Genomic DNA, 51,686 nt, shown 5'->3' with positions numbered 1-51,686 from the left:
TGGCTGGGCTGTCGAAAGCCGGCTCTACGCGGAAGACCCCTATCGCAACTTCCTGCCGTCGATCGGGCGGCTGACGCGCTATCGCCCGCCGGCGGAAGGGCCTGTTGGCAAGGCGATCATCCGCAACGATACGGGCGTGACCGAGGGCTCGGAAATCTCGATGTTCTACGACCCGATGGTCGCCAAGCTCTGCACCTGGGCACCGACGAGGCTCGAGGCGATCGATGCGATGGCGGACGCGCTGGATACGTTCGTTGTCGATGGCATTGCGCACAACATCCCGTTTCTCGCCGCGCTGATGCAGCACCCGCGCTGGCGCGAGGGAAGGCTTTCGACAGGGTTCATCGCCGAAGAATTTCCGGACGGGTTCAAGCCGATTTCGCCGTCACCGGACGATCTGGATATATTGGCGGCGATCGCGCTGGCTGTCGAACTGGTGCGCAAGGAGCGGCTGGATCGATTGTCGGATCGTTTGCGGCCGCATACGGGCAAGATACGCACCGAATGGGAGGTGCGGATCAAGGACGATTATGTGCCGATCATGATTGCAAACTGTGCGGCCAAACCGCCGGTGAAGATCGAGATTTCAATTCGTGGCGGCGATATCGTGACCATTCGCAGCGACTGGCAGCCCGGCGATGCCGTATGGAGCGGTTATATCGACAAGCGCGCGGTAAAGGCGCAACTGCGCCCGGTGCTCAACGGCATGCGCATCGACTGGAGAGGCATGTCCATTGTCGCGCACGCCATGCAGAAGCACGTGGCGGCGCTGGAAAAGCTGATGCCGGTGAAGATACCGCCAGATACGTCGAAACTGCTGCTCTGCCCCATGCCGGGGCTGATCGTATCGATCAATGTGACCAAGGGACAGGAGGTCAAGGCGGGCGAGACACTGGCCATCGTCGAAGCGATGAAGATGGAGAATGTTTTGCGTGCCGACCGCGATCTGACGGTGTCGGCGATCAACGCCAAGCAGGGCGATAGCCTGGCTGTTGATGCGGTGATTATGGAATTTGTCTAGGTGGTGGAGCGGTTTTCTCTTCCACAAGGGGAGGAGATAATCGGCATCTCGTGTCCCGCCTAGCGTTCCACCGCCCCGAACACATCCTCGAAGGCATCGTACAAGGCCCGGTCGAGGTCGTGCATATCCACCGGCAGTCCGAGATCGACAAGGCTGGTGACGCCATGGCCGCGTACGCCGCATGGCACGATGCCGTCGAAGTGCGCAAGCTCCGGTTCGACATTGATCGAGATGCCGTGGAAGCTGACCCATTTGCGCAGGCGAATGCCGATGGCGGCGATCTTGTCCTCGGCTGGTGAGCCATCGGGCAGGGCAGGCCGCTCCGGCCGCATAACCCAGACGCCGACGCGATCCTCGCGCCGTTCGCCCTTGACGTTGAATGCGGCGAGGGTGGCGATGATCCATTGTTCGAGCGCGGTGACGAAGGCGCGGATATCCTCGCGGCGGCGCTTCAGATCCAGCATGACATAGGCGACGCGCTGGCCCGGACCATGATAGGTGTATTCGCCGCCGCGGCCTGTGGCATAGACGGGAAACCTGTCGGAGACGAGGAGATCACCCGCCTTGGCGCTTGTGCCGGCCGTATAGAGCGGGGGGTGCTCGACGAGCCAGACGAGCTCGCGCGCCGTGCCGTCCCTGATCGCCGCGACGCGGCTCTCCATAAAGGCGAGCGCCGCATCATAATCGGTGAGGCCGTCGGCGATCAGCCATTCGACGGGGAGCGATTCGTCCCGGGCGAGAAATTGGGGGGCGAGTTCGTCGCGGTTGGTCTTCATGATGCGAATTTCATATCCGGTTGTGGTGCCTGCGCCGAAGGTTTGGCGATGTTCAGAATGGGTGCGCGGGATATGGACCTTTTCGCAGCGGATTTCCAGTCGAACGCAGCCTGGCCATGTTTCGCCCGCATCAATGAAAAACAATTGCGATAGTCGACGATAGGGCTTGTTTCGCTGAAACCTATTTGCTACTAGCGCCAAGCCGACATGTTCGGCTTCTACCACAGTGCGGTCGTGGCGGAATTGGTAGACGCGCAGCGTTGAGGTCGCTGTGTCGCAAGACGTGGAAGTTCGAGTCTTCTCGACCGCACCAAGGAACACAAAAAAGGCCAGCATTTGCTGGCTTTTTCTTTGTAAAGTGTCCCACGTCAGAACCATGCGCGGGACACCTCGACTCGGTCGATAGCCGTTTTTGCAAGCCGCCAACGCTCGACGCGACGCGTATATACCTCGCTGGTCTTGGCTTCAGAATGACCGAGAATCGCCATGATCTCGTATTGGCTGCAACCAAGTTCAGCCAATAGCTCGGCTAGTCCTTTGCGCACCCCATGCGCAGACAGATGCCCAAGACCGGCATCCTTGCACCATCGCTTGAACATGGCCGAAGCGCTATCTCCACTTGAGAATGGCTTACCTCCTCGACCAAGCACATAGGTCGCGCCCTGAACCGTCGGCGCGCGTGTCGCCGTCTTCAGCGGCTCAAGCAACGGCAAACAGACTTCCGAAGAACCTCTCTTCAGCGGCGTCCAGCGGAGCGCCTCTATACCGTCTATGACGCATTCGAACTTGCGCCCGAGCATGGTCGTATCCTCGATGCGGCATCCGGTCCACAACAAGACGGACATGGTAACGTGCGCTTTGGAACCGGCTTTATGCTTTGCATAGAAGGCTTTGACGTCTGCCGCCTTCCATGGCGTGGCACCGTCGCCCTTGCGGTAGATCGACTTTATGCCGCGAGCCGTATTTTCCTTGACGTATTTCCGCTCGACAGCCCAATCGTACATCACCCCGACTGCTTCGATGAAGGCATCTGCCTGGGCCGGCGTAGCCCCCATACCGTCTTGCATCTCAATTAGCTTTTCGTTCGGAATCAACATCACCTTGTCAGGATCAGTTATAAGGCGGTTCAGTAGGTTCCGCTTCTTCTTCAGCGTCTTAGCGCTGGTCGTTCCGGCTTTGACGCGCTCATCAAGATATTCGAAATAGCTGTTGACCAGCCATCCGATGGATCTGGCCTTCGCATACTCGGACGCCTTTTTGAGTGCTTTGGGTTGTTCGCCACGCCTTGCGGCAAGGTACTGTCGCTGGAAATCGTCATCGTCAGGACCGCAGTAAATGCGGATACGGCACTTCTTGTCACCACGGGGCCGGACGCGATACCGAAAATTCCCTGACGGCATGGGCTCCTTGAGGAGTCCCGGATAATCCACTTTCATGATAGGCCTCACCATTGCTTGAGACCTTCATCCTTTTGCCCCGTCTCGTTCGCATCAACGTCGGCGCAATGGATTTCGATTTGTCCACCGGTTATGCACACCTTACCCACAGGCAGACCCGCATCCCGAATAACCTTCAAAGCGATGCGGAACGCTCGCTCGCTGGCACGGATGCGCTTAGCCTCTGTAGCTGCGTGTGCGGCGGATGTCATTCCTCGCCCCCTATCGGTGAGGCCGGCAGCACCTCTCTCGTAACCGGGACGACACGCCGACGATATGTGCCGAATTTCTCAGCCGCATATTCAAACGCTTCATCGCGATTGCTGATTGTCGTTTCAAACACCCAGTTCCTGATGGGCATGGCTGGCTGGAAGTATTGTATCTCGTACCATTGGTCGGTCTGGGTAGTCATTCCGCCGTCCTCGTAAGATGGAATAGGTGCCCGCCTTCTTGCCAAGCAGGATCAGTTTGCCGGCGGGATAGGATGAAATCGTTCGACCGGTTGTTTTCGCGATCTCCCAGACCAAACGGACCGTTGTGCAGCTTGATTTTCTTCTTACCGCCTTCGGTCAGTTGACCGGTGCAGACCCGCTCGAAATACGCCTTCTGATCAGCGTCGCCGGTGAAGATGGCATAGTCCATCGGGCAGACCTGAAACGAGCGGTAACCCGTTTCTGAGAAGTACGGCTGGCCAAGATCGATCACGTGGGCATCGCCGCCGCATATGCCGAACAAGCCGGAATATCGGAAATCGACACGGCATCCTGCTATCTCGATCACGAAACGGCCTTTCTGACCAAACAGCGGGATATCGCCATCTGTGGCAGCATGAGCATCGAGCATCCATAACCCGGCGTCATGGAGGCAATAGTGCTTACCATTGCCTTGTGGCGGACCTGCCGGCCCGCACAGAGAATGATCCGGGTCCATACCGAATGCGTGTTCTTTGATCGCGCATAATTTGTTTGATGCCAGCAGCATGCCGTCGACGTCGGTCGCGACGACAGTGGCGTGATATTCGTTCAATACCTTCCACGCGATATTCAGCAATTCACTGTCGGTGTCTGGCAGAGATTTGCGATATTCTTTGCGCTCAATCCGATTGTTCTGCTGCGCTGCATCCCAATCGCTCATCTTGCGTTTTGGCTGCGGCTTCGCCTTAACGGCTGCTGGAATATCGAAGTCGAAGGCGAGTTGCTGCATCGTCAACCCCGCGTTGGTGCGAAACCGCGTGAACGGATCTTCGCCTTTGATTTGGGGTAAGTGCCGGTGTGCTTGGCGGCTATGCGCTTGACCTTGGCAATATCGCCGATGTCGACGGCCGTCTTTCCCTTGTGACATTTGAAATGAGCGACCTGCAGGTTTGCATCGCTGTCATCGCGGGAGATCGCCCAAGGAATTTCATGTTCGATTTCCCAAGCTTCCCGAACGCCGTCTACCTTGCCCTTGCAGAGATAACAGGTGCCACCGCGTAGAAGGAAAATGCGGGCCCGGTCTTTCTGGTTGAAGGATTTGCGCGGCATCACGCGACCTCCCTCAGGTCATCTTCGTCCCAATCTCGTGCGTGAGCCTCGATCCGAGCCATCTCTTCGGCCTCGTAAATCTCGTCCTCTTGCTCGGGGGTGATGTCGTAATAACCGCTCTCAATGAGGTAGCGCTGGTACTGGTAGCGCATCAATTTGCCTCCCACTTTTCAGCGGAGAGAACGCGCTCAAGGTGCGCAGCCAGTGCCGGTTCGCGCATGGCATCGAAGCGAAGCCACTCATTTGTGGCGTCACGCTTTTCAAGGAACTCGGCAAGTCTAGCTTTGGACCGGCGGATATGGCTCGGGGCATACAGGGCGGAAGTCATGCCGCCTCGCTTCGCGCCGTAGCGCCGTGTTCGACGCCAAGAAGGTCATCGATGAAGTTGAGAGCGGCTTCCTTGGACTTCTGGAACTCAGCGGCGCCCATAGCCTTCATGGACTGGCTTTTCGCTGTCATGACGTGGACGACGCAGTTAAGCGGCACAACAACGCAATAATCATCGATCGGACGAATGAAGGCAGCTACCCGCTCGGCTTCCGCTTTCGAAGCACAGACGATTGAGCGCTCGTCCCGATATCCGGTGCGGATCAGCGCTTTCTTGCGCAGATGCTCGGCAGTCGGGTACTCGCCAAGCATGGAATCATGCAGGTTATCGAAGCCGTTCTTGATCGAAGCGAAATAATGCCGATGATTATTATCGGATCGGTCGTGGTGCTCGATAAGCTTATAGTGCTCGCCGACAACAAAGTGTTTGTCGGCGGCGCGCATGTGAAACTGGCTCGACGGACGGAAGATGCCGTCGCCTTCATATTGGAATGAAATAGGGGGTGTTTGCATCGTCCTGTCCATGTCTGGGCGCATTTGCGCGCCCTTATCTGGGTTGCTAACCGGCCATCATGTTCTGAAAGGCTTCCAGCTGATCCATGATGTTGGAGGGCTTGGAATTGCGCTTCGCGGCTTCGATGAGCTTCTTGAGCTCAAGCGCGTCGGTGGGTGATTTCGCCCAGAACGTGCGCAAGGGATCGCGGTTCGCGTCTGCCCATTTGACAACGGTCAGGGCATCACTTTCCTTGATGAACTGCTCGGCTCTGTCGTAGAACTTGCCGACCGGAACGTTCTCAAGTGCCCAACCATCACCCCAGGTCACCGTGATCGCATCGTTGCCGGCGATTAGCTTCAACCGGCTCTCTTCTCGCTCGTGTTCGACAATCTCCGACGCTGTCAGGTCGAGCATTTTCGCCCGATCCAATTCGGCTTCGTCATAGAGGCCGGTGAACTGCTCGGGCCATCCCGCGCGCAATGCCTGCATCTCGGCGCATTTCGCAATCATTAGGCGGGGCATCTTGCACCAGTTGCCACTGTCATCGAGCGATGGGGCGGCACCTTCCTTCAGCACCTTCATCTTTTTGGGCTTGCCATCATCCCAGGTATCGCCGGTCTCAACATAGCTGTACTGGTTGGGTGCAAATGAGATGGGAGCGAACTCTTCCCAGAACGCTTGTCCGGCGACCTCAAACCATTCGGCTGTCTTCGGATCCTGCTTCCACAGATACACAGTCGCTGAGACGATTCCGTGCGGATTGGTCGGGCATTTGATCTCCGGATCAGTTTCATAGGTCGGGGTTTTGCTGGCGGGACGATAGTCGCCACAGCGCTGTGCAATAACGCGCTGACCGTCGCGGCTGATGATGATTGTCATCTTCCGCTTCTTGGCGTTGTCTTTTGAAAAGATCATGGGGATGATCTGACCAAGGAAAGGATCAAGACCCTTTGCCCGTGCAACCTCAATGAAAAGATTGAACTCCCCGGTATTGCAGTCTTTTGCAACTGTGCTCTGGATCAGCGCAATTTGCTTGGTTGAATGTGTGAATGGTGCAATGGCGTTCATTATTTCCTCCTGATGGAAAGAGAGATCGAACCGTTGTCGAGGTGCGCGCCGGGAATTTCCTCGTCGGCTTCAAGCGCTTCCTTGAGCGCTTTCTTGTCGAGCTTCGGTTCAACCTTGGGGATGGTCCAAAAGGCGGCCGGTATCTCGGCTTCGCTATCGATGACGACGTTTGGCTTGCGTTTGGTGAGGAAGATGGTTGCCGTTGGCAGGGTGAACCTTTCCTGCTCGGTGATGATCATCGCCTGTTCCATCGCAGCGCGACGGCGTTCAATGCGTTGCTCTGCTGCTTTACGGCGGTCTGAAAGCGTTTCTTCCTTTGCCTTGATGCCGACGATCAAAATATCGTCTTCATCGTTGGCATCCATCGCAGCGGCAATTGCCTCGAGCAGAGATGTTTCACCTTCAATAGCGGTCTCGACAATCTCTTGATCGTCGGCATCGCCGCTTTCCCGTAAGCTGGCGAGTAACCGCTTTGCCGCTTCGGTCTGCCGACGCAATACGTGTGATGCATCGCTCATGCTGGTTCCTTCCGTTCAAAATGGGTGTGATAGGCGCGCTTCAGGGCTCGCCGAACAGCGTCGTCGGGCTCTTTGAGCAAGCGGGCTTCGATGTGCTGCAAAGCTTCTTCGCGGGACGGGAGGCGCTCGATGCAAGCCAGTTCAGCGGCGATGCAAATCTGCTGCGCATTCATCTCAGGCCTTAAGTGGGAATATCCGCTCAATTGAAATCTCCATTGTTTGGAGTAGGGTGACGGAATGACCCCGAAACGCTTTGTAGAGGCACTCGAATGCGTGCACTGGACGCCAATCCAGATTGCCGAAGTGCTGGGGTGCGATGTTTCGTTGATTGAGGCTTGGGCAACCGAGAAAGAAAAGATCCCGGTTGAGGTCGGAGCTTGGCTTGAGGCACTGGCTGAAGCTCACGAGGCATTGTGCGTGCCTCGCACGTGCCGGGAAAAGCGCGCAACGGTGGAACCATAGTGCGTCGCCGTTCACGGCTATGAATGTCCGCGTGCCCATTCATTTCGCGCCTCCTGAGGCTTTGCCGCGATTGCCTGCCTGATTGCTAGTACGGAGCGTGCAATCGTAATAACCGTCATCGCAAGAATAGCGGGTGACAGGGTCTAGCTCGCGAGGCGTCCAGTGGTTGTAAGTTCCGCAACCTGAAAGTAGTAGCGCGGCCATCATCATGGTGATGTTGCGCGGGGTCATTGATCGACCTCCGCGCGGGCTACTTCATCCTTGGCAAGGGTGTTTCCAATGCTACCGAGAACGACGGTGGTAAGGCCAAGCAGGGCCATTACGGCTACGAGGAAATCCATCAGTTTGCCCTCGACTTGAAGCCGTTGCAGATGACGTGCGTCTCGCGAGCCAGTAGCTCGCCTACATCGCGCATGTGTCCGAGCAGCGAATACTGCTCGACCATCTGTTCAGCGGCTTTCCGGTTGAGAGGGATCAGCGCTTCGAGCTGCTGATAGACGGTCCAGCAATCGCGCGGCAGCTTTGCCAGAGCGACTGCTGTTTCCAGATCGCCGGTAAGATTGGCGTGGTCTGTGAAGAGGGCGGAAGCGGTATTGCTGTAACGGGTGCGAACCCAGAAGGAAGCCTTTCCATCAGCTGCAGCCTGACATGCAAAGCGCTTGGAATTGGTGTCAGGATAATTATGCGTGGCGTCGGCAATGCTCTCGATGATGAAGCCAGTTTCGGCTGCAACTTCGTCTGGGGTCCTGAATTGGTGATTGATGATGTTCATTGCATCCATCCGTTGTTCGATGGATTACGTGTAGCGTATATCGCTACATACTGTCAATCACGTTGTAGCGATATTGGAAACAAATTTGACGGGCCGTTGTGGTGACATCAGCTTAGGAGATATGCTGGGAATAATTATCGTCCTGTTTTAATTGTTCGCCGCCGCGTCGGGCGCGCTGCTTAGTATCTCCCACATTCATTTCCCCTAGGCGACCCCGCGCCGGGCTTTTCTATTGATCGCTTTGATCGAGCCTCTCTTGTTTTAACCCGAGCATTAGCCGCAGAAGTCTTATCGCGCCTGTGGCTTCCAACATTATGTCACTAGTTTCGTCGTTGTATCGAAACTCAAGGGCAGTTACGAACTCATCGATTCCGTCGGCTATGTCGGTTTCGCGAACTTGGATTCCTGACAATGAAATGAGATTACTAGCCCATCGGATCGACAACGAGGCTTCAATCAACAATGCTCTTTTTTCGTCTATTGATGTGACCGAGATTTCATTGGCACATTTCAGCAGGTCGCGAATTATGCCATCGCGTATCATATATTCTTATTCCATCTCCGGCACTTCGCCGGCCTGAAACAGAACAGTCGGCGGCCCATATTCGCCAATGTCTAGCTCAGCTTCACGAACCCAGGCCAGCACGCCAACATGTTGGCTCGCTAGATCGCGAGCGCATCGAATGGCGCGGTCCTCGAAATCGAACTGCATCGCCTCAAATGCCGGCACGAGCTCGCCTTCTTCCGATCGGTCGAAAGCCATGACAACGATGAGGCGAACCGGATCCATTAGCGAGGCTTTATCCAATCGATCGGGGCGGCCCATTCGACTATCTGATCCGCCATATCTGCATATTGGCCGTTAATGCTAGTTAGCGTCCAAGTCGCTGGATCGGATCCTGGCCGAACGATCTTCACGAAAATGCGACCGTCACCCAATTGCACGACAGCTCGCTTGTTCACGAGCTCTGAAGGTGGCAGCAGTCTTGAGTAATACAGGATCGTACCTTCTTCGTACGCAGGGAACATCGAATCCCCCGACACCTGTACGGCCACGGTTCCGTGTCGCGCATCGGCCGGCGCTTCGACAACATCGTCGCCACCATCGTCGATCGCGAAAACGGCAGCTCCGGCTCCGACCTTTCCCTTAAGGGGAACATGGATCTCTTTTGGCGCAGTCGTCCCCGTGATCGCTTCTATAGCCAAGAGTTCTTCGCCAGATATTGTGCGAGATCCTTTGAGCATCTTGTTCACTGCAGCACGGTCTATCGAACGGGTAAGGCGGTCCGTTAGCAAGCGAGCAAGCTCCGATTGCGAAACGCCAGAATCATCAAGTGCGGTTTGTAGCCAATCTGACAACATGCAAAATGCATAGCCTTTCCCGGTCGAAGTGTCTTTTTCCATATTCGCTACAAAACCGCTTGCGTTTGTTGCTATATTCGCTACATTGGGCGATATGGAACCAGCTCGTACTATCGTCAGAAATCTCGGTGGCCCCTCAACAGTAGCTTCTATCGCGGGGGTTCATCGAACGCGCGTTTCGAATTGGATGCGATCGAAAGAAGCCGGCGGAACAGGCGGTACGATTCCATTCAAACATGTTCCTGCGTTACTCGCTGCCGCCCATGACAAGGGGCTGAGGATGTCGGCCGATGACTTTCTCCCGATAGAGGAGAATGCAGCATGAGTGCCGAAGCTGAAATCAGACAGTTCATTGATCGCATTCTTCGCCTGAAGGAAGAGCAGGCCACGCTCGGCGGAGACATTCGTGAAGTTTATGCGGAAGCGAAGGGCAGGGGCTACGACAAGACCGTACTCGGCAACGTGGTTTCGCATCTCCGCAAGGTTGAGAAGATCGGCCGCGATACGCTCAGCGAGCGTGAAGCGATCTTCGAAATGTACCTGACCGCCTACGAAACTGGAGGTCGGGCGCCCGCGTCTGCGCGCACACGAGAAAACATTGAAGAATTTCCGGTCAACGCCAAGCTCGTTGCCACTGTCGCAAACGCTGTCCAGACCGAGCCCGGTCGCATGGCTCTCGTCACTGCAGTCGACATCCTGATCGAGCGGGAAGAGGCAGAATACATCGACCCGGAAACGGGTGAAATTGCTAATTCGCCGGAAACGGCAAACGAAATGGACGATGACGCAATCGCTGCAGTGAAGGGTCAATCCCGACTGGCGAATGTCGCTGACGTTGAAACGTTGTCGTCCAGCCAGACCACCCCTGACCCGCGTACCTTGAGTGCTGCCGACGGCCAGCGCAGTATACCAAGCTCTTCTCCCGCGAGCGCAAAAAGCGATGGACTCCCATCCATCGTCGGTCAGGATCGCGAAAGCGAAATGGGCAATACGGGTTCGAAAGACGAGCAAGCCGTCACCCAGTTTGATCCACCGGCATTCCTGATCAAGGGTCAGGCCGCAAAGACGATCCGCGACTACCGACCGAACTGTCAGAAGCGGGATGCATGTGGCGCGTCTGGTCTTAAGCATTGCTATTCCTGTGCAAGACTTACGGCAGACGAGAGCGAGGTCGCCTAATGGTCCGCGCGTCACTTTGTCTTCTGTTCTGCCATGAAATTCTCATTCTCGTGTCCGAACAGAGTGCGTCCGTTGCGCCTGTTTCCGGCGCGAACAGCACGTCGAACCGATTTGCTCTCCACGTCCTCCTGACCTCCCAAGCTGGCTTGAGCAAAACTGAAAGGGGAAGCCGCGGCGTCGGCTTCCCCTGTCTCTTTCTTCGCTTTAGCGCGGGACAGGATGCGCTCGGCGAGAACTCCAATCTGTTCAAATTCATCAGCGTCGTGATCCCCATCGCTTTCGCTGATGTCGTTCGCCTCCAGGGGCAATCCATCTGTGTGCGTCTGTTTCTCCTTCAGGTTGCTCGTCATGCGATCAACCTAGCCAAGGAATTTGAGCATGACGTGCAGAGAAACTCAGCATCTGGAACACGATTTAACTTCGGAGCGTAAAGTCATGGGTAGCGCCGAAATTGCCAGCGGTTACGTCAACCGCATGATCGAAAGAGAAAGTCGAGGATGGGGCGATACCAGCAACGCGATGGCGCGTTTGCAGACCCGGTATGGCCTTCCATTCTGGACTTTAAATCACCTGAGAACGAAGCGGGCGAAATCCATCGACGCCACGCTTTTCCAGCGCATACGAGCTGCCTACCTCGACATGTGCGAGCGGCAGATCGCGCATCTTCGACACGAACTGGACCTCGAAAAGGAAGTGAACCCTGATGCTCTTATGGAAGATTTCGAGAGCGAGGCTTCGGAGCTTTTGGCGAAGGTTCGAGAAGCGAAGAAAACAGCGAAAAGAACCAAAACCGGAACGTAAAGAGGATAGCAAATGACCCGCATGACAGACCGCGAACTTCATCTCCATACGGAAGCTGTCCTACGTGCCGAGGTCATCAAGCGCGGCGGAAGTGCTGTCTTGCAGCGATGGGCTGATAACTTTGCAGATTGTGCCGCGACGCTTCATCCGTTACCCGCCCAACTCGATCTATTCGGCGGGGCAGCATGAACGACAATCCTGACGATACTGTCAGCCCGTTGAGCATCGTGATCGGCGTGTGCCTGGCGCTCGTTGCCCTCGCTTGGATGATCGTCCCTCTTTTCTTCATTCGGGGGATTTGATGCATCTGTTTGACTGGCCGTTCACGGGAATCAACCCACATAGCTTTGACTTGATCATGGCCGATCCGCCATGGCGGTTTGTCGTTCGCTCCGAAAAAGGCGAGGGCAAGAGTGCACAAGTCCATTACGAGACGATGGCTTTGGAAGAAATCAACGCAATGCCTGTCATGGATCTGGCCGCGCCAAATTGCCTGCTCTGGCTTTGGTGTACAGCACCGATGCTTCCACAGCAGCTCACAACCGTGAGGGCCTGGGGATTCGAGTACTGCACCGAGGGCGTGTGGGTGAAGATGACCAGGCACGGCAAGGTGTCTTTCGGCACCGGATACGGCCTGCGCGGGTCTCACGAGCCTTTCATTATAGCCAAGCGTGGCGAACCAAAACTGACGCATTCAACGCGATCGGTCATACACGGCAAGGTTCGCGAACACTCGCGCAAGCCGGAAGAGGCGTATTTCGAAGCAGAGCAACTGATGCCGCGTGCGGCTCGTCTCGACCTGTTCTCCCGCACGAAACGCACTGGCTGGACTGCTTGGGGCAACGAGACTGGCAAATTCGCGGAGGCAGCCGAATGACCAGCCACCTCCAGATCCAAATGGTTCGTTTAGGCAATCATACGACCGCCACCAGTCTTTGCCTTGTTGACCCATGGCATGACGGAGACCGGGTCCTTAAAGATCTTGGCCCGCTTGGCAAAGCCTTCAAACGCATCGCGCGCTACGCTGAGGGGCTTATGTCCATCGTACGCGTCGCAACATGCTTTCCATGCGGTTTGATAAATGAGGTTCTGCTCGACTTCTGGCCATTCTTCCAAAAAATCAATGGCGTCCTCGAGAGAAGCGATCTCCCGGGTGATGTAGCTTCCGTCCTTCACAAAAATAGGGCGGTCAAACAGTCTGGCGTTCATCATTTCCTCCAAGTCGGTGAACGGTTGGTGAGTCTGAATCGGATGCCTCGCGAAGCGTGGGCAGCCGCTAAAAAATATAATTTGAGACCTCCAAGATTCAATACGGAAATCGACTTACCCCGCTGGCTTTTTGGAGCTCGGGCATGATACGGCGCCTTACCAATCAGGAGGTCTCGGACGAGATATCCAAGCTCATCTACGGAAAGCATGTCTGGCTTGAGAGCTTCGCGACCGGTCGTAACAAGCGTCCCGATCACGATATCGAACGTGTCACTCGCGAGTTGAACGTTCTCGTTCACGTCGCTGCTGACTATCGCCGGGCAGCGGAACGGGATCGGGGCGCGGCATGAGCCACAATGCCACAAATTGGGCCATCCGGCAGCGTGGGCTCAAGCCTGCGACCAAGCTCGTCTTGTGGCACCTATGCGATCGTCACAACCCTGATCAGGGTTGCTTCCCTTCGCAAGACAAGCTTGCCCATGATTGTGAGATGTCGCGCTCCTCCCTCAACGAGCATCTGAAAATCCTCGAAAAGAAGGGACTGATCAGACGCGACCAACGCGTCAATGAAACAACCAAACGGCAGCAATCGACCAGTTACATATTTGCATTTGAAGAAGGTTTTGTTTGTGCCTCCCAAAATATGCCTACACCACATGTGGTTGAGCCGTGTCCGGAAACTGGACACGGAGCCGTGTCCGGAAAAATCCCCGAGCCGTGTCCGGAAAATGACAAAAGCCGTGTCCAGAATCCGGACACTAACCTTGTAAGAGAACCAGTAAGAGAACCCTCCGAAGCGCGTGAACGCGCTGGAGGAGGGGCTTTCTCAAAGTTTTGGAATGATTGGTCGGAAGTTCATCGACCAGACAAGCGAGAAGCCGCCGAAGCTGTTTTCCTGAAGCTATCAGAATCCGATCAGATCGCAGCGGTTGAGCATGCCGGTGAATATCAGCGCCTCCAGGTCCTTCGCTCAAAGCCCGCATTGATGTTCCCATACCTCCGGAACCGTTTGTTCGCTGACCTGATCAATGCCCCACCTACGGATCACGACGGGGAGTTTATCATCACACCAGATAGGCCTGAATGGTCCGAATGGCTGGGAGAGATGCGCCGGCGGCACGGTGAACCGATCGCGCAAGGCATCGTCCGACAGAAAAAAATCATAGTCAAAACACGTTGGCCGGTGCGCCATACCAAAGCAGCGTAGGAGTGCGTAGCATGGAAAATGCAGATAGTTCGGGAATGGCCAGCATTGAGGAAAGGGCAGATCGCATCATCGCGGTTAACCCGGCGCTGGCACGGGAAATAGCGCGACGGTTTCAGATCGAGCCGTCCGGACTGACCAAGCGCCAATCCGAGGCGTTGGCGTTCCTCAGGGATTTTCAGGCCACGCATGGCGTTGCCCCGACATACAGCGAAGCCGCTCAAGCTCTTGGCGTATCCAAAACAGCGGCATTCCAAATGATCCACCGATTGGAGAAGCGCGGTCATATCCGCATGCTTTCCAATCAATGCAGGTCGATGGCGTTCACCGAAGCAGCATAACGGGAAGCGGCACCCCGAAAGAAACAGGACAGGGCATGAAAGCTGGAATTGACGAACACAAGCACTGGTACGTGGTGCGCACGGCCGTAAAGGGCGAAGAGAAGGCAGTCGAGAATATTCGAAAGCTCTCATACGACTTTTATCTGCCCCGCCGACGCGTCGAGGTGAAAAACCACAAAACCCACACCTATTCACTGCGAGAAAACCCGCTGATGCCGCGCTATCTTTTCGTTGGGTTTAAACCTCAAAGCCCTGACTTCTACCGCGTGAACAATTGCGATGGCGTTGAAAGCATCCTAAGCGTCGATGGGCGCCCGGTCCGGATTTCAGCCGCGAGCATCGAAACAATATTCCTGGCTGAGGTGGATCTAGCATTCGATGACACTCGGGCAGCCCGCTTACATCGCAATGAAGAATGCAGGACGACCAAGGAGACTAACAAGCGGCGGTTCCCTGCGGGGATGGACATCTTTGTGGCTGATGAAACCAACCCGTTTGCGAATTTCGACGGCGTTGTAGACGAAGTTACGAGAGCCGGCCGCATCATCGCGTTAATCGAGCTCTTTGGACGCATGACGCCCGTCCAGTTCGACGCCCGGCAGATAACACCTAAAACGACCGAACCAGCCTAGTCGCGCTTACCTGCCAATTGCGTCACCTAAGGTCCGCGGAGCAAATCAAGTTCAAGCTCTTGCGGCGAGTGCTGTAGATATTCCTTGCTGCGTTGAGTATCGATTCTCGTGCGGCATCGAATGCTAGCAGGCAGTCTTTTTCGATAGTGTCTCTGTTCGACGCCGCAGTTTTGAGTGCGTCGGCTTCGACATAAAAACAGACTTCAAATAATCCGTCATATCCGTAGAATCTTATACGCTGATGCGCCGTATCATAGCTTCGGCTTCGATTAGGAAAAGATAGAGCCATTAATTTATCCAGTACGTGTTAATAAAAGTATGATATATATTTGGGTCCCTTAGAGGCCGTATACAACAGTCAACGCATATATTAATCATCTCCGGCTATTCTGAAATGAAAATTATCCATATGAATGGGTTTTATTACTGAAATTATCAACCAGAGGCGCCGGCACGAACTGCTATCCGCAGGTTAAAGGAAGTGCCATGGTCACGCGCGTCAAACATAGTGTCGTACAGTTCGCTCACCCGTTCACACTCCCGGGTATCGAAGGTACAATGCCGCCCGGTGAATACGGTGTGGATGAAGACGAAGAAATAATTGACGGCATGTTATTGGTTTCCTATCGCCGTGTCGCGACATACATCACCGTTCCCGCTCGCAATATTGCATCATCGAAAAGGCAGGTTTTCGCTATCAATTATGGTGAGCTTTCAGCTGCGTTGGAGTGGGATCGGGAACCAAGAAATCCACCGCCCAGTTAATTACGCCACCGTTACAGGCCTATCGCAGGTAATTATCCCCAAGTGATGAAAAAAATCCTTTCTGGCGTAGAGCAAATCAGGTATACGCGCATACAGGTGATTTGCGGCTGACTGGCGGACCTTTAGACAGGGAATACTCGCCGGGTGCATGGGAAGAGCTTCACGGCTTCCCGCCATGGAAATCTATTCACCCAATTCAGATGGACTAGCGGACCTAAACCGCGAATGGGTACAGTGTAGCGACCGAGGCCCTCTTAGGATTCTCGCTATCGTAGTGGCAGAGTAGGAGAAAGTCCCTTAGATGCCTTGGGGATGCGAAACTGGTCAGTAGCCAAGCCTTAGCGCCTGACGAATACCAGCCTCTATTCAGTTTTGTCGGAGTGGAGCAGTCTGGTAGCTCGCTTGGCTCATAACCTGAAGGTCGCAGGTTCGAATCCTGCCTCCGCAACCAATTGCAGACGATGAAAGCTGCTCGGACCTCTCGGTCGTGGGGTTGAAAGAGCCATAACCAGGCTACAAGTACGGTCACTAGAATGATGGCCGAGAATAACCAGGTTTCTCCCCTCATACCGCACCGGTCAATTCAGCAGCGCTTGGCGAAGATCGTCCAGCATGGAGAGTGTCATTGGATCGGTCTTATCCTTCGCCATTTCCATGTAGCCGTGCAATGCCGCTGGATATTGGCCTGGTTGAAGAGCGCCTTTGTCTTGCAGGCATACAACGAGCATCTGAAAAGCTACGGTGACCGCCGACATGTGCGCAGCAATGACTTCGTGATCTGGTGACACTTTGGACTTTGGCATGAAGTTCCCCCAAGGTTTCTGAGTGCGTCGAAGTGCTGTTTGAAGTCCATCTTTTCAGAATACTTGTCTTTAACAATTGAACAATAGGTGCCCAATGCGTTGGACCAAGGGCGAACCCGAGCAGGCGATGGCTGATCCCATCCTTGTCTCGCACAAGGAACATGGACTGATGCTGGCGACATGGCAGGAGCACCGCGGCAGCTACATCGGCGTCAAGGCGACCGGCGAAACCTACGGTCCGTTCTTTCATACTAACATTGAGCCAGGATCGATATTGAAGTGGTTCAAGCCAACCCAGTAGTAAGGACTATGATGAAGCTGGTCGAATAAGGGATTCAACGTGAGCTCTCGCTCTTTCAGCAAAATCAACTTCCAGTTCCGATTGTGGCTCAAGCGCAGTTATATACGTTTCGACAGTTGCAAGTATACGATGCCGCAAGTCAGGATCAGTTGCGCTGGCATGGTCAACCAGTGCCCTTATCGCGGCATCAACCGCTAGTTTTCGCGCACCCTCATTAACATCAAATCTGTCCGGCTTTTTGTCGTCCACTGCGATTATTCTCCAAGGTTCATCTATGCCAGTACTGAAAAACGCAAGGCACGAGAAGTTCGCTCAAGCAAGGTTCGAAGGCAAGACCACTGATGAGTCTTATGCTGCTGCTGGCTTCAAGCCACATCGGGGCAATGCATCAAGATTGAGTGCAAATGAGAACATCGTAGCGCGGGTGACCGAGTTGCAATCTCAGAGTGCAGAACGCGCCGCCGTCACGGTTGAAAGCCTCACAGACGAGCTGGAAGAAGCTCGTCAATTGGCAATGGCTGACGAGAAGGGCGCTAGCGCTGCTGTTGCTGCAGTAATGGGCAAGGCAAAGCTGCATGGTCTCCTGATCGAGAAAAACGAACACACCGGCAAGAATGGCGGACCTATCCAGACCGAGACACGCTCATGGCGTGATGTTCTCCGCCAAAAGGTTGCAGATTGAATGCGCATGTGTCCCTCACAAATCCTGCACTGTTTGATTTCTGGGAGCAGGTATTCCTAGGGCAGGCTGATATCGCCGTTTTGCACGGTGGCAGGTCAAGCTCTAAGACACGAGACACAGCATGCCAGCTGGTCAGGCTGGTTGACCATGTTCCCGTCAAGATGCGCGTCTTGTGCATCAGGCGGTTTCAGAACCGAATTCAGGAATCTGTCTACACCGAATTGAAGTGGGCGATCAGTCATCTCGGGCTATCTGAAGCGTTCGATGTCCAGAAGACAACCATCATCCATAGGGCGACAGGTTCGGAGTTCATATTCTACGGGATCGAGCGCAACCTTGACGAAATCAAGGGAACATCTGACATCGACATCCTTTGGGTTGAAGAGGCCGAAAAGCTCACCAAAGATCAGTGGGAAGTTATTGCGCCGACAATCCGTAAGGAAGACAGTCTGGCGATCCTGCTGTTCAATCCGAAGTTAGTCACCGATTATGTGTGGAAGAACTTCGTAGTCAACGTGCCGCCCCACTGCGTTGTCAGGCGCATCAATTACACGGAGAACCCATTCCTATCGCAAAAGGCCCTGCGCGACATTGCGGTAATGAGGGAGAATGATCCTGAGACGTTCGAACACATCTACGGTGGCGTTCCTCTCGGAGATAGTGAGCTCTCCATATTCAAGCGGCGTTGGCTCGATGCATGTGTTGATGCTCACCTCGTCCTGGCCATCAATCTTACCGGTCGGAATGTCATTGGGTTCGACCCAGCCGACGATGGTGAAGATAACTGCGCCACAGCAGATAAGATCGCAGGCGTTTTCACCGATGCGAATGATTGGACGTCTGGCAAGGACGAGTTGGTACAAAATGCCAAGCTGGTCTGGGCAAAGGCTAAAAATAGCGGGGCTCTCGTTTCCTACGACACTATCGGTGTTGGCGCCTTCGTCGGCGGTTATATTGATGAGCAGAATAAGGTTAACGGGGCAAAGGTGAAGCACTACGCCTTCCATGCCGGCGGTGTCGTAATGGACCCGGAGAAGCCAAGCGACCCGCTCAACACCAACAGTCCGGACAACAAAAACGAGTATCTGAACCTTAAAGCGCAGGCTTGGGCCAACACTGCCCGCCGCGCCATGCTTACATTCAACGCTGTTACGCGTGGCCAGTCGATCAAGCCAGAGGACATCCTGTCGTTCTCGTCAGGGATGGGTGCAGAAAAGCTTGATGCACTGTTTACCGAGCTTTGTGTGCCTTGGTGGGTTGAAAGCGAAGGCAAGAAGCGCGTCGTTCCAAAGCTCAAGCTCAAGAAGGACCTTGGAGTTAAGTCGCACAACCTCGCTGACGCTATGATCGCGGCGGACAATGTGAATATCGCTTCGAAATTCACCCTCGACCATATTTGAAGGATGTTAGATGGGAAACATACTGACATTAGCTCGTGACAGCCTCACGAGCCTTGTTTCCCGTATGGGAACCGAACGCGACAAGGCATCGACCGTTTTCTATACCCAGCCTGTCTTGACCGATGACCAGATCGTTGCGGCCTATCGTGGTTCATGGCTGCCAAGGAAGATCATCGACATTCCTGCGTTGGATAGCTGCCGCAAATGGCGCGACTGGCAGGCCGATGACAAAGTCATCGAGCTTATCGAGAAGGAAGAGAAGCGCCTCAACATCAAGGGCAAGATCCTTGAGGCGTCGAAGAAGGGCCGGCTGTTTGGCGGCGCCGCGCTCTATATCGGAACTAGTGACGAGGATCCGTTGCAACCGCTTGCCCCAGAGAAGGTCGGGAAAGCTGGCATCAAGCACCTGACCGTGCTGACACGTCGCCAGCTCAAGGCTGGTGCCATCGACCGCGATCCTGAATCCGAATGGTTCAACAAGCCGGAGAATTACTACCTGACCGGCCTGAACGGCAAGCAGTTGATCATCCATCCCTCGCGCCTGGTGCTCTTCAATGGAGCTATGGCACCTGACGATGATATCAGCGGCATGTCGCAGGGCTGGGGCGAGAGCATCCTGACCGCTACGCTTGACGCGATCAAGAACGCCGACAGCACGGCCGGAAACATCGCCAGCCTCATCTTCGAAGCGAAGATCGATATCATCAAGGTCCCCGGCTTTACCGAAAATATCGGTAACAAGGAATACGAGAATGCCATCCTTCAGCGTTATACACTGGCAAACACAATCAAGGGCATCAACGGCACGCTGATCCTCGACGCCGAGGAAGAATATGAAAGCAAAAGTGCGCAACTTTCCGGATTGACCGACATAATGATGGCTTTCATGCAGATCGTCTCAGGTGCTGCCGATATTCCTGTCACACGCCTTCTAGGTCAGTCCCCAGCCGGGATGAACGCGACCGGCACGAGCGACATGAAGAATTATCATGATCGTATCCAGTCCATTCAGGAACTCGAACTGACGCCAGCAATGGCGCGACTCGACGAGTGCATCATCCGGTCGGCAACAGGAGCCCGTGACGAGGCGATCTATTACGAATGGGCGCCGCTCGAGCAAATGTCCGAGAAGGAAAAAGCCGACATCTTCAAGACCAAGTCGGACGCAGCACGTGCATTGATCGGTTCGGCGTCAGGTCAGGAGATCATCACTCGTGAAGCGCTCTCCGATGCTTTGGTCAACACGTTCACGGAAGATGGCAGTTTGCCTGGTCTGGACGGCTTCATTGGCGAGTATGGCAAGCTTTCCGAACAGGAGCCAAGTGAGGCCGAGATTATCGCCGCAGCGACACCAACGAAGATCAACTAAGCTCTGCTGGCAGGCAATTCGAATGTTGCGCCGTTTTCGCTCTGCGCGATTTTGTTAAATCCGATTACAGCAAACCAGCGTTCAACGTCGGGACGGTTCCGACTGACGGACCTGATTGGAATATTACCGCAGAGCTGCTGAATCTTGCGAATATGACGCTTGCAGAACCGAACTGTTTTTGCACTGAAGAACTCTTCATCGGCAGCAAATGACGTGTAAGCCACATCATCGTTCTCATGCCAGGTTATGACGGCCAAAGTCTCATCTTTCTCGACAAGTGCGTGACCACGTCCTTCCTTCAAGTCCATGAGAAGATGTTCTTTTGCTTTGCCTTCAGTTTCACCGACAGTCGCGTAGTCTTGGCTCATTCTGGCAGCGAGATGCTCGAAAACGTGACTGAGGTCTTGGGGCGTGGCGGTTCTGGCTTCCATGTCATCCTCCAAAAGCGTTTCCATAGACCTTAAAACCGGAGACTTGTCCATGCAATTCACCGACGCTGTAACCGTCGCGGGAACGCGCCGGCGCGATGACGGCTACCTCGTTGCCGACGCTCGTATCGCGCGCACTGGTATCCAGAACTATCTTGGTTCGGAAGTCGGCAAGCCGGATATGGCTCTGGTTCGCGTCTATCGGCCAGGATCCGAGGTGTTCAGCGATGAAACCTTACGGAGCGCTGCGCACTGTCCGGTGACGAACGATCATCCTGACGAGCATGTCACATCCAAGAATTGGAAAGACTATGCAGTCGGACAAACCGGCGACGAGGTAACGGGGGAGGGCATCTTCATCCGTGTCCCGCTCATGGTCAGCGACGAGAGCGCGATCAACGACATCGAGGCGGGCAAACAGGAATTGAGCGCCGGTTATACCTGCGACCTCGATTTCACCGCCGGTACCACACCAGGGGGTGAGGCCTACGACGCCATCCAAAAGAATATCCGGCTCAACCATGTTGCCATTGTGCAGCACGGCCGGGCCGGAAAGCAGGTTCGTATCGGTGATGCGAGCGCATGGGGCGTTGCCCCGATCACCAATGATCAAAAACCAGAGAAGGAAAAGATCATGACCTTGAAGACGGTTACCGTCGATGGCATCCCGGTTGAAGTAACCGATCAGGGTGCCACGGTGATCGGCACGCTGCAGTCGCGGCTCGCCGATGCCAATACCAAGCTTGCTGACACAGAGAAGGCACATCAGATCGCGCTCGCTGCCAAGGATGCTGAAATCGCGAAGAAAGACGCTGAGATCGATGCGACGAAAGCCAAGGTGCTTTCTGATGCAGACCTCGACAAGCGCGTCCAGACTCGCGCCGACCTAATCACTGTGGCGAAGGCAATTGCCAAGGATGTGAAGACCGAAGGCCTTACCGATGCGGCAATCCGCAAGGCTGCCGTTATTGCCAAGCTCGGCGATGAAGCAGTGAAGGACAAGGTCGACGCCTATATTGATGCTCGCTTCGACATTCTCGCCGAAGACGCCAAGAAGGTTGTCGATCCGTTCCGCGTCGTTGTGCAGGGCGGCATTCAGAACAACGACGGCGCGCTCAATTCCAATGATGCTTACGCCGCAATGCTCGCTCGCGATGCTGCCGCATGGCAGGGCAACAAGGAGACCGCATAATGGCTTTCCCAACCGTATCCTATTCGCGTGATACTCCTGCCGGTTACCCTGGCATGATCGCGACCACGGAGCCGCATTTCGTCACCTCAATGGTGGTGGGGGCCAGTTCCAGCAACATACCGTTCGGCATCGGCGTGATCTACGACACCATCGAAGACACGGTGAAGCTGCCAGCAGCAATCGGCAAGTTCGCCGGTGTTGCTGTTGTCGATCGTACACTGCCTTTCGCCAATGGCGAGGTCTACAAGCCTTACGATCAAATCAGCGTCATGAAAAATGGCTCTATCTGGGTTACAGCGCTCGTCGCCGTTGCGCACGGTGATCCTGTCTATATGACACCGACAGGCGGATTCACCAACGTTGCGAACTCCGCCGTCAACCAACTCATTGAAAATGCCGAATGGGCAAGCGTCACGGCTGGTACCAACCAGCTTGCACGTCTCCGCCTTGGCGTCACCAAGTAAGGAGAACGAGCATGTTCACCACCGACGCGCCCGCGCTGGCGCTAAACTTCCTGCGCACCGCGCAGAACTATATCGAGCCGGGCATCTACGCTCGGCAGTATCCGGACTTTCAGTATCGTGAACTGGTGCCGGTCGACAACTCGGCACCGGACTGGACCACCGCAATCGACTTCTTCTCAATGGGCGATGATGTTGGTCAGGCGCGTGAAGTTTCTGCAGATGGCGATGACATTCCATTCGTCGACTTCAAGCTCGACAGCGGCAACAGCCGCGTGTTCATGGCTGGTATCGGTTACCGGTACAATCTTCAGGAGCTTGCCCACGCACAAGCGTATGGCATTCGACTGGAGAGTGATCGAGCCGATGCTGCTCGCCGTAAGTACGAGCTGTTTGTGGACAACGTCGCGTTTTTGGGGCGTCCCAAGCTCGGCATGACTGGCTTGCTTAACGCCACGACTGTCACGGCTCTGGCCGCAGCCAACGGTGCCTCCGGCACAGCCACCTGGACGACGAAGACAGCCGACGAGATCCTCGCTGACGTTAACAGCGTCCTTAGTGTGATCTTTACCGCCTCGAACGGCATTGAGCAGGCGAATACGGTCCTACTTGATCAAGATCGCTATGCCCTGATCGCGACGAAGCGCCTCGATGCGACGATGACGACGACGGTGCTCGAGCATATCCAGCGTGCGAACATCTACACTCAACGCACTGGATTGCCTTTGACAATCCGCGCCGTCTTCGGACTGGAAACTGCCGGTGCCGGCGGCACGCATCGCCTGGCTGCCTATCGCCGTTCACCGGACGTTGTGAAAATCCACATCCCGATGCCACTGCGCTGGCTCCAGGCTGAGCAGCGGCTGCTGAAATTCGAAGTTCCGGGCATTTTCCGCCTCGGCAGCGTCGAAATTCGTCGCCCCGGTGCCGTCAGATATCTTGACGGGGTATGAGGAGAAACATCATGTCCAAGATCACGATCACCAACAATCGCCCCGGAGGCTTCGGCATTCCGGGCGGACCTGTCATCGCCGGCAACGGTGGCACACTCGAAGTCGAACAGAAGGATTGGAACACCGTAAAAGATTATCCTGTCGTTGCTGCCTGGCTCGACGCTGACCACCTGACCGTTTCAGAGGCGGAGGCTGAGAAGAAGCAGGAACCATCGACCGGCGAGGCTGGCGAAGCGAAGACTGTTCTTGAAGTTCTCGCGATGGCGAACGCTACAGACATTCCGTTCATGACATTCAAATCGGCTGCCACCAAGCTCCTCGGCGACAAAACTCCATCCAAGAAGGACGAGATCATCGCCGCTCTGGAAGAACTAGCAACCCAGCCATGACCAAACTGCCCGGCGGGAAACCGCCGGGCTTACCTTCTGGCACCCAAGATGTGCTTCCAGATGGTACCGCCGAAGAACCGATTGAAGACGACAAAGTAAGCCACGATCAGTATGAAAAAAAGTAGCGCCGGCCAGCCTTGAAGATTGAAACCGCCTTCAGTTCGTCCGCCGAAGATTGTTGCAACGATGAAGCCCAATACCGTGAATGCAGTGGTGAAGTCCAGCAAGGCTGCGAGGACGATACGCCAAGTGGCAGGACCTCTATTTGCTTCAGTGTCAGCCATTGGTTCTTTCCCCCGTTATTTGCTTTTCGATGGATACCTTGCTGGCCGCTGAGTCGGCAAGCCTCGCTAAGCCTGTATAGATCGGAAAAGACATGGCCGCTTATGGTACCAAAGAGGCGTTCGTTCAGTATGCGACGGATCACGGATACGCCATTCCCCAAGGCGCGACAGACGCACAGATCGAAGCCGCGATGTTGCGCGGTTCTCTCGTCATCGACCGCTACGAACCCAAGTTTTCAGGCGCCCGGACCGGTGGATACAACCAAGACCGCGCTTGGCCGCGCACTGGTGCCGTTACCTACTACGGCCAGGCAATCCCGTCCGACGCCATTCCTCAACCGATAATCGACGCCTCTTATGAGGCTTCGTTCCTCGAACTCATCACGCCCGGCAGTCTTTCACCTGTGGTCACCGGCAACTCTGTAACCAAACGTGAGAAGGTTGGAGAACTGGAAGTTGAATATGCCGTATCAAGCAGAAGCTCAACTGCTGATGTCGTGGCTGCCTCCACGCCCGTCGCGACGACCATTGAAGGTCTGTTATGGCAGTTCATGCGCATGTGCGTTCCCGGCATTCTGGCGGTCTAGCCAATGTTTGACTTAGGGAACATCATCGCTTCCGACAATTCCACCTTCACCTTCCAGTGTCGCGATGCGTTTGGTTTGCGACCTGCTGAACTTCAGGCGGACCCCAATTCCACCTGTATCACCATCTGGAATGAAAATTGCGCCGCCTTTCTCGAGTGCGGATTGAAGCGAGGCAATATCATCGGGATCTGCGTTTTCAAGCTTCCGCTCAAACATTTCGATGATTCCGCGGCTCACACCAGAAGCAACAGAAAGCCGATCTATGCTGTACTCTACCAGTGCCCGCGCAGCACGACATTGAGAACTAGTGATCATCGTTGGTCTCCATTTGAAGGTAGAGTCGTTCAATGAGTGTGCAGGGTCAATCGTTCAATTATTTTCAAGCCCAGGAAACTGCGCTGCGTCTGCTTGACAAGTTCGGCGCTGCTGGCGAGGTATGGCGCGATGTTCCCGGGACCGGACCAATCTTCGACCCGGGTGACCCGACAATCCAGAAGACGCCTTGCACGCTGGCAGTCCTGAAGTTCGACAACAAGGATATCGACGGTACGCTGATCAAGGCGAGTGACAAGAAAGTCTACATTGCCGCCAAAGGCTTAGCGATCGTTCCTGTCACCACGGATAAATTGATGATCGGCGGAGTGTCTCATTCACTTATTCGTGTTATGCCGCTTAATCCGGCCGGAACCACTGTCTATTACGAGGTGCAGGCCCGAAACTAAAAATCTGTTCATGCCCTGTTAACAGTCAAAGGCGCACCTCTCAGCGCATTGTTAATAGGAGCTTCTATGAAAAAAATCGTTTCTACATTTATCGCAGGAATCATGGCCGTCTTCATGGGCCTGACATCGCTTGGTACGGCATCCGCAGCGCCGGTTGCCATACAGGTTCCTGCCGCTTCGAACGTTGTGCAGGTACAGTACAGTGATAAACGCCGATACGAACATCCGAACGAAAAGAAGCGTTGGGAGCGGCATGATCGTCGCCACGATCGGTATGAGACCCGTCGCGATCGTCGCGGCTATTGGAACGGCCACCGTGGTTACCGCGAACAGCGCCGCGGCTACCGTCGTCACAATGACGGATATTGGTACCCATTGGCGATCTTCCGTCTCTGAATTTCGTCCACTACTCTGAGTCGCTGAAGGCGGTCCTTGCGGGCCGCCTTTTGTATGTGGGAAAGACCGATGCTCAAATATACTCCCATCCCTAAGAAGTTCATCTGATGGCAAGCAACCGCAGTATCTTCGAGCAGCTGCTCGACAAGTACGACGCAGCACTAGTTGAAGCCTTCTATCAAGGCATCGATGCGATCAAATCGCAGATTACCCTTCGCATAGTGGTCCAGCGCCTGGAGAAAGGCGACATCACAGGAGCGATTGAAGCCATACAACTGGAAAGTGAGGCATTTACCGCGCTGGAGCTGGCGTTGCGGGATGCCTATAACTCAGGCGGTACCAGCTTTGTCGAAAACCTGCCGAAGCTGAAGGATCCGGAAGGCAATCGGGTGATCTTCCGTTTCGGTGTTCGCAGTCCGGAGGGTGAGGCATTCCTTCGCGATCACTCGGCGCAGCTCGTGACCCGCATCGTTGACGATCAGCGTGTAGCGATTCGCCAAGCACTTGAGACCGGACTATCGGAAGGCAGAAACCCTCGATCGACTGCGCTTGACGTGGTTGGCCGGATCAACAGGGTAACTGGCAAGCGCGAAGGCGGTATAATCGGTCTCACGTCGCCGCAGGAGCGTTTTGTCGCCTCGGCGCGTGGCGAATTGCTTTCGGGCGATACATCGCTTCTGCGCAACTACCTATCGAGGCAGCGCCGGGACAAGCGCTTCGACGCTACCGTGTTGAAGGCGATCAAGGAAGGCAAGCCAATCCCCGCCGAGACCGTTTCTCGCATGGTCGGCCGTTATTCAGACCGGCTGCTTCAGCTTCGCGGCGAAATGCTTGCCCGTACCGAAACCATGACCGTGCTTGGCACGGCTCGGCAGAACGCGATGCGCCAGCAGATCGATAACGGCAAGGTTGCTGCTTCTGACGTCAAGAAGATATGGCGATCGGCCGGAGACGGGCGGGTACGCCATACCCATCGGGTATTGAACGGTAAGGCAGTCGAGATCGACGGCGTGTTTCAAAGCGTGTCCGGTGCTGTTCTCGGCTATCCGGGTGACCCGCAGGCGCCTGTCAGCGAGATATCCGGCTGCCGCTGCCATCTGGAATATAAGGTCGATTACTTCGCTTCGGTCGTTGAACGGTTCAGGGCTGCATAATGGCAAAGCTATCCTTCAGCGCTCAAGTCGCGGCCTTTGCCGAGAAGATACCCGGCGCGGTGGAAGCAGTGTTCAAGGAATCGGTGCAAGAGGTTGTATCGGAAATGCAAACGCCGATCGGTGCCGGCGGACGGATGCGGGTTGATACCGGGTTCTTGCGGGCATCGTTGATGGCTTCGACTGCCTCGATGCCTGCGATCAGTTCGAACAAGAAGCCGGTCGACGGTCAGAAATATGCATATGACGAGGGATCGATCGAGGCGGTGATCCTTGGCGCCGATGTCAATGACACGCTCTATATCGGCTACACGGCTGCTTATGCAGGGCATCGCGAATACGGGGTGAACGGGCAGGCGCCCGATGCCTTTGTCCGATCAGCCGTTCAGCGTTGGGACAGCATCGTTGAGGCGAAGGCGAACGAACTCAAACGTCGCTTGGGTCTTTGATCGCAACGTTCTTGTCGCTGTTGTCATCCATGGCCTTGAGCAAACCCATCTGAAGCAGGGCTAAGGCCCGTCTGGCGGCCTTCAGGCTCGTATCGCCGCGAACGGTCTGACCTTCCTCCTTGCCGATGGCGAGAAGGGCGGAATGCAACCGGTCGTAGGCTTGCTCATCATTCAGTTTATCGGCCATTGCCGGAAGGATTATCACGATGGCCGGAACTGTTGAAGCCACAATCGCCGAGCTGTTGTTCGCCAAGCTTACCTCATTGGTACTATCCCCGGTCTTGCCGCTTGCTATGCCGTCCATATCCTTCACGCCACCGGTTGAGAGTTCAGGACCAAACATCGGCCGTGCATTGCCATACCTTCGTGTCGATTTCATCCCGAACCGGACCGACAACCTCGGCCTGGCGAACGACGCGAAGGCACGGCATCAAGGCATCCTTCAGGTCATGGCGATCTACCCGGCGAACGGAGGCGTGATCAAGCCAACCAATACAGCGGGGCTGATCGCGGCACATTTTGCCAAGGGAACGATCCTCTACGGCTCCGGCGTCAAGGTGAAAGTCTACGCGAAGCCCTCTGTCGGCGCTCCAATGATCGAGCCTGACAAGGTGAATGTTCCGGTCACCATCCTCTATCGCAGCTTTAACTGAAACCCGGACACTCCAGTCTAACCCGCCCCGATCCGGGGTTTTCATGAAAGGAAATACCCATGGCCATCACTACGGCAACAGGTGCGAAATACTATATCGGCGGGACAACCGCTATCGACTACACCACGGATGTAAGCGCCATTGCCGCATTCGAAGCCCTGACATGGGTTGAAGTCAAGGAAGTGGAAGATGGCGGCGAGTTCGGCGACGAATCTGCCGACGTGACGTTCCAGTCCCTTGGTGACGGTCGTGTTCGCCACCTCAAGGGCGCACGCGATGCAGGAACGATTGCTCTCGTGGTCGGTGATGATCCGCTGGACGCGGGTCAGGTCGCCATGCGTGCGGCCGAAAAGACGAAATTTCAGTACAACTTCAAGGTCGAATACGAAGACGCACCAAGCGATCTTTATGACAACAGCGTGGATTACTTCCGCGGTCTGGTCATGTCGGCCCGCAAGAACGTCGGTACCGGCGACAACGTGCTTCGCCGCACGTTCTCGATCGGCATCTCTACCAAGATCCTGACGGTCGACGCCGCTCTCGCTTAATCCAACATGGCCGGTTTAACCGCCGGCCACCCTTCCACCGGAGTATTCAACATGACATTTGAACTGTCGCAATTCGACGGAACCGCCGCCAAGCTTGAAGAAGGCTTTGACCTCGACATCCTGCATCCCTCAACCGGTGAAAAGACCGGCCTCGTGATCAAGGTCGCATCGTATCGTTCAGAACGGGTGAAGCGCGTTCAGCGGCGCCTTGCCAATGCTGCCATTCGTGAGGGCAAGAAGAACCCCAAGAAGGTCGGAACGGTCGAGGAGATCGAAGAAAAGACGAATGAAATCGTCGCCGCTTCCGTGATCTCGTGGAACCTGACCAATGGCGGCAAGCCCGTCGAATGCACGCCGGAAAGCGTGTTGAAGGTCATTTCTAACCCGGATTACTTCTTCATATCCGAACAAATCGACAAAGCCGCGGATGAAGACGCGCATTTCGTGAAGCCCTCGCCGAAGAGCTGATCGGCTTCGCGAGGGCGCATTTCACCCCGCGCCGCAAGACCGATCCAGTTCCAGAAGCTCCGGACTATACCGATTATATCTGGGACTGGTTCGTTCAACTCCACAATTCCCGGGAAACCGGCTTCAGCGCCAACCCGATCAGTTTCCTTGAGGTCGAGGCATTCTGCCGGATGACAGGCGCGCTGATCGATCCATGGGAATTGTCTGTCATCCGCCGGATGGATCAAGCGGTCCTCGCGGTCATCAACAAGACCGGCAAGCCCGAGGCGAATGAGAGCCAGGCGACACCGGCAGACGTACAGGAAGCCAAGCTCCGGATCAGGGGTGCGGCAGCGAACCGACGCGTCGTAGAGCGCAATAAGGGATAGTCATGCCAGATATTGCACAACTCGGCATCGAGGCCAAAGCAACGGGCGTTGAACAGGCCGCAAAGGCAATGGACCGGCTGACCGGTGCTGCCATGCGAGTCGAAGCTGCCACCTCCGCAATCGGCCCGACGTCGAGCAAGGCGGGTGCTATGGCGGCGCAGGCTGCCAATACCCACGCGACGGCATTGAACGCAGAGGCCGTTGCGGCGACACGAGCAGCCGGGGCAATGAACCTCCACGCCAAAGCAGCAAACCAGAATACCCGCGGCGTCGGGGCGGCTACCCATAACGTTGCCAATCTAGCGGCACAGTTCCAGGATATCGGCGTATCGGCTGCAATGTCGATGAACCCGCTTCAGATCGCCCTTCAGCAGGGTACGCAGATCGGGGCGGTTCTCGGTCCGATGGGTGCGGCCGGTGCTGTGAAAAGCCTTGGCTCGGCGTTTCTGTCGATCCTCTCTCCGGTAAGCCTTGTGACGATTGGACTTGTCGCCGCTGTTGCTGCCGGTCTGCAGCTCGTCAGTTGGGCAAAGCTCGGCGCATCCGCATTGATCGGCGTTGCTGACAGTCTTCAGATGATTGCGCCATATGCCATTGGAGCAGCCGCGGCACTCGCCTTGCTCTATGCGCCTGGGATTATCGGCGGTATCGTTCAAGTCATCGCCTTGCTTGGCCGCGTGGCGGTTGCTGCCGTCATCGCAGCCGGCGCAATGGCCGCTGCCAATCCGGGTCTTGCCTTCATTCTTGGCATCACGCTTGCGGTTGCCGCTGCGAACATCTTCCGTGACGAACTTAAACAGATATTCGGCTTCGATATCGTCAAGGTAGCAAAGGACGGCACGAACGGGCTAATCGGTACGTTTGTCGGCGCCTATCAGGGCATCAAAGCGACTTGGAAGCAGTTGCCGGCTGCGATCGGCGATATCGTCTACCAGACTGTCAATGCCACGATCAAAGGCGTTGAATCCATGATCAATTCCGTCGTCAAGCTGATGAACACTTATATCGGCGGGCTGTACAACAGTGTCGGCGGGTTGGCGTCGAAGCTCGGCGTCGATATCGGTTCCTTCAAAGACATCGGACAGGTTTCGTTCGACGGTGTCGACAACCCCTATGCTGGCGCCGCGGACTCGGTTAATGCCGGTATCGCTGATGCGATGAAATCCGCACAAGGCACCGATTACGTTGGGAACTTCGGTTCAGCCATTGCCAAGGGAGCGTCGGCCGCGTCTGCCAAGCTCAAAGAGATGGCAAAGGATCTGCTATCCGTCGATGACAAGTCGAAGAAAAAGAAGGGTGGTAAGACCGAGGCCGAGAAGTATGACCACATCGTCAAAGGTGCTGAACGCCGTATCGCCTCGCTGAAAGCTGAACAGGCGGCGGTTGGGCTTACAGAGGAAGCATCGGCCAAACTGCGCTACGAGACAGACCTGCTCAACCAGGCACAGCAAAAGGGCATCACCCTGACTGCTGCCCAAAAGGTTGAACTTTCAGGACTTGCCGGTGAGATGGCTTCGATCGAGGCAGCAACGAAGAAGGCGAAGGAAGCACTCGACTTCGCCAAGGATGCAACCGGCGGGTTTCTGTCTGATCTGCGGTCTGGTCTGCAAAGCGGTGAAGGATTCTTCAAGTCATTCGGCAATGCTGCGGTGAACGTTCTCGATAAAATCGTGGACAAGCTTCAGGATGATCTCGTCAATGCGCTGTTCAGCGTCAACAAAGCGGGTGGAAGCGGAGGCATCGGCGGGACCATCATGGGTTTCGTCAACAAGTTGTTCGGCATCGGCGGTGGTTCATCTTTCCAAGTCACTCCCGGAGCAGGGCTATTCGCCAACGGCGGGGCGTTCTCGGGCGGTGTTCAGCGTTTCGCCAATGGCGGCGCCTTCACCAATTCGGTTGTTTCCAGCCCGACGAAATTCCGCTTTGCCAAAGGCACCGGCATGATGGGCGAGGCGGGACCGGAAGCCATCATGCCGCTCAAGCGGGACAGTTCCGGCCGGTTGGGTGTCGCTTCCAATGGTGGCGCGAACAATAATGCGCCGATGCCACTCGATATCCGTGTCTCGGTCGATGATGACGGCAAGCTCGCTGTCATTGCCAGACAGGCCGGATCAGAAGCCGGGGCTGAACAGGCGGATGCACGCGTGAAGACGTTCAGCAAGCGAGAACTGCCTGATCGCATAAATGAGATCAAAATGGCACCGAGGAAGCGTTGAGATGGCGATTACCTATCCATACGCACTTTCGGTGCTGGCAGATCGTCTCGATATCGAGTCTGTGACCTGGGACATTCGGCGCAATGATGAATTGTCCGGTACCGGCGACGGCCGGGTCTGGCAGGCCGAGCTTGCGCCACCGCTTTGGACGGGCGACGTCAAGCTGAACATCGGCGACAGCAACGATTTGAAGCAGATAGCGGCGCGTGTTCGCAAACTGCATGGTGCGCAGGAACAGTTCTTCCTGTTCGATCCGCTGTCGAAATACCCGCAAGCGGATCCGGATGGTTCAATCCTTGGGCCATCGGCTGTTCGGATCAACAGCGTCGGTACCGGTGGGCGCACGATGAGCCTCAAGGGATTGCCGGCGGGATATGTCATGACCCTCGCTGACAAGCTGCAGATCGCCTATGCGACGTCACCGGTACGGAATGCCTTCCTCGAGGTGTCCGACGATATCGTGACGGCAAGCGGGGCCGGGATTACGCCTGCCTTCGAAGTGTTCCCGAATGCACCGACAGGCGTTGCGGTGAACGACGTCGTGACGCTGGCAAAGCCTGCCTGCAAGGTTTTCATCTCGCCGGGCACATCCAATCCGGGTTCAGGGGCAGGGCTCTTGACCTCGGGTGCCGGTTTCAAAGTGATCGAGAAGCGATAAATGAAAGACATCAGCGCTGAAATGGCGGCTGCGCTTGCGGCTGCTCGCGACAAAGGCTTGGTTCCTCGCCAGTTCATATTGGTTGAGGCTATCGACCGTTCGACCGGGCTGCCATTCGATCGCGGCTTCTGGTCTGGCGATGACGTAATTACAATCGGTGTTCCCGATCGCAATACCGGCGTCATCGTCAATCATGATTTCATCGGTGCGCAGAACCTCAACATCGGGCCTATTCCTCGCGTCTCCGATCTGACCATCCAGACCGTGACCGTCGATCTGTCTCAAATCGCCATAGCGGTTCAGGAGATTGCGCGGGAGTACGATCTGAGACTTGCCAAGGCGGACATATACGAAGTCACGCTCGATCCTTTAACGAAGATCGCATCAGCGAACCCGGAAGTGGTCTTCATGGGCGAGGTCAACGGCAACCCGTTCGATACGCCGGCCGTCGGCGATGATGGCTCCATCCAACTCGAATTGAACTCGGATGCGATCAGCATGTTAAGCCGTACCAACCCGAGCAAGAGTTCGTTCGAAGGTCAGAAGCGGCGCAGCGGTGATGAATGGGGTCTCTATTCAAGCACGCTGTCATCGTGGAGCGTACCTTGGGGGCAGAAGGCGTCATGATCGAACTCACCCGTTTGCCGAACTGGCGTTCCCGTTTCGAGGCTGCCATTGATGAGATCAAGTTCGTTCCGTTCGATTGGGCTGAACAGCATGATTGCGGGCCCGGTCTTGCCGGTCGTTTGGTCTATGCCATCACGGGCGAAGACCTCACCGTCAAATATCAGGGCAAGTATAAGTCAGCCAAGGGCGCCCTGAAGGTCATGAAGAGCGCAGGGTTCGATAACCTCGCCGATCTGGTCGCATCGTTCCTGCCTGAAATTCACCCGTCACAAGCCAGCCTCGGCGACATCGTCGCCTATGAAATGGACAGCCCGTTCGGATTTGCGCTCGGCGTCGTCAACGGTGAGCGCGTGTTCGTGCTTCGCCCCGAGGGTGTCGGTACTATGGATCTGCTCAAAGCCAAGAGAGCCTTCAAGGTCGGATAATGAAAAGCATTGGTATTTTCCTGACCGCGGCATGGTTCATGTTGGCGGGGCTTTCGCTCGCCCAAGCGGAACCCATCACAGCAGCCCTCTTTGGCGCGGCCTTTGCCCTGTCGAGCGCCGGTGCCGTTGTCACTTACCTGATCGGCTCTGCGATAGCCTATGGGGTCTCTCTGCTCTCGCAGGCGCTCTTTGGCGAACAGGAACAGGCAGCGCAGACGCAAGGCGTCAAGCTTATGATCCAGATGGGCGACGACAAGCCCATGTCGTTCACGGCAGGGACAACCGCGACCTCGGGCAAGCGCAAATATATCGGCGCATGGGGCAAGGACGGCAAGACGCCGAATGCCTATCTGACCGACGTAGTCGAGATCGGCAACATACCTGCGCCTGGACAGCCCGCATTCTGGGTTGTCGACCAGAAAGTCACCGTTCTTTGGGGCGAAACGCCGGTCGAGCAGGGCTATCCCGTTCTGGAGTTCCGCAAAGACGGCAAGGACTATCTCTGGTTCAAGTATTACGACGGCACGCAAACGGCAGCCGATGCCTTCTTGCTTGCCAAGTTCAGCACGGATTCCGACCGTCCATATAAATCCACGATGATTGGGCGTGGCTGCCCTTACTTCATCGCGACGGCTCGCCTCAATCAGGACTTGTTTCCAAACCAGCCGACCTTTCTTTGCGAAGCTCCGGTCACAGCTTGGTACGACGTCCGCAAGGATTCGACTGCAGGCGGTTCCGGTTCGCATCGTTGGGATAACCGCGCGACGTGGGAGCCTTCTGACAATCCCGTAGTGCTGATCTATAACATCATCCGCGGCGTCTACTACGGCACCGAATGGATTTATGGCGGTCAGAACCTTCCCGCGTTTCGTTTGCCCGCTTCCAATTGGATGGTTGCTGCCAATGAATGCGACCGGCTGATCCCGCTTGCCGGCGGCGGTTCGGAAAAGCAATTCCGATGCGGTACCGAGATCAACTGCGATATGGTGCCGCTCGACGTCATCGATAAGCTGAAGAAGGCTTGCAACGGTCGCATCGCCGAAGTCGGCGGTATCTTCAAGATATTGGTTGGCGCACCCGGCGCCGCTGTCTATTCGTTCAGCGATGACGACATCCTTGTCACCAAGGGTCAGAACTTCACACCGTTTCCAGGTCTTGATGCCACCTATAACGGGATTGAGGCAACCTATCCGGAACCGCTGGAGAAATGGGCAACCAAGGATGCGCCAGCACGCTATTCGATCGATCTGGAATCAGCAGATGGCAACCGTCGGCTCGCCTCGGGCGTAACCTTCGAAGCCGTTCCTTTCCCGGTTCAGGTCCAGCGGCTGATGAAACTGCTGATCGAGGAAGATCGCCGCTTCCGTGTCCATTCGTTCTATCTTCCGCCGGATGCGTGGCCTCTTGAGCCGAACGACGTCGTGTCGTGGACATCGGTTCGGAACGGTTACAGCAACAAGAAATTCCTTGTCGTCCGCATCGATGGCGAGCGGAGCTTCAATCAGCTCGTCGTACTGAAGGAAATCGATCCGTCCGATTATGATTGGTCGACCGATGAGCAGGTTCCGGTTTCGGTCGGTCCGGTCGGTCCCATCGTCAATCCATCGCATCCGATGTTCGGTTGGCAGGCGCTTCCGGCTACTTTGGATGATGGAAGCGGTCCGCGCCGCCCGACGATTGAGGTATTCTATGCCGGTGATCAGGACGGTGTCGATCGCATCCGGGTTCAGGTCTACCAGAAGGATACCGGCGGGCTCTGGTTCGATGGTGAGATGCCTTATGACGCGCCGCTTGACGAGCAGTATTCGACAAAACTCGTAGCAGTCTTCGCGCCTAACACCGACTATCAGGTTCGCGGCATCTTCATCTCGAACATCGGCAAGAACTTTACTTGGTCCGATCTGATCGATGTGACGACGGATGACGTTCGGCTCGGGGATGGTGACGTCTTTCTGCCCGGCATGGTCGACGGTGTCCTTGCTCGCCTCGATGCGAAACTGAAGTGGATCGAAGAGGCCACGCACTACGCGCGCGATGTGCTCGATCAGGCTGACCAACTGGCAGCTGAAGCCGGCGCGCAAAGCGTCTTCGATAAGCGGGAACTGCTCGCCGAGGTCGGCAATACCAGCGCAAGGATCACAGAGCAGGTCAAAGTTGTCGCGACGGCAACTTCGGCACTGGTTGTCAAAACGACCGAGATCGACGCCAACATCAACGATCCGGTCACCGGCCTTCAGGCAAATGCCAATGCGATCGAAAGCCTTTCGGTTGTCATCAATGATCCCGGTACCGGTCTTGCCGCCGTTGCATCGTCGGTTTCGGCACTGACCGTCAGCGTCGGCAAGTTCTCGGCGTCCGGCTTGTTTCGAACGACCGTTGAGGCGACGGCTGTTGGTGCTCTGACGACGGTTGGCATTTCGGCAGCTGCATCGGGACCGGGCAGCACTAGCCAGGCAGCAATGTTCATCAGTGCTCTCGCGGGCGGATTAAGTGAGATCGGCTTCACGGCTGATAGCATCTATATGGTCGCGCCGGGAGCCAAACGCCGTCCGTTCATCTTTAGCGGCGGCACCCTGTTCCTTGACGATGTCAGGATAAATTCACTCTTTGCCATCACGTCGGTGCTTGGCGCAGTCGATATCAGCTCGGCTGTGATCGGGTCGCTGATCGTTGGGACATCGAACCTCGGCATTGATTCAGTGTCGTCATTCGATATCGGCCCGACGACGGACATCCAGGCAGGCGGAAGCTTCGCGGACCGAACGATTAACATGCCGGCAGCCAATCGCTCGCTGATCCAGCTCAGCATTGATATGACCTACAACTATGGGCCAACTGGCGGTTCACCCACTGTCACGGTGCAGAACATCACGACAGGCGAGATCGTCTTCCAAAAGAGCTTTGGACCATACGGCAGCGGCTCAAATAACCGCCTTATCGATCAGTTCTTTTTCTTCGGCAACAATGCGGCCGGGAACAACACCTTTCGCATTTCTCAGACCACGACCGGCACAACGGGCCTTGGTCAAACGAGAAATGTGACGCTGCGGTCGCTTTTCTGGAAGCGCTGACCTCTCACCCAAAAACTATGCAGACCCGCTGAATTGCGGGAAGGAGAACCCATGTCAAAAGACCTTGAAGCAATGGCCGAAATGGTAGCGCCGCAGCAAACCATCCTGCCGATCGATGAGGCTGAGGAAGCCCTGGCACTCGTCAATTTCTACAAGATGCGGGTGGTTGGATTGCGCGCTGCGCTACGTCGGGAAGGCGAGCAAGTTGCGGCGCTTAAGGCTGCCATTGAAGAGCTGCGCGCCGAGGTTAAGGCTATGCTAAATCCAGCAGAGCCGATCGAGGAGACCGAATAGATGGCCGCGATCAAACCAGACTACAACGTCGGTACGGTTTCACTTGCTGCTGGTGGCACCACGATTACCGGTGTCGACACCTTTTGGGATTCATCGACCATTCAGGCCGGTGACACGCTCATGGTTCAGAACCTTAGTGCCATCATCGCCGAGGTTACGGACAACAATCACATTGAGCTTGTGGAAGCGTGGACCGGGGATGCACTCGTCGCCGCTCCGTATCGTATCCGTTTTCAGTCAGGTGACTCTCGCTATACCGCTGCGGTTCGGGATCTGATTGTCGAGCTTGGCAATGGGAACATACAGGCCTTTGCGGCATTGGCCGGCGCATTGGACATGATCCCGATCTTTACGGGAACAGGTGCGCTCACGCTCATTCCCAAGACCGAACTGATCGAAGGTGTTCAGACTGATGCCAAGGTCGAAAACTTGGCCGGTCGCGGGGCATACGATGCCGAGGTCACCGGATTTTCCGTACTTGTCGCCGATGTTGGCGATGGCAGATCAGCGATTTACTTCAAGATAACTTCGTCATCCGGTGATTGGTCAGATCCGGCATATCTGACAGGCCCGAACGGCTCGTTCCAATCCAAAGGCACCTACAGCGGCGCTACGGTTTATGTCGTCGGAGATGTCGTTTTGCAGAATGGTTCATCGTGGATTGCCCGCGTCAACACGACGGGCAACCCGCCTCCAACGCTTCCGAGCACGTCGAACACGCAATGGTTTCTGCTGTCCGCGGCGGGCAATGGTTTTGTGTTCAAAGGCGCTTATTCCGGCGCGACGGCCTACATCAAAGACGATGTCGTTCTCTATAACAATTCGTCTTGGATCGCGCTCCTTGCCACTACGGGCAACACACCGCCAGCTTTGCCGACCACGTCGAATACCCAGTGGTCATTGCTTGCAGCCCGTGGTGCGGGGGATATGATTGGCCCAGGTTCCAGTGTTACGGATAATATCCTGACGTTTACGGACGCTACGGGCAAGGTTGCTAAAGACAGCACCATCCCGATCAACCACGCAATCAAGATGCGGAACTTGATCGTAAACCCGGCATTTCAGGAATCATTGGTTGCTGGACCAACTCCATTCAATATCAGCGGTGTCTACTATGCTGATCAGTGGGTGGGACAATGGGGCGTTGCAAGTCAGGTTATTACCGGACAATGGATTGAGAATTCACCTACGCCGGGCGGTGCGACGAACAGATTGCGCGTAACGGTTTCAACAGGTGGAGCGGTTGCGGCTGGTCATTATATGATGATACGCCAACCGTTTGAAGGATTGCGCATTGCATCCCTAAGAATGGGAACGGCTGGCGCAAAGCGCAGTATCGTGAGATTTGGCTTTAAGGGTCCGGCGGGAACCTACGGTGTCACCTTCGCAAATGCCGCTGCTAGCCGGAATTACATAACAACTTTCACCATCTCCGCACCGCAAGCAAATACCGACACGCTACAAACCTTTCTTATACCGGGAGACACAGCTGGGACTTGGCCGTCGACAAATGCTTACGCCATGACTTTGAACATTGTCATGGCGGCGGGTACGACTTTCCAAGGTGCGGCAAATACATGGCAAGCGGGGAACCTTCTAGGAACTGCCACCATGACAAACGTCATGACAACAGGTCATGTTTTTGAGTTGTTTGACGTTGGTTTGTACTGTGATGAACAACTTATTGGTATTCCACCAAAATTTGAAATACCAAGCGAAATTTTAAATCAAGTAGAGTGCATGAGATATATCGAATATCTAGGCATGACACTTGTAAGCATCAGTGATTTGCCCGCTATTTATATGAACACTGCATTTTATAAGACAAAGAAACGGACCACGTCTGTCTTTACGTTACTTGTCGGTTCATTGGGATCAGCAACCCTTGGTCCGTTGGGTGCTGATGCGACCAATGGATTGCGACAGTTGACCACAAGAGCAACCGCAGCAGATATTCTGATTTCTGCTGATTCGAGGATGATCTGATGAAATTTGTATCCGCACGATATTCGAACGCTGAAAACGATCAGATCATTGCTATTGATGAAGAGGGGCGGGAATCCGTCGTTCCGGTTAATAGTGATCATCCGGTTTGGACAGCTTACGTTGAAGAGGGCGGCGCGATAGACGAATATATCAAGCCATCAACCCACACGCCCGATATAGTTTCGAGCAGACAGTTCTTTTTACAGTTGGCCGTCTCCGGCCTTTCCTCGCAGGTCAGCGCCTGGGTGGCACAACAGGACGAACTCACACAGATCGCTTTCAATAAGTCGGCGACGTTTCGGCGCGATGACGTGATGCTCCAGCAGGGATTCGCTGGTCTCGGGTTTACAACTGGACAAGTGGATGAATTCTTCTTGAGCGCGTCATTATTGTGATCCGGCAAAGGCTTGAGACGCATCTGTCTGGGAGGATGATGCGGCGCGGGCGGAACGGATTTTATGCCTCCATTCGATCGCGTATCTCTCAACATATCTGTACGAGAGAAACGATAAACCGAGTGAGACAACTGGAATAAATAATCCGCCGCTCCATTCGAAGCGGTGGGCGATGTAAACGAGAAGGTAGTGGTTGAGGAACACTCCGTAGCTCAGGTTACCAAGAAATTCGTCTATTCGTCCGAACCTGAACTTCCTCAGGACGCTCACCGCAATGATACCCGTGATCAGACCAGCCAATACTTCTTTGTTGTACGGCGCAGCGTAGAGACGTTCGTTTGAGACAACGACTGCCAACCCCATACCAGCGAGCAGCAGGATACCAGCAGGAAACGCTCGACCGAATTTCTCAGGGAATGCCAGAGACGTTCCTACAATGAACATGAAAAAGGTGCCCGGGATCAGCCTATAGCCGAACCAATCCGAGTGGATCATACCTGCTACGGCCAATGCAAAAACGCCAATCGAGCCACAGACGAGCAGCTGTTGAAACCGTCGTGGAAGTGCCCAGAACAAAGGAAAGACGGCATAAAAAGTAAGCTCCAATCCCAAGCTCCAGGCTGGCGGGATGAGCATCGCGTCGTCGAGGCCGAACATGAAGTAACCCAGTGGCAGCAACAGCATGTTCATCACTATCGAAAGAGGTGTTAATCCCGATAGAAAGTGGTCCGACAAGCCGAGCAGGGCAACACAAATTAAGGTCAAAGATGCATATAGAAGGTACTGCGGGAATAACCTAAGGGCTCTGTCCAGATAAAAGCGAAAAACGTCTTTGGTTGCTGGATAACGTTTGTTGACCAAAAGCGCCATAACGTAACCGCTTATAACAAAAAACGAGATGACGGCAAAAACACCGATGTTCCATCCGAACAGCGGACCCACGGCATGAGAATACAACACCATGAAAGCTAGAATTAACCGATAATATCCCATGTGGCGGCTATAATCCTTTCAACCTGGCCAAATGGTCCAAACCGACCTCGGTAACTTTAACTCGACTGATCTGGTCCCCGCCTCTGCTAGGCGGAATGATGATGGCATAGCCTCTATGGATCAGCCGATTGAGCGTTGGGGAGTCACACTCGCTGAGTGGGGTGGATGCCACTGTGGCGAGCAATTCCAGCAAGACAGCTTCGGTCATAATTGCCATTAATGCGGCTTCCTCTCTGCTGCCTTATCTACATTGGCAAGGATGTCGCCGAGCAGTGAGTGCAGGAACCTCGCGGTCGTCATATTGCATCGCAGCCTATGAGTGACCTTCACAAGCCCCTCCTGGTTGGCATCATTGATCCCGGTCCCGAGGGATAAGTGCACGGTATCATTTGCCGACCGAAGTTCGGTCAAGACATCGAAATATTCGACGGCTGTTGTCTCATCGATCAGATCCCACCGTTCGGCACCGACGGCGATCTTCTTTGTCTTGTTCACAGCAACGCCTCTCCAGTCTGATTTAGCGCCGCCACCATACCGACAATCCGTAAAAAGGAAATGACCATGCGTCTCATAGACGACTGGCGAACTGTGCTGCGCAAAGCGTGGTCAGTGCGCTTGATGCTGCTTGCCGGCCTGCTCTCCGGCATTGAAGCCGCTCTGCCGTTGCTGGACGGCGTTCTCCCAATCCCGCAGCGCCTGTTTGCCGTGCTGACCCTCTTTGCGGTCGCCGCTGCCTTCGTTGCTCGCCTCATCGCTCAAAACAATCTGAAAGGTAATGAAGATGCCGATCAACAAGATCAGGTCAAGCAACCGCGCAAAAGCCGCCATCGCCGCAGTTATCCTAGCCGCTTCTGCCAGTGGCTGGTTGGCGTTTTTCTCCCCTGACCGGATCACTCCGGCAAGCGTTCATACGGCGATCGAGCAGGGCATCACGCCGCCGGCTGTTGAGTTGGCGGTTAACAAGCTGATCATTCCATGGGAGGGATTGGTTCTGCAGTCTCATTGGGACGGCTTCGCCAAGATCTGGGATATCTGCTACGGCGAGACCCGGATCAACGGCAAGCCCGTTACAGCCGGAATGAGCTTCACGCCCGCCGAGTGCCTGGCGATCCTGAAAGTGCGCGTCATCAATGACTATTACCTTCCGCTGGTCGATGGCGTGAAAGGCTATGTCGAGGCACCTGTATCGGTTCAGGCCTCACTTCTCTCCGGTGCCTATAACTTCGGTGTTTCGGCTGCCAAGCGATCGACTGCTGCCCGGCTCACAACGGCACGCAAATATCGTCAAGCCTGCGAAGCGCAGACGGCGTTCAACCGCGCCGGCGGTCGCATCGTCAATGGCTTGGTCCTGCGTCGTGAGATGGGTGACAAGCAGCGCCTTGGCGAAGCTGAACTTTGCGTTTCGGGGCTCTAGCTGATGGGTGTCCTCGAATGCATCAAAGCCGCCGCATATGGTGCGCTTGGCGCCGCAGCGTCCTTTTTCCTCATGCTTGGCATTTATGAGGGCGTGCCTCTCCTCCGGGACATTCCTTACATCGGTGCCATCCCGGTCATTGGCGACCTTGCAACGGGCAGGGTGGCGACAGAGTCGGCCAAGGCTGCAACAGCAGCTCGCGCCGGATACGTCCAACTCTCCGAAATAACAGCCCTGAAGGCACAGCTTGAGCGTGAAAGACAAAACACGCTCAGGGCGACACAACTTCAGGACCAGGCACAACAGCGTGCAGCAGTGGCAGCAGCAGCGAAGAAGGTTACAGATGAAAAACTTGAACAGACGATTCGCGGTGACACTGCTCCCGGCAGCACTTGGACTGCTGATGACGATCAGTGGGTGCGGGACCATCGAGCAAAGTCAAACTAAGCAGGTGATCGCGGCTGCAACCATTCAAGGTCAGTTGGCGGCACGGCCTGTTGCTCCAAAGAAGCCGGCGGAGTGCGAGAGACATATGGAGCGCGTCAATCCCAAGGTTGGGGACAAGAACCGTTCCACGCAATACCGCTGGCTCTACAACGCAGACCTTATCGATGCGCAGATCGATCGGTGCAACCGGTTCAAGGATGATTGGGCAAAGGCGCAATGATGGTCGATCTCCCACTCAATGACATGTACAAGTCGGAGCGGTCATTGCTGCGCTTAGTGCTTCTGCTCAATCTGAATATGTGGAACGGGATTTTCTGGTCAATAGCTGACCGGAAGGCTTTGTCTACCTTGCCAGTCAAATAGTATTCACCCTTGCGTGGTGGACGGTAGGCTAGCACGCGGTAGCCGTGCCAGCCCTCCAGTCCAGCGACCTCAACAGCCTCGGGAAACTCTATCTTGATCTCCTCAGTCAAGGCGCGGGTTTCTCCAGACCTGTGTGCCATCGATCAGCGTCATCGCCTCCAGCGAGGCAGCCTTACCATCAAACTGGAACTTGGCGGGTTTCTCGTTCTCTAATACCCAGCCGTTGCCCCACAGTAATTCGATCATGTCGCCATCGATCTTGCGTGAATGCGTCCCAACAACCATCCAATTAACGCGCTCGTTCAAGTCCTTGATGGTGGCGCAGCTGACCTCGGTTTCGTGGCCCTGAATATCCATGTGGATCAAATCCCAACGCTCATGCTTTGCAAGCAGATCGCGAAGGGCAAGAACCGGGACTTCCTCAAAGGCAAAGTCGCGGCCCATGTAATCGGACTGCCCATCCAGGACGGGCCGGAAATTATAGGTCGCTGTGGCGGCAGTGGTGACAGGTTTCGGCCATCTGGCGATTCCGTTCTCTGAACCGATTGCGGCCCGTATCGCATGGCCTTCCGGTTCGAAACCATTGTCGCGGTAGTGCTGGCTCATCAGATTCGCCAGCAACTCATCACCTTCGACACCGTAGGTTAACACCTTGAGCCCAAGCCGCCTTGCAGCGACACCGCCAGCAATAGACCAGACACCGAGACCAGCACCTAGTTCGACCATGGTGAAGGTCTTCTTGGCAGAAAGGATAGCTTTCGCGAGACCAACCCATTCGACGGTTTCACCGTGGAAATTATCTGAGGCGTTGATAGGGACGGGAAGCTTCTGGCCATCAAAGCGGCGAACAGGCGTCCAAGTGGCATCTGTGCGGGTTTTGGACCCAACGAAATCAACGATGAATCCCGGTTGTGGCGGGGTGTCGTGATCGGCAATCTTGTGCAGGAGTTCGATGTCGGGTCCACCGTAGCCGGTGAACAAGGCATGAGCATCAAGAAACTGGCGCTCTGCATCCCAAACGGCTCGGTCTCCTACCGCTACAGGCGCAGGTGGAGGTTGCCTACTTCGGTGAATGTAAATGGGTCCCAATTTCATGAAGTCCTCCCCCGTCGATTAATCTCACCTGCGAACGGCGAGCATGGTTTTGTCCAGACGAGTAGCCGAATTAACAGCGTCTACGACTTCGTTCCACCCTTGCCATCGCCGAGCAGCTACCAGCACGGCATCGACGAAGTTCTCCACTTTGTCTTCTGGTTCGACGGCGATATTTACGGTTCCGGGACAAGGAATTGGTCAGGTGCCTTAAGTTCTTGCTCAACGAAAGCCCTCTGCGTCTCTGGGTCTGTCATTGCCGCGGCTGCGCGAGTGATGCGTTCCACCTCCACACCATACGGCGTTCCATACTTCATTCGGGCATCTCCTCCTAACGCCATTGATACACCAACCCATCAACGCTAGCAAACATTGCCGTGCGCGTGATGCGCCTAACCGACAATCCATAAAAGGGAAATGACAATGAACAGAGCGGCGTTCTTCGCCTCGCTGCGTGCGAGGCTGTTTGCGCGCGGGCCATCGCAATCTCAGGTTCAGGGAATGGATGCGATACTCGACGAGGCCGACCGACGAAAGACTGAGCCTCGCTGGTTTGCCTACATGCTGGCAAAGGGAATCCGATGACCACAGCACTAGAAGATACGAGCGATCTCCGCACTCGGGTAAACGCTCTTGAGCATGCGGACGCTGCGATCATCTCAAGATTGAATGTTTTGGAACAATGGCAGCGAATGTCTGAAATCGATGACGCACGAAAAGATGGGAAGTGGATAAACGTGGATAAGCGCTTTGATGATTTGGACAAGAAGATCGGCAATATCAGCAACATTCTGTCAAAAATCATGTGGATTTTTATAACCAGCATCATCGTTGCCGGCGTGGCATTCATCGTTGCGGGCGGTTTGAAAGTTACCTGATTGCATCGCCCTGCCGGCCGGGATTGGTGGCGCAATATACGTGTCGGACTCTCGCGCTCTCTCTACGAACGCCGCACGCGCAAAACAAATTGCCACTATTCGTCGGCGTGTAGGAGCTTAGGCTCTGCGAAGAAGCCTTCTTATCAGCTGGGCAGGCACACGTAATGTACGGGCAATGGCGAGTCCTAGTCGGAGCTCAACTGGCCCTTCATTAAATCTGTATCCTCCCAAGAGCTGTGATCGCATCTCGCCCAGCTCCAGATAAAGTTTGTGAGCAACCTGGTGCGTCTCGCTAAGCTCTTGGCGCGTCTTGTCAAGCTCGAGAAAATTTTGGTGAGCAATCTGGCGTGTCTCATTGAGCTCCAGAAAATTTCTGTGCGAAACCTGGTGCGTTTCGTCAAGTTCTCGTTTGACCTTCGAGTTTCTTGCTTCGATTTCGTCTATAACGCGAGCCGTATGAATGCGAAGGCGCCTTCGCCATTTGGCTTCGTCGTGACGTGTTTCGCCAAGTTCAATCAAGCGGTCCAGCGCAGAATTGTAGTCTCCAACCACGCTGTTCGATACAGATTCATCTGTCATAGGATTGGTAACGAAACTCAAATCGCAAGCTTCGCTTGTCGGCAATCCATGCATCATCCATGAATCGAACAATGAATCATCTAGCAACTCTGGGGCACGATCAAGCGCAATTGCCATGGTTGGCAACCGCAGTCGCAGCAGCCCCATCAAATTGAAATGCTGCTCAAGTTTAGGGCTCCACAAGAATAGGACCGCTACTGCGCCAATCTCTCGGGTATAGGCTAAGAGGCTCCCTGTGCGGTCCTTCACCTCAAAACTGTCGAAAGTATAATTTTGTGATTTCTCAAGCGCGCCTGCAAGTACGTTATGTGCTTGCATGGAGTCTTCACACCATGCCAACGCCACGCGCTTAGTACCACTACCTTTTATCGTCGAGGAACTGGTGTTTTGGACGATCTGCTTCATAGAACTTGATCAACCGCGCGTTCATATGCATCCACCACTCCACGGTATGTCCACGCCGCACGGAATGGCTCCAATGGGGCAGTTCCGTTTTCCAGAATTTGGTGAAGCGACAGATCATCCACAAAGATGGATGGTTCAGCATTCTCGAAATTGCGAAACATCCGGCCACGCCGCAACGCCATAGGGCGGCCCGAGGCCAGCAAAAAGTCAGAAGCGGATGAAATGCCACCTCCGCCCCGATTTGGATCGTATAGAAGAACGTTCAAATGGTTGGACGCGAGAAAGCCAAAGAGTTGCTGACGGTCCAGGAACTCATGAAAAAATTCAATGGATATACCGGGGCGCCGAATCTGAGCTTCACACCTTTCAATCACTTCTTGCGAAGCAGCCTTCGCACGCGTGTCGAAGTCAGAGTACGGCATTTGAATTCTAACGACACATTCCTCAAACGAGTCCTGCGCCATCTTCACAATCTCATGGAAATTTTTCGAATGATCCGCAAATCCAAATGATCCAACACGAATTGGGCTCGGAGGTACGTCAATCGAACCGACGAACTCAGGAATTGGCCTGGGGGCGGTTACAAACCGCATATTCGAAGTGCCCAACTCTGGCTCGTGGGCGATAAGAACATCCACAGAGTTATCCTGCCAGTCATCCGCAATGCTCTTCGTCAAGTCATGTGTCGTTGCAAGTACCGGAATATCGGAGCAAAAAGATGCTGCATCTGCTGCCCATGGAACCGCGACGGGGTGCCACTGGAAAACTGCGGCCGCGGGATCATATTGATTCACGTATTGAACGAAGTCATGTAACCCCGAACATTCGACAAACTTGAAAGCATACCGCTGGGAATGCGCCAACTGGTCGACAATCTCCCTTCCAAATTCGTATACACCACATTGCCGTTGCTTATGAGACACGAAAAGGATCAATGGCCTGTTCGCAGCCATTTCTGGAGCACTTTGGGAGCTACCAAAATCGCTTTTTTTTGACATCATTGGTGACCCTCTCTAAGCGAGCCTGCTGATCCTCGATGATCGTCTGTTGGATTGCCACGGTTTTATAAAGGCCGTCGATTTCGCGCCTATAAGTCGCGATGGTTCGTCCCATCTCCGATGCGCCTTGACTTAGGGCCTCGAATAACTCCTCCGACGCGATTTCTAAATCGGGCGAGTTTTGTGGGCGAAAGAACGTTATTGACGCAAAGCAGTAACGAACACCGTCAAAATCGAAATACTCAGGGAGTGCTAACCACGAAGGCTGATCAACGATGCTATCTTCTGGTAAATGACTAATGAGCGCATTCAACGAAGCGACCGTATAAAGCCTTAAATCTGGTGCAGGAAGCCCTTCAGTCCATCCCTCCGAGAAGTCTGTGGTCAGAAAGGCGGAGCCACCCGGCTTCAAAAGTTGATAGAGAAGCCGAACGAATAATCCATCGTTGGGTACGTGTTCGATTACTGAGCAGCACACTATTGCGTCGTAGCGTGTTTCAGTTGTTCGAGCATCTAGCCACACTGCAAGCGCGTCGCGACCATCCACATTGGGATCGGTGATCTCAACTGAATATCCGCGTGCAGACAAGGCCGGGCCAATAGGGTCCTCGTAACCGCCTATCAGGATAATAGAGGAGCCGGCAGGAACAGCATTCTTTACCTGTTCGTAAATGAAAGCGTTCTGAAATACTGCTTCGGGTATCTTCCGTTGCATAATTTCCGGGCTAAGTTCCCGTAATTCATCAATTGACGCTGCTAGGGCACTCCGGTCTTCAGGTGTAAGGACGCGGTTCCCTGTCAAGTCCAGTTGGGTTACGGGCATCGGAGACGTCTCGCGCATATGTTCCATATCCCAACCCTATTGTACGGTTTGCTAGCCGTCGAGAGCTAATGTCGGCGACGCGCGAGGGAGATCCTACCGGCAGGTCTCGCTGATCACGTCCAAGGGCGGCTAGCAAGTTAGCGGACATCAGGGTAACCTTTAACATTGATTGGGCTAATTCAGGCCGGTTGCAAAGTTTGATGGATTTGCCTTCAGAACATCAGCGCAGCAGAGGCGGTGTCAGTATGTTTCATTACACCAAGCTTCGACGATCATTATCGGCGAAGGCGAACTCAGTTCTCCGGAGTCTGACACATAGGACACGTCCTCCTGGAACAATTAACGTAAACGGCCTATGGGTTCGTCTCGATCCAAACGAGGCCATCCAGTCGACGATGGCTAGCGGCTCTTATGAACCGGAGCAGACCGGCTGGTTGAAAGAATGCCTCGGGCCTGGGTCGGTGTTCGCAGACGTGGGTGCCAATTTCGGCCACTATACCGGACTGGCTTCTACGATTGTGGGCAGGAAGGGGCACGTGTTTGCTTTCGAGCCGAGCCCAGTTGCTTCCAACGTGATTGCTTCTACAATCAAGGACAACCGGTTGCGAACTATCACTTTGACGGTGGCCGCCGTCGGCGACAAGGATGGAACCGAACGCATATTTATGCCTGTTGGTGATGTCGTCCATTCCCCCAGCGCGTTCTTTTCCGACCCGGCTTTCGAACCGCTAGAGGTGCCGCTAATTCGGCTGGACACCTTCAAGGCCATGAGCGGACGCACGTTGGATGCGATAAAGGTCGACGTCGAGGGTTACGAACCGAACGTCATACGAGGACTGCAACAGATGTCCTCCAAAGGATTGATCCGAAACTTGATCATAGAATTCAATTCTGGATGGCTCAGGCGCAATGAAAGCACACCTCAAGACCTCTTTGATCTGATTGTTTCCTTCGGCTTTGTGGTCCACCGCAAAACGGAGATTAGTCAAGGTCCCGGTCGCGACGGAACATCTTTTGAGTGTCAGGATATGTGGTTCAAGTGGCGCCAGTAACTGGTGTTCCCAGGTCTTCTTGATCGCTTGATGGCTACTTTAGCTCCGGTACGTCACCAGACTGAAACAAAATTGTTGGGGCCCATAGCCTCCTACCTCAGGCTGTGCATCGCGAGCCCACACCAAGACGCCAGCGCATTGGGCTGCCAAGGACCGCGCCATTCGAGTGGCGTCTTGCGTAGTATCGAACTGCATCGGAACGTAAGCAGGCACAAGTTGCCCATTGTCTGCTCGGCTGAATGCGACAACGACGATGAGGCGTGAGGGATGGGCTTTGGCGTCGGCCAATTCAGACATCTTTTTTCTTCATCAACTTGCGTAATTCGGTCTCAACCGACAGCAGCACGTTTGGATGCATCGCCAAGTTGGTATTCTCGGCAACTTCGATCATTGCAGCGAGAACCTCTTCCTTGGTCCATTACGTGGATCGAAGCCGCAGATGGCGAAGCTGGTGTTGTGATGCACGGTCCTTATATGCCGCTGCGGGCCGGTCGGTACCGTGTGACTTGGCAGATACGGTCGGTGGCCAAAAAATCCCTAATAGCAGTCTGCGATGTGGTAGCGCTGGGGCAGGCGGAGCCGCTTGCGCGTTGCGAGGTGCAATCTGGTGAAACCCTCATTTCGCTCGATTTCGATATTCCAGACACCACATTCGGGATCGAGTTCCGTTGCTTCAGTATCGGTAATGCCGGATTCTCGATACTGAGGACGGTAGAACTTGAGGAGAATATCGAGCGCGATCGTCGTTCCATGGTTCGTGAATAAGATCTGAATATTATTTGTTGGATTTACAAAAGCCTCAGTCACAAACCGGGGCTTTTGCGTTTAAGCCCTGCGCCGCGGCTTGCTCTGGGATTTGCCGACTAACAACTCAGGGTAGCAAACCGCTCGGTGCGGTCAGAGCACACAGAGGCCCCAGACAGCTGGTCCAACCCAGGCGTTGTTATGAGTATTCCGTTGCTGCGCTGCAACAGATTTTAGGTTTCTTAAGCAACAACGAAGTTTTACACTACAACCTATTGATGTACCCATCGAATCTCATAATTTGCAACTCCGGGCGCAGTAATGAGGGGCAAGGTCGGTGGGGACAGGCATTGGCAATGGGATTTTGGGGACGCGGAACGCGCTCCTCGCGGGAGTTTGCACTACGGCGCTAGCGATAGCCTGCTCGTTCGGTTCGCCGGCTTCGGCGGCGGATTATCTCGTGACCACCGATGCTGAACTTCGCGCTGCAATCACCGCCGCGAACGGGCAAACCGGCTCTTCGACGATCACGCTGACCCATGACATCGATTTGTCGAACACTGGAATGCCCGCTGCTACCAAACCGATCACCATTAACGTCAATGGGTATTCGATCCATGGTTTCGAGCCGCCAAGCGGCTCTGGCCTTGGTGCGGGTGGGGTGGGGTTCTCCGGCGTCACGCTCCTAAATTCGGGATCGATTACCGGCGGATCAGGCAATCCGACCATGCCCTCAAGCGGCGCGGTTGCGCTCAGCCTTGTCGGCAATGGTTCTCTGACGAACGATGGCACCATAACCGGGGGCAACGGTACGTTTGGGATGGGCGGCGGCAACGGGTTGCAAGTCACCGGTGGAGGCCACGTCAACAATGGAACGATCCTCGGAGGAAACAGCACTGCGCAATCCGGCGGCAACGGCGTTACCATGAACAACGCTTCCCTGATCAACAACAATCTGATCCAAGCGGGCAACAGCGGGAACATCGCAGGAGTCGGTCTGGTCATGAGCGGCCTGAGTTCCTTGACCAACAACGGGACAATACGGGGGAGTACCTCTTCACAATCTGGGATCGGTAGTACCTCCGCTATTAACGCAACCAATGGAACTCAAAGTGTCGTCAACAACGGCACCCTCGAGGGTGGAACTGGGGGAGTCGCAGTTCTTGGAGGTGGCTTTCTGGCGCAGTTCGCCAGCTTTTCGGTAGTCAATGACGGGACCATCCGCGCCGGGATAGGTCAGTCGGACGCCATCCGCTTCAGCAACAACGCGAGCTCCGTCAACGTCCTCGAACTGCACTCCAATTCGGTGATACTTGGCAATGTTGTCGCGACCGCAGCTGGTGCCAATGACACCTTGCGGCTGGGGGGCAGCCTGGACGGCACTTTCGACGTATCGGCGATCGGTCCGACGGCTCAATATCGCAACTTCGAGAAGTTCGAGAAGACCGGCGTCAGCGACTGGTATCTGACAGGCACCGGTACCGCCACGACGAATTGGGACATCCAAAGCGGTTTCCTGACTGTTGGCATTGGCGGCACCAGTGGCAGTGTTATCGGCGATATGACCCTCAATGGTGGTACGCTTGGCTTCTTCCGTTCCGATACGGTCACCTTAGACAATGTCATCACCGGGACCGGCGAGGTCATGCAATATGGCAGTGGCAAGACGATCCTAAACGGTGATTACACCTATAGCGGCCTGACGTCAGTTGTTGCCGGTACTTTGGCCATAAACGGTTCAATCACAACCCCGGTCTCCGTGGCTGCTGCCGGTACCCTCGGCGGCATTGGCACGATATTTGGCGATGTGACCAACACAGGAAAGGTTGCTCCGGGCAATTCCATCGGCACGCTGACCGTTGCCGGGAACTATATCGGCAATGGCGGCACTCTGGAGATAGAAACCCAGCTCGGCGGTGACGCCTCGCCGACAGACCGGCTGGTGGTTACCGGCGATACGTCGGGCAGTAGCAATGTAAAAGTGATCAACACCGGCGGCACGGGGGCAGCGACTGTCGAGGGAATCAAGATTGTCGATATCGGCGGCGCTTCCAACGGCACATTCTCGCTGCTTGGCGATTACGTGATCAATGGCGAACAGGCGGTCGTTGCCGGTGCTTATGGCTATACCCTGCACAAGAATGGGGTGACCACTCCCAGCGATGGCGACTGGTATCTGCGCTCCGAGCTGGCACCGACACCTCCAACCACGCCGCCCACAACTCCTCCGACGACCCCACCAACCACGCCGCCGTCATCAGGCCCTATCTACCAGCCAGGTGCTCCTCTCTATGAAACTTATGCGCAGGTGCTGCAAAGTCTCAATGGTGTCTCAAGCCTGCAGCAGCGCGTCGGCAATCGCTATTGGGCCGGGGCGGGCAACAGCGCGCTCGCGCAGGGCGATGGCCCTGGAACGCTGGAGGCCGCGCCGACGCCGTCGGAAGGCGGCGATACCATCACCGATGCGCGCGGCATCTGGGCGCGCATTGACGGTGCCCATGGCAAGTTCGAGCCAAGGACATCAACGACCGTCGCTGATTACGATATCGACACCTGGAAGCTGACAAGCGGCATCGACGGCCAGTTCTACGAGAGCGATGCCGGCAAGCTTATCGGGAGTCTGACCGCTCATTATGGCCATGCCTCGGCCGACATTTCCTCGTTCTTCGGCGATGGCTCGATCGACACCGACGGCTATGGACTGGGCGGCACGCTGACATGGTATGGCGA

General features: G+C 55.2%; 75 protein-coding genes and 2 tRNA genes (1 of these 77 running past the window's edge). 47 read left to right on the top strand and 30 right to left on the bottom strand.

Annotated features, from left to right (window positions below; all coding sequences use genetic code 11):
• A protein-coding gene (locus J2X72_RS05720) for an acetyl/propionyl/methylcrotonyl-CoA carboxylase subunit alpha (RefSeq protein ID WP_310069550.1) crosses the window boundary here: on the top strand, positions 1-1,021 show its 3' portion. 992 nt of this gene lie to the left of the window's left edge; only the last 1,021 of its 2,013 coding nucleotides appear in the window; its start codon lies beyond the left edge, outside the window; the stop codon is at positions 1,019-1,021.
• A 59-nt stretch (positions 1,022-1,080) separates the two neighbouring features.
• Here J2X72_RS05720 and lipB read toward each other — a convergent pair whose 3' ends face one another.
• Positions 1,081-1,797 (bottom strand): lipoyl(octanoyl) transferase LipB, encoded by a 717-nt coding sequence (lipB, locus tag J2X72_RS05715; RefSeq protein ID WP_310070965.1) that lies wholly within the window; start codon positions 1,795-1,797, stop codon positions 1,081-1,083.
• A gap of 228 nt (positions 1,798-2,025) precedes the next feature.
• On the opposite strand from lipB, the gene J2X72_RS05710 reads away from it, so the two are divergent.
• Positions 2,026-2,110: transfer RNA gene (locus J2X72_RS05710), tRNA-Leu, on the top strand.
• A gap of 55 nt (positions 2,111-2,165) precedes the next feature.
• Here the strand turns inward: J2X72_RS05710 and J2X72_RS05705 are convergent.
• The 10 genes from J2X72_RS05705 to J2X72_RS05660 are packed head-to-tail and all read right to left on the bottom strand — an operon-like array spanning position 2,166 to position 7,165.
• On the bottom strand, positions 2,166-3,233 hold the full coding sequence (locus J2X72_RS05705; RefSeq protein WP_310069547.1) for a site-specific integrase: 1,068 nt from the start codon (positions 3,231-3,233) through the stop codon (positions 2,166-2,168).
• Between the two features lie 8 nt (positions 3,234-3,241).
• A complete protein-coding gene (locus tag J2X72_RS05700; protein ID WP_310069545.1) occupies positions 3,242-3,445 on the bottom strand; it encodes a hypothetical protein in 204 nt (67 codons plus the stop codon).
• Positions 3,442-3,645 (bottom strand): hypothetical protein, encoded by a 204-nt coding sequence (locus J2X72_RS05695; protein ID WP_310069542.1) that lies wholly within the window; start codon positions 3,643-3,645, stop codon positions 3,442-3,444. The genes J2X72_RS05700 and J2X72_RS05695 overlap by 4 nt, the downstream gene beginning before the upstream one ends.
• On the bottom strand, positions 3,642-4,436 hold the full coding sequence (locus tag J2X72_RS05690; protein WP_310069540.1) for a hypothetical protein: 795 nt from the start codon (positions 4,434-4,436) through the stop codon (positions 3,642-3,644). Before J2X72_RS05690 ends, J2X72_RS05695 begins: the two co-directional genes overlap by 4 nt.
• 2 nt (positions 4,437-4,438) lie before the next feature.
• A complete protein-coding gene (locus J2X72_RS05685) occupies positions 4,439-4,756 on the bottom strand; it encodes an HNH endonuclease signature motif containing protein (RefSeq protein WP_310069537.1) in 318 nt (105 codons plus the stop codon).
• On the bottom strand, positions 4,756-4,911 hold the full coding sequence (locus J2X72_RS05680) for a hypothetical protein (RefSeq protein WP_310069535.1): 156 nt from the start codon (positions 4,909-4,911) through the stop codon (positions 4,756-4,758). Before J2X72_RS05680 ends, J2X72_RS05685 begins: the two co-directional genes overlap by 1 nt.
• Positions 4,908-5,084 carry a hypothetical protein gene (locus J2X72_RS05675; RefSeq protein ID WP_310069532.1) on the bottom strand — a complete coding sequence of 59 codons (177 nt, stop codon included), beginning with the start codon at positions 5,082-5,084 and terminating at the stop codon, positions 4,908-4,910. Before J2X72_RS05675 ends, J2X72_RS05680 begins: the two co-directional genes overlap by 4 nt.
• Positions 5,081-5,596 carry a hypothetical protein gene (locus J2X72_RS05670; RefSeq protein ID WP_310069529.1) on the bottom strand — a complete coding sequence of 172 codons (516 nt, stop codon included), beginning with the start codon at positions 5,594-5,596 and terminating at the stop codon, positions 5,081-5,083. Before J2X72_RS05670 ends, J2X72_RS05675 begins: the two co-directional genes overlap by 4 nt.
• A 46-nt stretch (positions 5,597-5,642) precedes the next feature.
• Positions 5,643-6,647, bottom strand: coding sequence for a phage recombination protein Bet (gene bet / locus J2X72_RS05665; RefSeq protein ID WP_310069526.1), 1,005 nt, complete (start codon positions 6,645-6,647; stop codon positions 5,643-5,645).
• Positions 6,647-7,165, bottom strand: a complete 519-nt coding sequence (locus J2X72_RS05660) for a siphovirus Gp157 family protein (RefSeq protein ID WP_310069521.1) — start codon at positions 7,163-7,165, stop codon at positions 6,647-6,649. Before J2X72_RS05660 ends, bet begins: the two co-directional genes overlap by 1 nt.
• Positions 7,166-7,185: 20 nt before the next feature.
• Between J2X72_RS05660 and J2X72_RS05655 the strand changes: the two genes are divergently transcribed.
• A complete protein-coding gene (locus J2X72_RS05655; RefSeq protein WP_310069519.1) occupies positions 7,186-7,350 on the top strand; it encodes a hypothetical protein in 165 nt (54 codons plus the stop codon).
• 52 nt (positions 7,351-7,402) lie between these two features.
• Entirely contained in the window at positions 7,403-7,627 is a 225-nt protein-coding gene (locus tag J2X72_RS05650; protein ID WP_310069517.1) for a hypothetical protein, read from the top strand.
• 340 nt (positions 7,628-7,967) lie between these two features.
• Here J2X72_RS05650 and J2X72_RS05645 read toward each other — a convergent pair whose 3' ends face one another.
• The 3 genes from J2X72_RS05645 to J2X72_RS05635 all read right to left on the bottom strand — a co-directional run bounded on the left by J2X72_RS05645 (position 7,968) and on the right by J2X72_RS05635 (position 9,644).
• Positions 7,968-8,399: a hypothetical protein gene (locus J2X72_RS05645; protein ID WP_310069514.1), complete on the bottom strand. Its 432-nt coding sequence runs from the start codon at positions 8,397-8,399 to the stop codon at positions 7,968-7,970.
• A 550-nt stretch (positions 8,400-8,949) separates the two neighbouring features.
• Positions 8,950-9,189 carry a hypothetical protein gene (locus tag J2X72_RS05640; RefSeq protein ID WP_310069512.1) on the bottom strand — a complete coding sequence of 80 codons (240 nt, stop codon included), beginning with the start codon at positions 9,187-9,189 and terminating at the stop codon, positions 8,950-8,952.
• Positions 9,189-9,644 carry a S24 family peptidase gene (locus J2X72_RS05635; protein WP_310069509.1) on the bottom strand — a complete coding sequence of 152 codons (456 nt, stop codon included), beginning with the start codon at positions 9,642-9,644 and terminating at the stop codon, positions 9,189-9,191. Before J2X72_RS05635 ends, J2X72_RS05640 begins: the two co-directional genes overlap by 1 nt.
• A gap of 438 nt (positions 9,645-10,082) precedes the next feature.
• Here J2X72_RS05635 and J2X72_RS05630 point away from each other — a divergent pair, with 438 nt between their 5' ends.
• Complete coding sequence (locus J2X72_RS05630) at positions 10,083-10,940, top strand: DUF2312 domain-containing protein (protein WP_310069506.1); 858 nt, start codon at positions 10,083-10,085, stop codon at positions 10,938-10,940.
• 11 nt (positions 10,941-10,951) lie between these two features.
• On the opposite strand, the gene J2X72_RS05625 is transcribed toward J2X72_RS05630, so the two are convergent.
• Positions 10,952-11,290, bottom strand: coding sequence for a hypothetical protein (locus tag J2X72_RS05625; protein ID WP_310069503.1), 339 nt, complete (start codon positions 11,288-11,290; stop codon positions 10,952-10,954).
• 85 nt (positions 11,291-11,375) lie between these two features.
• Here J2X72_RS05625 and J2X72_RS05620 point away from each other — a divergent pair, with 85 nt between their 5' ends.
• The 3 genes from J2X72_RS05620 to J2X72_RS05610 all read left to right on the top strand — a co-directional run bounded on the left by J2X72_RS05620 (position 11,376) and on the right by J2X72_RS05610 (position 12,618).
• Entirely contained in the window at positions 11,376-11,741 is a 366-nt protein-coding gene (locus tag J2X72_RS05620) for a hypothetical protein (protein ID WP_310069498.1), read from the top strand.
• Positions 11,742-11,753: 12 nt separating this feature from the next.
• Positions 11,754-11,930, top strand: coding sequence for a hypothetical protein (locus tag J2X72_RS05615; RefSeq protein ID WP_310069495.1), 177 nt, complete (start codon positions 11,754-11,756; stop codon positions 11,928-11,930).
• 112 nt (positions 11,931-12,042) lie between these two features.
• The gene (locus J2X72_RS05610; RefSeq protein ID WP_310069493.1) at positions 12,043-12,618 is read left to right on the top strand and encodes an MT-A70 family methyltransferase; all 576 of its coding nucleotides are present in this window, start codon (positions 12,043-12,045) and stop codon (positions 12,616-12,618) included.
• A 29-nt stretch (positions 12,619-12,647) separates the two neighbouring features.
• On the opposite strand, the gene J2X72_RS05605 is transcribed toward J2X72_RS05610, so the two are convergent.
• Positions 12,648-12,950, bottom strand: coding sequence for a DUF982 domain-containing protein (locus J2X72_RS05605; RefSeq protein ID WP_310069489.1), 303 nt, complete (start codon positions 12,948-12,950; stop codon positions 12,648-12,650).
• A 143-nt stretch (positions 12,951-13,093) separates the two neighbouring features.
• Here J2X72_RS05605 and J2X72_RS05600 point away from each other — a divergent pair, with 143 nt between their 5' ends.
• Genes J2X72_RS05600 through J2X72_RS05585 form a run of 4 tightly spaced genes read left to right on the top strand, consistent with a single transcriptional unit; the run spans position 13,094 to position 15,127 of the window.
• Positions 13,094-13,300: a hypothetical protein gene (locus tag J2X72_RS05600; RefSeq protein ID WP_310069486.1), complete on the top strand. Its 207-nt coding sequence runs from the start codon at positions 13,094-13,096 to the stop codon at positions 13,298-13,300.
• Entirely contained in the window at positions 13,297-14,157 is an 861-nt protein-coding gene (locus tag J2X72_RS05595) for a helix-turn-helix domain-containing protein (RefSeq protein WP_310069483.1), read from the top strand. The genes J2X72_RS05600 and J2X72_RS05595 overlap by 4 nt, the downstream gene beginning before the upstream one ends.
• Before the next feature lie 11 nt (positions 14,158-14,168).
• Positions 14,169-14,495: a LysR family transcriptional regulator gene (locus J2X72_RS05590; protein ID WP_310069480.1), complete on the top strand. Its 327-nt coding sequence runs from the start codon at positions 14,169-14,171 to the stop codon at positions 14,493-14,495.
• Between the two features lie 35 nt (positions 14,496-14,530).
• Positions 14,531-15,127 carry a transcription termination/antitermination NusG family protein gene (locus J2X72_RS05585; protein WP_310069477.1) on the top strand — a complete coding sequence of 199 codons (597 nt, stop codon included), beginning with the start codon at positions 14,531-14,533 and terminating at the stop codon, positions 15,125-15,127.
• A gap of 22 nt (positions 15,128-15,149) precedes the next feature.
• On the opposite strand, the gene J2X72_RS05580 is transcribed toward J2X72_RS05585, so the two are convergent.
• On the bottom strand, positions 15,150-15,416 hold the full coding sequence (locus J2X72_RS05580) for a DUF1488 domain-containing protein (RefSeq protein ID WP_310069475.1): 267 nt from the start codon (positions 15,414-15,416) through the stop codon (positions 15,150-15,152).
• A 197-nt stretch (positions 15,417-15,613) separates the two neighbouring features.
• On the opposite strand from J2X72_RS05580, the gene J2X72_RS05575 reads away from it, so the two are divergent.
• Together J2X72_RS05575 and J2X72_RS05570 are read left to right on the top strand one after the other, a co-directional pair.
• A complete protein-coding gene (locus J2X72_RS05575) occupies positions 15,614-15,892 on the top strand; it encodes a hypothetical protein (RefSeq protein ID WP_210001569.1) in 279 nt (92 codons plus the stop codon).
• A 373-nt stretch (positions 15,893-16,265) separates the two neighbouring features.
• Positions 16,266-16,343 (top strand) — tRNA-Met (locus J2X72_RS05570).
• A 127-nt stretch (positions 16,344-16,470) separates the two neighbouring features.
• On the opposite strand, the gene J2X72_RS05565 is transcribed toward J2X72_RS05570, so the two are convergent.
• Positions 16,471-16,695, bottom strand: coding sequence for a hypothetical protein (locus J2X72_RS05565; RefSeq protein ID WP_310069473.1), 225 nt, complete (start codon positions 16,693-16,695; stop codon positions 16,471-16,473).
• Positions 16,696-16,789: 94 nt separating this feature from the next.
• On the opposite strand from J2X72_RS05565, the gene J2X72_RS05560 reads away from it, so the two are divergent.
• On the top strand, positions 16,790-16,996 hold the full coding sequence (locus J2X72_RS05560; protein WP_310069470.1) for a hypothetical protein: 207 nt from the start codon (positions 16,790-16,792) through the stop codon (positions 16,994-16,996).
• Positions 16,997-17,002: 6 nt separating this feature from the next.
• On the opposite strand, the gene J2X72_RS05555 is transcribed toward J2X72_RS05560, so the two are convergent.
• Positions 17,003-17,245 (bottom strand): hypothetical protein, encoded by a 243-nt coding sequence (locus J2X72_RS05555; protein ID WP_310069468.1) that lies wholly within the window; start codon positions 17,243-17,245, stop codon positions 17,003-17,005.
• 25 nt (positions 17,246-17,270) lie between these two features.
• Here J2X72_RS05555 and J2X72_RS05550 point away from each other — a divergent pair, with 25 nt between their 5' ends.
• The 3 genes from J2X72_RS05550 to J2X72_RS05540 are packed head-to-tail and all read left to right on the top strand — an operon-like array spanning position 17,271 to position 20,447.
• Positions 17,271-17,678 carry a hypothetical protein gene (locus J2X72_RS05550; protein ID WP_310069466.1) on the top strand — a complete coding sequence of 136 codons (408 nt, stop codon included), beginning with the start codon at positions 17,271-17,273 and terminating at the stop codon, positions 17,676-17,678.
• A gap of 8 nt (positions 17,679-17,686) precedes the next feature.
• Complete coding sequence (locus J2X72_RS05545; RefSeq protein ID WP_310069465.1) at positions 17,687-19,078, top strand: PBSX family phage terminase large subunit; 1,392 nt, start codon at positions 17,687-17,689, stop codon at positions 19,076-19,078.
• Positions 19,079-19,088: 10 nt separating this feature from the next.
• Positions 19,089-20,447: an anti-CBASS protein Acb1 family protein gene (locus J2X72_RS05540; RefSeq protein WP_310069464.1), complete on the top strand. Its 1,359-nt coding sequence runs from the start codon at positions 19,089-19,091 to the stop codon at positions 20,445-20,447.
• On the opposite strand, the gene J2X72_RS05535 is transcribed toward J2X72_RS05540, so the two are convergent.
• A complete protein-coding gene (locus tag J2X72_RS05535) occupies positions 20,444-20,929 on the bottom strand; it encodes a hypothetical protein (protein ID WP_405044654.1) in 486 nt (161 codons plus the stop codon). The two genes, J2X72_RS05540 and J2X72_RS05535, sit on opposite strands and share 4 nt — an antisense overlap.
• On the opposite strand from J2X72_RS05535, the gene J2X72_RS05530 reads away from it, so the two are divergent.
• Genes J2X72_RS05530 through J2X72_RS05515 form a run of 4 tightly spaced genes read left to right on the top strand, consistent with a single transcriptional unit; the run spans position 20,928 to position 23,870 of the window.
• Positions 20,928-22,067, top strand: coding sequence for a DUF2213 domain-containing protein (locus tag J2X72_RS05530; RefSeq protein WP_310069463.1), 1,140 nt, complete (start codon positions 20,928-20,930; stop codon positions 22,065-22,067). The genes J2X72_RS05535 and J2X72_RS05530 overlap by 2 nt on opposite strands.
• Entirely contained in the window at positions 22,067-22,531 is a 465-nt protein-coding gene (locus J2X72_RS05525) for a hypothetical protein (RefSeq protein WP_310069461.1), read from the top strand. The genes J2X72_RS05530 and J2X72_RS05525 overlap by 1 nt, the downstream gene beginning before the upstream one ends.
• An 11-nt stretch (positions 22,532-22,542) precedes the next feature.
• Positions 22,543-23,481 carry a DUF2184 domain-containing protein gene (locus J2X72_RS05520; RefSeq protein WP_310069460.1) on the top strand — a complete coding sequence of 313 codons (939 nt, stop codon included), beginning with the start codon at positions 22,543-22,545 and terminating at the stop codon, positions 23,479-23,481.
• 20 nt (positions 23,482-23,501) lie between these two features.
• The gene (locus tag J2X72_RS05515; RefSeq protein ID WP_405044668.1) at positions 23,502-23,870 is read left to right on the top strand and encodes a hypothetical protein; all 369 of its coding nucleotides are present in this window, start codon (positions 23,502-23,504) and stop codon (positions 23,868-23,870) included.
• A gap of 29 nt (positions 23,871-23,899) precedes the next feature.
• Here the strand turns inward: J2X72_RS05515 and J2X72_RS05510 are convergent, their stop codons facing one another.
• Entirely contained in the window at positions 23,900-24,154 is a 255-nt protein-coding gene (locus J2X72_RS05510; protein WP_310069454.1) for a hypothetical protein, read from the bottom strand.
• A gap of 92 nt (positions 24,155-24,246) precedes the next feature.
• Between J2X72_RS05510 and J2X72_RS05505 the strand changes: the two genes are divergently transcribed.
• A complete protein-coding gene (locus tag J2X72_RS05505) occupies positions 24,247-24,741 on the top strand; it encodes a DnaT-like ssDNA-binding protein (protein ID WP_310069451.1) in 495 nt (164 codons plus the stop codon).
• 12 nt (positions 24,742-24,753) lie between these two features.
• Here the strand turns inward: J2X72_RS05505 and J2X72_RS05500 are convergent, their stop codons facing one another.
• A complete protein-coding gene (locus J2X72_RS05500) occupies positions 24,754-25,089 on the bottom strand; it encodes an XRE family transcriptional regulator (RefSeq protein WP_310069448.1) in 336 nt (111 codons plus the stop codon).
• On the opposite strand from J2X72_RS05500, the gene J2X72_RS05495 reads away from it, so the two are divergent.
• The 4 genes from J2X72_RS05495 (at position 25,089) to J2X72_RS05480 (ending at position 27,459) form a co-directional block, all read left to right on the top strand.
• On the top strand, positions 25,089-25,463 hold the full coding sequence (locus J2X72_RS05495; protein WP_310069446.1) for a hypothetical protein: 375 nt from the start codon (positions 25,089-25,091) through the stop codon (positions 25,461-25,463). The two genes, J2X72_RS05500 and J2X72_RS05495, sit on opposite strands and share 1 nt — an antisense overlap.
• A 66-nt stretch (positions 25,464-25,529) precedes the next feature.
• On the top strand, positions 25,530-25,859 hold the full coding sequence (locus tag J2X72_RS05490) for a hypothetical protein (protein ID WP_310069443.1): 330 nt from the start codon (positions 25,530-25,532) through the stop codon (positions 25,857-25,859).
• Positions 25,860-25,966: 107 nt separating this feature from the next.
• A complete protein-coding gene (locus J2X72_RS05485; RefSeq protein WP_310069440.1) occupies positions 25,967-27,013 on the top strand; it encodes a phage minor head protein in 1,047 nt (348 codons plus the stop codon).
• Complete coding sequence (locus J2X72_RS05480) at positions 27,013-27,459, top strand: HK97 gp10 family phage protein (RefSeq protein WP_310069438.1); 447 nt, start codon at positions 27,013-27,015, stop codon at positions 27,457-27,459. Before J2X72_RS05485 ends, J2X72_RS05480 begins: the two co-directional genes overlap by 1 nt.
• Here J2X72_RS05480 and J2X72_RS05475 read toward each other — a convergent pair.
• Positions 27,437-27,646 (bottom strand): hypothetical protein, encoded by a 210-nt coding sequence (locus J2X72_RS05475; RefSeq protein WP_310069436.1) that lies wholly within the window; start codon positions 27,644-27,646, stop codon positions 27,437-27,439. The genes J2X72_RS05480 and J2X72_RS05475 overlap by 23 nt on opposite strands.
• A gap of 19 nt (positions 27,647-27,665) precedes the next feature.
• Between J2X72_RS05475 and J2X72_RS05470 the strand changes: the two genes are divergently transcribed.
• From J2X72_RS05470 to J2X72_RS05415, 12 genes are all read left to right on the top strand, one after another.
• A complete protein-coding gene (locus J2X72_RS05470) occupies positions 27,666-28,112 on the top strand; it encodes a phage tail terminator-like protein (protein WP_310069435.1) in 447 nt (148 codons plus the stop codon).
• Between the two features lie 59 nt (positions 28,113-28,171).
• Complete coding sequence (locus tag J2X72_RS05465) at positions 28,172-28,660, top strand: phage tail tube protein (protein WP_310069432.1); 489 nt, start codon at positions 28,172-28,174, stop codon at positions 28,658-28,660.
• 51 nt (positions 28,661-28,711) lie between these two features.
• Positions 28,712-29,128 (top strand): hypothetical protein, encoded by a 417-nt coding sequence (locus J2X72_RS05460; RefSeq protein ID WP_310069429.1) that lies wholly within the window; start codon positions 28,712-28,714, stop codon positions 29,126-29,128.
• A gap of 170 nt (positions 29,129-29,298) precedes the next feature.
• Positions 29,299-29,496, top strand: coding sequence for a hypothetical protein (locus J2X72_RS05455; RefSeq protein WP_310069426.1), 198 nt, complete (start codon positions 29,299-29,301; stop codon positions 29,494-29,496).
• Positions 29,497-29,498: 2 nt separating this feature from the next.
• Positions 29,499-31,712 carry a phage tail length tape measure family protein gene (locus J2X72_RS05450; RefSeq protein ID WP_310069424.1) on the top strand — a complete coding sequence of 738 codons (2,214 nt, stop codon included), beginning with the start codon at positions 29,499-29,501 and terminating at the stop codon, positions 31,710-31,712.
• A 1-nt stretch (position 31,713) separates the two neighbouring features.
• The gene (locus J2X72_RS05445; RefSeq protein ID WP_310069421.1) at positions 31,714-32,370 is read left to right on the top strand and encodes a hypothetical protein; all 657 of its coding nucleotides are present in this window, start codon (positions 31,714-31,716) and stop codon (positions 32,368-32,370) included.
• Entirely contained in the window at positions 32,371-32,997 is a 627-nt protein-coding gene (locus J2X72_RS05440) for a hypothetical protein (RefSeq protein WP_310069418.1), read from the top strand.
• The gene (locus J2X72_RS05435; RefSeq protein ID WP_310069416.1) at positions 32,994-33,422 is read left to right on the top strand and encodes a DUF6950 family protein; all 429 of its coding nucleotides are present in this window, start codon (positions 32,994-32,996) and stop codon (positions 33,420-33,422) included. Before J2X72_RS05440 ends, J2X72_RS05435 begins: the two co-directional genes overlap by 4 nt.
• Positions 33,422-36,493 (top strand): phage tail protein, encoded by a 3,072-nt coding sequence (locus J2X72_RS05430; protein ID WP_310069413.1) that lies wholly within the window; start codon positions 33,422-33,424, stop codon positions 36,491-36,493. Before J2X72_RS05435 ends, J2X72_RS05430 begins: the two co-directional genes overlap by 1 nt.
• Positions 36,494-36,544: 51 nt before the next feature.
• Positions 36,545-36,787, top strand: a complete 243-nt coding sequence (locus J2X72_RS05425) for a hypothetical protein (protein WP_310069410.1) — start codon at positions 36,545-36,547, stop codon at positions 36,785-36,787.
• A complete protein-coding gene (locus J2X72_RS05420; protein WP_310069408.1) occupies positions 36,788-38,773 on the top strand; it encodes a hypothetical protein in 1,986 nt (661 codons plus the stop codon).
• Entirely contained in the window at positions 38,773-39,168 is a 396-nt protein-coding gene (locus J2X72_RS05415) for a hypothetical protein (RefSeq protein WP_310069405.1), read from the top strand. Before J2X72_RS05420 ends, J2X72_RS05415 begins: the two co-directional genes overlap by 1 nt.
• On the opposite strand, the gene J2X72_RS05410 is transcribed toward J2X72_RS05415, so the two are convergent.
• The 3 genes from J2X72_RS05410 to J2X72_RS05400 form a co-directional block, all read right to left on the bottom strand.
• Positions 39,160-40,161, bottom strand: a complete 1,002-nt coding sequence (locus tag J2X72_RS05410; protein WP_310069402.1) for an acyltransferase — start codon at positions 40,159-40,161, stop codon at positions 39,160-39,162. The genes J2X72_RS05415 and J2X72_RS05410 overlap by 9 nt on opposite strands.
• 216 nt (positions 40,162-40,377) lie before the next feature.
• Positions 40,378-40,656 (bottom strand): hypothetical protein, encoded by a 279-nt coding sequence (locus J2X72_RS05405; RefSeq protein ID WP_310069400.1) that lies wholly within the window; start codon positions 40,654-40,656, stop codon positions 40,378-40,380.
• Positions 40,657-40,767: 111 nt separating this feature from the next.
• The gene (locus J2X72_RS05400) at positions 40,768-40,989 is read right to left on the bottom strand and encodes a hypothetical protein (protein WP_310069398.1); all 222 of its coding nucleotides are present in this window, start codon (positions 40,987-40,989) and stop codon (positions 40,768-40,770) included.
• Between the two features lie 37 nt (positions 40,990-41,026).
• On the opposite strand from J2X72_RS05400, the gene J2X72_RS05395 reads away from it, so the two are divergent.
• The 3 genes from J2X72_RS05395 (at position 41,027) to J2X72_RS05385 (ending at position 42,242) form a co-directional block, all read left to right on the top strand.
• Positions 41,027-41,575 (top strand): lysozyme, encoded by a 549-nt coding sequence (locus J2X72_RS05395; protein ID WP_310069395.1) that lies wholly within the window; start codon positions 41,027-41,029, stop codon positions 41,573-41,575.
• 3 nt (positions 41,576-41,578) lie between these two features.
• Entirely contained in the window at positions 41,579-42,022 is a 444-nt protein-coding gene (locus J2X72_RS05390) for a hypothetical protein (RefSeq protein ID WP_310069393.1), read from the top strand.
• A gap of 85 nt (positions 42,023-42,107) precedes the next feature.
• Positions 42,108-42,242, top strand: coding sequence for a hypothetical protein (locus J2X72_RS05385; RefSeq protein ID WP_310069391.1), 135 nt, complete (start codon positions 42,108-42,110; stop codon positions 42,240-42,242).
• Positions 42,243-42,487: 245 nt separating this feature from the next.
• Here the strand turns inward: J2X72_RS05385 and J2X72_RS05380 are convergent, their stop codons facing one another.
• On the bottom strand, positions 42,488-43,480 hold the full coding sequence (locus J2X72_RS05380) for an FkbM family methyltransferase (protein ID WP_310069388.1): 993 nt from the start codon (positions 43,478-43,480) through the stop codon (positions 42,488-42,490).
• A 420-nt stretch (positions 43,481-43,900) separates the two neighbouring features.
• On the opposite strand from J2X72_RS05380, the gene J2X72_RS05375 reads away from it, so the two are divergent.
• Both J2X72_RS05375 and J2X72_RS05370 read left to right on the top strand, forming a co-directional pair.
• The gene (locus J2X72_RS05375; RefSeq protein ID WP_310069386.1) at positions 43,901-44,062 is read left to right on the top strand and encodes a hypothetical protein; all 162 of its coding nucleotides are present in this window, start codon (positions 43,901-43,903) and stop codon (positions 44,060-44,062) included.
• Positions 44,059-44,355, top strand: a complete 297-nt coding sequence (locus J2X72_RS05370) for a hypothetical protein (protein ID WP_310069383.1) — start codon at positions 44,059-44,061, stop codon at positions 44,353-44,355. Before J2X72_RS05375 ends, J2X72_RS05370 begins: the two co-directional genes overlap by 4 nt.
• Before the next feature lie 117 nt (positions 44,356-44,472).
• On the opposite strand, the gene J2X72_RS05365 is transcribed toward J2X72_RS05370, so the two are convergent.
• From J2X72_RS05365 to J2X72_RS05355, 3 genes are read right to left on the bottom strand one after another with little or no spacing between them, the layout of a single operon-like run.
• Positions 44,473-45,339, bottom strand: coding sequence for a hypothetical protein (locus J2X72_RS05365; protein WP_310069379.1), 867 nt, complete (start codon positions 45,337-45,339; stop codon positions 44,473-44,475).
• Entirely contained in the window at positions 45,336-46,340 is a 1,005-nt protein-coding gene (locus J2X72_RS05360; RefSeq protein WP_310069376.1) for a hypothetical protein, read from the bottom strand. The genes J2X72_RS05365 and J2X72_RS05360 overlap by 4 nt, the downstream gene beginning before the upstream one ends.
• Positions 46,312-47,187: a methyltransferase domain-containing protein gene (locus tag J2X72_RS05355; RefSeq protein ID WP_310069374.1), complete on the bottom strand. Its 876-nt coding sequence runs from the start codon at positions 47,185-47,187 to the stop codon at positions 46,312-46,314. Before J2X72_RS05355 ends, J2X72_RS05360 begins: the two co-directional genes overlap by 29 nt.
• Positions 47,188-47,360: 173 nt before the next feature.
• Here J2X72_RS05355 and J2X72_RS05350 point away from each other — a divergent pair, with 173 nt between their 5' ends.
• The 3 genes from J2X72_RS05350 to J2X72_RS05340 form a co-directional block, all read left to right on the top strand.
• Positions 47,361-48,212 (top strand): FkbM family methyltransferase, encoded by an 852-nt coding sequence (locus J2X72_RS05350; RefSeq protein WP_310069371.1) that lies wholly within the window; start codon positions 47,361-47,363, stop codon positions 48,210-48,212.
• Between the two features lie 390 nt (positions 48,213-48,602).
• Complete coding sequence (locus J2X72_RS05345; protein ID WP_310069369.1) at positions 48,603-48,977, top strand: hypothetical protein; 375 nt, start codon at positions 48,603-48,605, stop codon at positions 48,975-48,977.
• A gap of 439 nt (positions 48,978-49,416) precedes the next feature.
• A partial coding sequence (locus tag J2X72_RS05340; RefSeq protein WP_310069366.1) for an autotransporter outer membrane beta-barrel domain-containing protein occupies positions 49,417-51,686 on the top strand: 2,270 nt, incomplete at its 3' end.

Origin of the sequence: Phyllobacterium sp. 1468 (assembly GCF_031455525.1) — a bacterium.
In the GTDB taxonomy this organism is placed as follows: domain Bacteria; phylum Pseudomonadota; class Alphaproteobacteria; order Rhizobiales; family Rhizobiaceae; genus Phyllobacterium.
This window is presented reverse-complemented; position numbering and strand designations above follow the sequence as displayed.

Excerpts from the sequence above, each read along its gene's own strand:
- lipB (WP_310070965.1), bottom strand. The coding sequence starts at position 1,797 with ATGAAGACCAACCGCGACGAACTCGCCCCCCAATTTCTCGCCCGGGAC.
- J2X72_RS05705 (WP_310069547.1), bottom strand. The coding sequence starts at position 3,233 with ATGAAAGTGGATTATCCGGGACTCCTCAAGGAGCCCATGCCGTCAGGG.
- J2X72_RS05700 (WP_310069545.1), bottom strand. The coding sequence starts at position 3,445 with ATGACATCCGCCGCACACGCAGCTACAGAGGCTAAGCGCATCCGTGCC.
- J2X72_RS05695 (WP_310069542.1), bottom strand. The coding sequence starts at position 3,645 with ATGACTACCCAGACCGACCAATGGTACGAGATACAATACTTCCAGCCA.
- J2X72_RS05690 (WP_310069540.1), bottom strand. The coding sequence starts at position 4,436 with ATGCAGCAACTCGCCTTCGACTTCGATATTCCAGCAGCCGTTAAGGCG.
- J2X72_RS05685 (WP_310069537.1), bottom strand. The coding sequence starts at position 4,756 with ATGCCGCGCAAATCCTTCAACCAGAAAGACCGGGCCCGCATTTTCCTT.
- J2X72_RS05675 (WP_310069532.1), bottom strand. The coding sequence starts at position 5,084 with ATGACTTCCGCCCTGTATGCCCCGAGCCATATCCGCCGGTCCAAAGCT.
- J2X72_RS05670 (WP_310069529.1), bottom strand. The coding sequence starts at position 5,596 with ATGCAAACACCCCCTATTTCATTCCAATATGAAGGCGACGGCATCTTC.
- bet (WP_310069526.1), bottom strand. The coding sequence starts at position 6,647 with ATGAACGCCATTGCACCATTCACACATTCAACCAAGCAAATTGCGCTG.
- J2X72_RS05660 (WP_310069521.1), bottom strand. The coding sequence starts at position 7,165 with ATGAGCGATGCATCACACGTATTGCGTCGGCAGACCGAAGCGGCAAAG.
- J2X72_RS05655 (WP_310069519.1), top strand. The coding sequence starts at position 7,186 with ATGGGTGTGATAGGCGCGCTTCAGGGCTCGCCGAACAGCGTCGTCGGG.
- J2X72_RS05650 (WP_310069517.1), top strand. The coding sequence starts at position 7,403 with ATGACCCCGAAACGCTTTGTAGAGGCACTCGAATGCGTGCACTGGACG.
- J2X72_RS05645 (WP_310069514.1), bottom strand. The coding sequence starts at position 8,399 with ATGAACATCATCAATCACCAATTCAGGACCCCAGACGAAGTTGCAGCC.
- J2X72_RS05640 (WP_310069512.1), bottom strand. The coding sequence starts at position 9,189 with ATGGATCCGGTTCGCCTCATCGTTGTCATGGCTTTCGACCGATCGGAA.
- J2X72_RS05635 (WP_310069509.1), bottom strand. The coding sequence starts at position 9,644 with ATGCTCAAAGGATCTCGCACAATATCTGGCGAAGAACTCTTGGCTATA.
- J2X72_RS05630 (WP_310069506.1), top strand. The coding sequence starts at position 10,083 with ATGAGTGCCGAAGCTGAAATCAGACAGTTCATTGATCGCATTCTTCGC.
- J2X72_RS05625 (WP_310069503.1), bottom strand. The coding sequence starts at position 11,290 with ATGACGAGCAACCTGAAGGAGAAACAGACGCACACAGATGGATTGCCC.
- J2X72_RS05620 (WP_310069498.1), top strand. The coding sequence starts at position 11,376 with ATGGGTAGCGCCGAAATTGCCAGCGGTTACGTCAACCGCATGATCGAA.
- J2X72_RS05615 (WP_310069495.1), top strand. The coding sequence starts at position 11,754 with ATGACCCGCATGACAGACCGCGAACTTCATCTCCATACGGAAGCTGTC.
- J2X72_RS05610 (WP_310069493.1), top strand. The coding sequence starts at position 12,043 with ATGCATCTGTTTGACTGGCCGTTCACGGGAATCAACCCACATAGCTTT.
- J2X72_RS05605 (WP_310069489.1), bottom strand. The coding sequence starts at position 12,950 with ATGAACGCCAGACTGTTTGACCGCCCTATTTTTGTGAAGGACGGAAGC.
- J2X72_RS05600 (WP_310069486.1), top strand. The coding sequence starts at position 13,094 with ATGATACGGCGCCTTACCAATCAGGAGGTCTCGGACGAGATATCCAAG.
- J2X72_RS05595 (WP_310069483.1), top strand. The coding sequence starts at position 13,297 with ATGAGCCACAATGCCACAAATTGGGCCATCCGGCAGCGTGGGCTCAAG.
- J2X72_RS05590 (WP_310069480.1), top strand. The coding sequence starts at position 14,169 with ATGGAAAATGCAGATAGTTCGGGAATGGCCAGCATTGAGGAAAGGGCA.
- J2X72_RS05585 (WP_310069477.1), top strand. The coding sequence starts at position 14,531 with ATGAAAGCTGGAATTGACGAACACAAGCACTGGTACGTGGTGCGCACG.
- J2X72_RS05580 (WP_310069475.1), bottom strand. The coding sequence starts at position 15,416 with ATGGCTCTATCTTTTCCTAATCGAAGCCGAAGCTATGATACGGCGCAT.
- J2X72_RS05575 (WP_210001569.1), top strand. The coding sequence starts at position 15,614 with ATGGTCACGCGCGTCAAACATAGTGTCGTACAGTTCGCTCACCCGTTC.
- J2X72_RS05565 (WP_310069473.1), bottom strand. The coding sequence starts at position 16,695 with ATGCCAAAGTCCAAAGTGTCACCAGATCACGAAGTCATTGCTGCGCAC.
- J2X72_RS05560 (WP_310069470.1), top strand. The coding sequence starts at position 16,790 with ATGCGTTGGACCAAGGGCGAACCCGAGCAGGCGATGGCTGATCCCATC.
- J2X72_RS05550 (WP_310069466.1), top strand. The coding sequence starts at position 17,271 with ATGCCAGTACTGAAAAACGCAAGGCACGAGAAGTTCGCTCAAGCAAGG.
- J2X72_RS05540 (WP_310069464.1), top strand. The coding sequence starts at position 19,089 with ATGGGAAACATACTGACATTAGCTCGTGACAGCCTCACGAGCCTTGTT.
- J2X72_RS05530 (WP_310069463.1), top strand. The coding sequence starts at position 20,928 with ATGCAATTCACCGACGCTGTAACCGTCGCGGGAACGCGCCGGCGCGAT.
- J2X72_RS05535 (WP_405044654.1), bottom strand. The coding sequence starts at position 20,929 with ATGGACAAGTCTCCGGTTTTAAGGTCTATGGAAACGCTTTTGGAGGAT.
- J2X72_RS05525 (WP_310069461.1), top strand. The coding sequence starts at position 22,067 with ATGGCTTTCCCAACCGTATCCTATTCGCGTGATACTCCTGCCGGTTAC.
- J2X72_RS05520 (WP_310069460.1), top strand. The coding sequence starts at position 22,543 with ATGTTCACCACCGACGCGCCCGCGCTGGCGCTAAACTTCCTGCGCACC.
- J2X72_RS05510 (WP_310069454.1), bottom strand. The coding sequence starts at position 24,154 with ATGGCTGACACTGAAGCAAATAGAGGTCCTGCCACTTGGCGTATCGTC.
- J2X72_RS05505 (WP_310069451.1), top strand. The coding sequence starts at position 24,247 with ATGGCCGCTTATGGTACCAAAGAGGCGTTCGTTCAGTATGCGACGGAT.
- J2X72_RS05495 (WP_310069446.1), top strand. The coding sequence starts at position 25,089 with ATGAGTGTGCAGGGTCAATCGTTCAATTATTTTCAAGCCCAGGAAACT.
- J2X72_RS05490 (WP_310069443.1), top strand. The coding sequence starts at position 25,530 with ATGAAAAAAATCGTTTCTACATTTATCGCAGGAATCATGGCCGTCTTC.
- J2X72_RS05485 (WP_310069440.1), top strand. The coding sequence starts at position 25,967 with ATGGCAAGCAACCGCAGTATCTTCGAGCAGCTGCTCGACAAGTACGAC.
- J2X72_RS05480 (WP_310069438.1), top strand. The coding sequence starts at position 27,013 with ATGGCAAAGCTATCCTTCAGCGCTCAAGTCGCGGCCTTTGCCGAGAAG.
- J2X72_RS05475 (WP_310069436.1), bottom strand. The coding sequence starts at position 27,646 with ATGGCCGATAAACTGAATGATGAGCAAGCCTACGACCGGTTGCATTCC.
- J2X72_RS05470 (WP_310069435.1), top strand. The coding sequence starts at position 27,666 with ATGGCCGGAACTGTTGAAGCCACAATCGCCGAGCTGTTGTTCGCCAAG.
- J2X72_RS05465 (WP_310069432.1), top strand. The coding sequence starts at position 28,172 with ATGGCCATCACTACGGCAACAGGTGCGAAATACTATATCGGCGGGACA.
- J2X72_RS05460 (WP_310069429.1), top strand. The coding sequence starts at position 28,712 with ATGACATTTGAACTGTCGCAATTCGACGGAACCGCCGCCAAGCTTGAA.
- J2X72_RS05455 (WP_310069426.1), top strand. The coding sequence starts at position 29,299 with ATGACAGGCGCGCTGATCGATCCATGGGAATTGTCTGTCATCCGCCGG.
- J2X72_RS05450 (WP_310069424.1), top strand. The coding sequence starts at position 29,499 with ATGCCAGATATTGCACAACTCGGCATCGAGGCCAAAGCAACGGGCGTT.
- J2X72_RS05445 (WP_310069421.1), top strand. The coding sequence starts at position 31,714 with ATGGCGATTACCTATCCATACGCACTTTCGGTGCTGGCAGATCGTCTC.
- J2X72_RS05440 (WP_310069418.1), top strand. The coding sequence starts at position 32,371 with ATGAAAGACATCAGCGCTGAAATGGCGGCTGCGCTTGCGGCTGCTCGC.
- J2X72_RS05435 (WP_310069416.1), top strand. The coding sequence starts at position 32,994 with ATGATCGAACTCACCCGTTTGCCGAACTGGCGTTCCCGTTTCGAGGCT.
- J2X72_RS05430 (WP_310069413.1), top strand. The coding sequence starts at position 33,422 with ATGAAAAGCATTGGTATTTTCCTGACCGCGGCATGGTTCATGTTGGCG.
- J2X72_RS05425 (WP_310069410.1), top strand. The coding sequence starts at position 36,545 with ATGTCAAAAGACCTTGAAGCAATGGCCGAAATGGTAGCGCCGCAGCAA.
- J2X72_RS05420 (WP_310069408.1), top strand. The coding sequence starts at position 36,788 with ATGGCCGCGATCAAACCAGACTACAACGTCGGTACGGTTTCACTTGCT.
- J2X72_RS05415 (WP_310069405.1), top strand. The coding sequence starts at position 38,773 with ATGAAATTTGTATCCGCACGATATTCGAACGCTGAAAACGATCAGATC.
- J2X72_RS05410 (WP_310069402.1), bottom strand. The coding sequence starts at position 40,161 with ATGGGATATTATCGGTTAATTCTAGCTTTCATGGTGTTGTATTCTCAT.
- J2X72_RS05400 (WP_310069398.1), bottom strand. The coding sequence starts at position 40,989 with ATGGCGGCTTTTGCGCGGTTGCTTGACCTGATCTTGTTGATCGGCATC.
- J2X72_RS05390 (WP_310069393.1), top strand. The coding sequence starts at position 41,579 with ATGGGTGTCCTCGAATGCATCAAAGCCGCCGCATATGGTGCGCTTGGC.
- J2X72_RS05385 (WP_310069391.1), top strand. The coding sequence starts at position 42,108 with ATGGAGCGCGTCAATCCCAAGGTTGGGGACAAGAACCGTTCCACGCAA.
- J2X72_RS05380 (WP_310069388.1), bottom strand. The coding sequence starts at position 43,480 with ATGAAATTGGGACCCATTTACATTCACCGAAGTAGGCAACCTCCACCT.
- J2X72_RS05375 (WP_310069386.1), top strand. The coding sequence starts at position 43,901 with ATGAACAGAGCGGCGTTCTTCGCCTCGCTGCGTGCGAGGCTGTTTGCG.
- J2X72_RS05370 (WP_310069383.1), top strand. The coding sequence starts at position 44,059 with ATGACCACAGCACTAGAAGATACGAGCGATCTCCGCACTCGGGTAAAC.
- J2X72_RS05365 (WP_310069379.1), bottom strand. The coding sequence starts at position 45,339 with ATGAAGCAGATCGTCCAAAACACCAGTTCCTCGACGATAAAAGGTAGT.
- J2X72_RS05360 (WP_310069376.1), bottom strand. The coding sequence starts at position 46,340 with ATGATGTCAAAAAAAAGCGATTTTGGTAGCTCCCAAAGTGCTCCAGAA.
- J2X72_RS05355 (WP_310069374.1), bottom strand. The coding sequence starts at position 47,187 with ATGGAACATATGCGCGAGACGTCTCCGATGCCCGTAACCCAACTGGAC.
- J2X72_RS05350 (WP_310069371.1), top strand. The coding sequence starts at position 47,361 with ATGGATTTGCCTTCAGAACATCAGCGCAGCAGAGGCGGTGTCAGTATG.